Genomic DNA, 57,671 nt, shown 5'->3' with positions numbered 1-57,671 from the left:
CTGTCGCTGTAAAAGCAGCAATGATAGGACGGGGTGAAAGCTGTTGGATTAACCGACCGATTTTTGCATAACTCGGGCGAAAATCATGACCCCACTGGGAAATACAGTGAGCCTCATCGACTGCTATTAAGCTGATTGGTAATTGTTGTAGAAAATTTAGAAATTGATTTGATTCCATTCTCTCAGGTGAAACATAAACCATTTTGTACATCCCTTGACTTATCTCGTCCATCATCATTACTTGATCACTTTGAGATACTGTACTGTTTATATAAACAGCTGGGACACCAATACTATTTAACGTATCAACTTGATCTTTCATTAATGAGATAAGTGGACTAATGACAATGGTTATGCCTTCTAATAACATCGCAGGTACTTGATAACAAATTGATTTCCCGCCACCTGTTGGCATGATGCAAAGTGCATCGCGTCCCTCTAGTATTGCATTTATAATTTCCTGTTGATTTCTCCTAAAGCTTGTATATCCGTAATATTTTTTTAAAATTGACAACGGTGTATATTCCGTTAATGATTTTTCTACCATATCTCCAACTCCGTAACAAAAAGTATCATTGTAACCATAACACAGAGAAAGCCTCAAATCTATAAATAGAAATGAACAAAAACGCGGATAATAGAAACGTTAGTACTTACTACATTAAGGGAGCTACGAACATGACAAAACGAAAAGCAAACCCTAGAAAAGAAGGAAAAAACAAGCATGGTGGTCACGTAAGTCCATTAGGAAATTCTCCACAACAAGAATTTGCTCGTGAGCCTTACGTTGAGGCTGGACAAGCTGGGAAACAAAGTAACGATAAACGTTAAAAAGAATGGCCATTCGGCCATTCCTTTACGTTTCTAACGCTTTCACATAAATCCCCTTATACGTCTGAATACACGCCGCTACACATAGACCACACCCATTACAGTTTTCCTCTGTAACCTTTGGTTTCCCGTCTACTAAAGACAAAGCATTACGACCAAAAGGACACGCTCGGATACAGTAATCACACATTGTACCTTTATGAGCTAAACAGTTGAATTCGAATATTTCAGCCACTCCAAGCTTTTCTTTGGGACCTATTTTCTCTAATGCGCCCGTTGGACAATGACTAATGCATTGATTACAAAATGTACAAGGAGACTCGTTCGGATTAATAAACGGTGTACCAGCTAGCTTAGCTCCGTAATCTACTGAGAATAAACCGATGGTTTTGGTTGGACAAACATCTGCACATGCACCACAACGGTTGCACGTAGCGAGAAACAACAGTTCATTACCTCCTGCACCAGGCGGACGAATAAAATTTCGCTCTTGCTCTATCGTAGCTCCGATGACTGCGCCTAAGAATTGAAAGGAAGAACGAAAATTTTCCTTAAGATACTGTCTACGGTTCATTTTCTCAATCATTAGTGGATCACTACCTGGTGTTGCATTGCATCATCGTCCTCAAAATTTGTGTAAGCAAGGCAGATCGTCACAATGCCATCAATCTCTTTAAATGCTTCTCCAATACGGTAGCTCTCATCAACCGAAGGGGCTTCAAGTGTTAAAATAATCTTAACCTCTTGTTCTACGTGATGAACCTCTACTCCAGGAAGCTTCTGTAGCTGCTCTATAACTGCGGCTGTTTTTCCTTTTACTGTGATTAGCATAAATCCTGATATGACCATGCTTACACCTCCGTTTTTATTATTTGTACTAATCGTTAAATGCTGCTTTTTCTTCTCCAGTATCTAACCCATGACATGTTACACAAACATACCTTGGTCCAACAATTCCTTTTGAACGGTCTTGATCAACAAAGTGATCAATAGGAATAACTCTAGCACCCATCGCTTCTGCATTTTCATGACACATTAAGCAGCTTGCACCCATAGTTTTCGGATTCCATCTACCGGCATGGTCTGGAGGTTGAAGTGTAGGCGCTGAAATCAGGACCATCGTTGCCGCTTCTGCTCTTTCTTGACTCAATTGTGGAATAGATACAGTTTTTGTAGCTGCCTTAGCAGTCTCTTGCTTTTGTTCTTGTTTTGCTGGCTCACTTGGTTTTGCCACCGTCTCACTACTTGAATCCTGGAAGAGAGTAACACCTACGACAATTGCAAAAATCAGTATTCCTAATGAGACTGCGAATAGAAAATAATTAGATTTTTTCATGGTAGTCCCTCCCTCTAAGCCTTAATAACTTTAACGGCACATTTTTTGTAATCAGGTTCTTTTGAAATTGGACAATAGGCATCCAGTGTTGCATTATTAATCATTGTTTCTTCAGCAAAGAATGGGACATATACTAAACCTCTTGGCGGCTTTCCGCGTCCTGTCGTGGTTGCCTTTACTTTCGTCTCACCACGGCGTGACCTTACAATTACCCAGTCCATGTCACTAATCCCTATTGCAGCAGCATCATCAGGATGCATTTCGCATAAAGCTTCTGGGTATGCTCGGTGCAGTTCTGGTACACGGCGAGTCATCGATCCACTATGCCAGTGCTCTAACACCCTTCCTGTACATAACCAGAATGGATACTCATCATCCGGAATTTCAGCTGCATCTTCAAATGGTCTAAAGAAGATTGTTGGTCGTTTGTCTGCTGATTTGTAGAAGCTAATATTCTTATATTTACCTACTTCACCAAACGTTTCCACGCCGACTTGATCAAACCCATCCTTTTGATCTCCATGTGCATAGCGCCATTTTGTTTCTAGCCATTCACCATTCACTTCACGAACCGGCCAGCGCATCCCATGTTGCTTTAAATATTCTTCATATGGGCCTAATTCTTTTGCACTCGTTTTTAACTTATACCCAAGTTCTTGAACAGAAGGATCTTTATGAAGATGTGGTGCAGAAAACAAACGATATTCTTCAAACATTCTTACGCAAACTTCATGTTCATCAATTAAATCATTTTTTTCATAATCCCAAATGTCCGGACCATACTTTCCAAAGACAACATCAAAGGCATCGTGCTCACCAATTTTCTTGCCTTCTAGCACGCGTTTTGCTACCTGAACCATCGCCCATAAATCCCACTTTGCCTCACCCGGTGGTTCTTGGCACTTTTCAAAAATCGAGTTACGACGTTCTGCATTTCCGAACATTCCTTCCCTCTCTACCCACATCGCTGCCGGAAAAACAACATTCGCCATTTCAGTTGATCTCGTTGGGTAAACTTCAGAAACTACAATAAAGCCGTCGATAACACCTTTTCCATCTGTATCAATCCCACGGAAACGATTTGTTTTTGGTAACGTTTGTCCCCAGTTATTGGACATACTCCAAAGGAATTTAACATTTCCAAGGCCAAGCTGTCTGAACATGGCAATCGTGTGAAGACCTGGCTTTTCAATGGCATCTAAATAGCCCTCAGGTAAATTCCAAATCATCTCACTAAAGCGTCGGTGTTCAGGGTTATTTACCACTAAATCTGCAGGTAAACGGTGAGCGAATACTCCAACTTCACGAGCAGTTCCACAAGCGCTTGGTTGACCTGTTAATGAGAATGGTCCACTACCTGGCTGACTAATCTTTCCAGATAATAGATGGACATCATAAATTAAATTATTCATCCACGTCCCACGTGTATGCTGGTTTACCCCCATCGTCCATGTCGACATAATCTTCTTATTTGGATTCGCGAACTCTTTTGCTAGTGCCTCTAAATCTTCAGCCGCAACACCTGATAGTTCCGATACATATTCAAATGTATAAACTGAAACCATTTCCTTAAATTCATCAAAGGTAATTGGCCAAGAATCATTTACCTTTTGACCAATCTCACTCTTATCATATCCGTCATCAATCGAATGACCTAAGTTTTCCTGACCTGCTTTAAATTGGCAGTGCTCTTCAACAAACTGCTTATCATACGAGTCAGTTTCAATTAAATAGTTGATAATACAATTGGCAATCGCCAAATCGGTTTGTGGTCTAAAAACCATTACTTTATCAGCTGTTTCAGAAGTACGAGTGTGATAGGTGGTTAAATCATAGTGCTTAACGTTAGGGTCCGATAGTTTTCTTGCAGTTAAGCGAGAATACAAGACTGGGTGCATTTCTGCCATATTGGCTCCCCACGTAACAAAAACATCCGCCATGTCTAGATCATCATAACAGCCCATTGGCTCATCTGATTGGAACGTTGACATAAAACCAGTTACAGCACTCGCCATACATAATCTTGCATTAGGATCAATATTATTATTCTGTAAACCAACCTTCCATAGCTTTACAGACGCATACCCTTCATGGATTGTTTGCTGTCCTGATCCCCAAAATGCAATCGAATTAGGATCTGTATCATGAGCTTCTTTAATTTTGCTAGCTACTAAGTCTAGGGCCTCTTCCCAAGATGCCTCACGGAACCCTTCCATCGTTCCTTTTTTACTATTGTCTTCCCGAATTAATGGTTTTGTTAAGCGATCTTTTCCAAATAGGATCTTACCTAGATAATATCCTTTAATACAGTTTAAACCACGATTTGACCGGTTATCAGGGTCACCTTTTACGGCGATAACTTTATTTTCTTTAACTCCCACTAACACCCCACAGCCTGTTCCGCAATAACGGCAAACAGAAGTCTTCCACTCATCTGGTTCGATTGATTGAGCTTCTACTTCAACAGGATCTTTTTCTGGTTCTTTTGTCTCTGGTGTAGCAACTTCTTTTTGGGTACAGCCTGCCGCAATCATTGCTGATGAAATTGCTGCAGCTTTTAGCAAGCTTCTACGAGTTAATTCCATGATAACTTTTCCCCCTTACCTCTTTTGGAATTTCCATTTGTTGCTCTAGTTCAAGTATGGTGCGATACTTAGAGGAATTTATTTCAACTTAATTTCATTTTACCTTTTGAAAAGTAGAAGAAATGTGATGGAAATCACTTTTATTTGTGATATCTTTATGAACGCAAGGCAAAAAAGAACTGCTATAGCAGTTCCTAGAAATACTATATTTAGTTGGATTGACCTTCTAATTACTTTACTATTCATTCGGAGCATAATTTAATGGGTTATAGAATTTACGATGACAGAAGAAGCGCGTGGTTATTAATGTAGTCGCTATAAGCTCGGATTTGAACAACATTCTCCTAACTTATGGTAAAGTCATTCGCAATAACCCCGGTATTATACAAGATTCTCCTAACTTATGGTAAAGTCAGTCACAATAACCCCGGTATTAAACAAGATTCTCCTAATCATTGGTAAAGTTAGTCACACTACGCTCGGTATTAAACAGCATTCTCCTAACTTATGGTAAAGTCAGTCACAATAAGCTTGGTATTAAACAGAATTTCCCTAAATAATGGTAAATTCAGTCACAATAAGCTCTGTATTAAACAAAATTCTCCTAACTTATGGTAAAGTCAGTCACAATAAGCTCGGTATTAAACAAAATTCTCCTAACTTATGGTAAAGTCAGTCACAATAAGCTCGGTATTAAACAACCTTCTCCTAACTTATGGTAAAGCCAGTCACAATAAGCTCTGTAGCAAACAATACTTTTCATAATTAATGGAAAACCCAGTCGAAATAAGTCCTAAAATTGTAAAAGTAGTATAGGAACGATCTTCTTAGCCCTGAAAAAATTAAAAAACCGGCTAAATTTAGCCGGTTCTCGCTTTTACTTTTAACTTAAGATTGATTTTCTAATTCACGTTCTCTTTTTCTTTTTCGACGGAAAACGATTGTTGATAGAACAATACTTACCTCATAGAGGAAAATTAAAGGGATAATGACCAACACGTCTGAAATAAAATCAGGTGGTGATATTAACACTGAAATCACAACAATAAAGAAGAACGCATATTTACGGTTTTTTATCATACCTTTTGGTGTGACAATCCCTAAGCTTGTTAGGAACATAACGACTAGAGGCATTTCGAAAAGAATACTGAATGGAATCGTCATTCGTAAAACGAATTGAAAGTACTTGTCAGTTGTAAACATCATTTGAAACATGTCTCCACCTAAACTGAAGAGAAAGTTCAACACTAATGGTAATACAACGAAATATCCGAAAGACAATCCTGCCACAAATAAGAACAAAGATGCTGGAATGTAAGTGAGCGTTACTACTTGTTCTCTTCTAGTTAAAGCTGGCTTAACAAATAGCCATATTTGAAAAATAATTACTGGTACTGTTAAGGCCAGAGCAATTACTCCTGATAATAAAAAGTAGACATAGATTATGTCCATTGGACCTAGGACAGTTAATGGCATGTCCAAATCCTTGACGAACCAGTCATAGATATCCTTTACAAATATAAAGCTGGCGATAAAAAAGACGATAAATGCTCCTAAGATAATAATGATGCGCTTACGTAATTCATCTAAGTGATCAAGAACATTCATACTTTGATCAGACATACTTTGATCAGTCATACTTCACGGCTCCTTAAACAACATAAAAAGATGCAAGACGGATAAAACAAATCTCACATCTTTACCAATTATCCTTTAAACATACTACTATATAGTTACGTTTAGTTCTTTGTTTTTGATTTTGGTTTTTCGTCTTCGAATTCTTCTACAACATCTTTCGTTAGCTCACGAGTTGATGATTTAAACTCTCTTAATGTTTGGCCAACCGCTTTACCTAACTCCGGTAATTTTTTTGGTCCAAAGATAATTAATGCAATAACAAGAATTAAAACTAAACCCGGAATTCCGATGTTTGTCAACATTGCTGTACCCCCTATAGTAAATATTTTTGATATTTACTTTATTTCTTTCTTCACTAGTATACATGATGCAATTCATATATTCTACTCTAGTATGGAGAATAACATTCTAATTTTTTGTCACATTTAAAGCAATTCCAACATTTACAAGAACATCATCTATAGAAATACCATCTCCATAATCGATCCCCTCTGTTAATGGTGGCACCGCTAGCTTATTTACCTCCGTTTGATGTTTGGTAAAAACTATTAGTGCTTTATCCATTATTAGTTCTTCTTCTTTACTTTCTTTTGGATAACTTACGACATAAACTTCAGATAAATCGCGTGCGTATTTTATCGTAGGTTCTTGTTTTAAGAAGAACAAGTAGAAAACGCTCCCCCACACTACTAGAAAAGCTGAGATTGCGATACTTAATACTAGCCATTGTTTCATTTTATTTGATCCTTCCTATTTCTCCATTGCTAGACTCATAGTATACTATACTATATGGCACATCATACTTACAGTAGAAAAAAGGTGATACATTGTACTTATTCATAATCAATAATCAATCAGGTAAAGGTGCAAAAGTTTGGAAGAAGACATTGCCAATCTTACAGAGTAAGGAAGTCAATTACAAGGCTTTCTTTATTACGAAACCAGAAGATTTATTACATATTGAAACGAAACTAATGAAAGAAACTATAAAGGCGATTGTAATTATTGGCGGAGATGGCTCAATACATCACGCTTTGAAATTTGTTGAGAATACAGAAATTCCTATAGGGATTATACCTGCTGGATCAGGAAACGATTTTGCTCGGGCATTAAAAATCCCTCATAAAAGTTCAGAAGCACTTAATCTTATTTTAAGAGGACATACTAAAAAAATTGACATGATTAAAGTGGATGACAAGCCTTGCGCCACAGTGGTAGGAATTGGCTTTGATGCTAAAGTTGCCGAGCTTGCAAACCGTTCTAAAATAAAAAAATGGCTTAATTTCATTAAGTTAGGAAAATTAGCTTATATCTATGGTGTATTAAAAGGGGTCTTCTCTTATCAATCAACGGAGATGACTATACATGTTGATGGAATAGAAAAAACATACAGCCATGTTTGGTTGATTGCTTTAGCTAACACCCCATATTATGGTGGTGGTCTTAAAATTAGTCCTGAAGCTAATTACACAGACGGAACCTTAAACATTTGTATTGTTCATTCATTGTCTCGTTTAGAGCTGCTTTTATTTTTCCCTTTAGTTTTCTTAGGGAAACATACACTTCATCCTTCTGTAGAAATGATTAGTGGAAAAGAAATAGAGATTTCATCTACTAGTTCAGTACCTATTCAAGCAGATGGTGAGCCATTAGGAAGTACTCCAACCTTTATTACAATTAAAAACAGAGAACTTCACGTTATCGTTTAAATAGTACAAAAAAGCACTCGATTATCTAATCAAGTGCTTTTTCTTACGACATCCATTTTGGTGGTGTATTTTTGTCCCAGTAAATATCACCTAAATCATAATGTTGTTCAAATTGGTCTTCTAATAGGTGATAATGAAAATTAAAAGAATGTCCTTCACGAGGGTGATTTACTCGACGAACATGAAAACGAGCAATGTCTGTGCCTGTTTCTTCGTTAAAGATATGAAAGATTTTTTCTCCATAACCCTGAGAAGGTCTTTCAGTGACTTCAAACCTTACAAGTTCTTCACCATTCACTTCGCTTGCTAAATCACGAATTACCTCTTCAATTTTTGGTAAAATCACTTCTAAGAACTCATCACCTACAACGTTTGAAATCTTCGGTCCAAACTTTTGTAAGGATTGAACTTTCGCTTGTTCAGATGCATAGGTAATAAATTGTTCACGAACATCTATCGATTCTTCTGTCGAAGTGACAGTATCATTTGTTTGAATTCTAGGTTGACTCGGAAGTGATTGTTTCTCTTCTTTAACCAGTAACTCTTGGTCTGAAGCTTCAGCATCAAGGTAGGTCGGAGGAATAAACATCCCGAACGTCATAAAAGTAATTAAGACTACAGAAAGTTTGGTTAGCCAAAGTCTCATATGTAAACGCCCCTTATCACATTTATCATACTTTTCTATTATTTTACCATAACTAAACTAAAAGTCTATGAAAGTATTAAGAACAATTTGTAAACTGGTTCTTTATGAACAGCTTAAAGCCTCTCTAACACAGACTGTTGCTTGTTTTCTCCACGTTGACTAAAATTAGGGCTTTGATTACTTATAACTTTTCCAATCAAGATTACTTTCGTTTAGAAGTTCTTCAAATGACTTATTTTTTTCTTTTTCTAATCGACGTTGTCTCTCCTGTTCCCTTACCTCTTCTTCTTTTCTTTGTTCTTCCTCTTTTAATGATTTACTCGTCGCTTTCAACTTAGCTAAAATATCTGAACTAATTCGTTCATTAAGATGGATCGTTCCATCATCAACTTTTTTTTGTTGCTTACGTTTCATCTTGTCACCTTCTTTTTTTATTTGATTACCTTTTCAGAAAAATATTGGCACAGCTTTTCTATCATTAATTTAAACAATTTGTACAAGATAATCAATACATGGAAACGAATATCCTCCGTAAAGAGGTGAGACTTATGGTGTTTATTATCTTTTTACTTGTTGCAGCTATTACCGTATTTGCGGCAACTAAATTATCAACATATGCAGATGTCATTAGCGCAAAGACGGCTGTTGGCGGAATGCTGATTGGTTCCATGCTATTAGCTGGTGCCACTTCACTCCCAGAAATAACAACAAGTTATACTGCTGTCATGCTAAATAATCCTGATCTTGCTGTAGGAAGTCTCTTAGGAAGTAATTTATTTAATCTTGTTATCCTTGCATTTTTAGACCTTTACTTCCGTAAAGATCAGGTTTTTGAACGAGTTTGGACACAGCACCGTTACACAATTGGAATAGGTATCACTTTGATGTTTCTTATCTTATTTTCCCTACGCCTGGATGTTATGTTTATCGTGTTAGGAATAGGACTAGATACATTTGTTATTCTTGGTGGATACATCATCGGAATGATTATCATGTCTAGACTGAAGCAAACGTCAAAAACCGATGACACAGAACCTGAAAGAGAAGAACCACTACCTGAATTAACAGCAAGAACTGCCATGATCAGGTTTGGCGTCACAGCGCTGATCATCTTGATAACGGGTTCAATTTTAACAATTGCAGGTGACAGAATTGCAGTTATAACAGGTTTAGGTGCAAGCTTTGTAGGAAGCTTTCTCATCGCAGCCTCTACATCTTTACCAGAAGCTGTTGCATGCTTTGTGGCCTGTAAGTTACGAAATTTCAATTTAGCAATTGGGTCAATCTTAGGTAGTAATTTATTCAACATATTAATTTTATGCGGTACAGATATTTTTTACCGACAAGGTCCGTTATTGGTTCATGTCGAACCTGTCCATGAATTAACCACATCCTTAGTCATCTGTCTGTATTTCATTACGTTCTATTTACTTGTCCGAGTTAAACCCAAGACAAGCTTTAATTACTCAATTCCATCTCTACTGATCATTTTTTCCTATTTCATCACTAGCTACTACATTTTTATTTATTCATAAACTTGGAAAAGTCGCTTGACTTTTCCTATTTGTCTTGAAGCTGCAGTTAATTCATTATATAATTCAGGTGAAAAATAGCGAGAAAAGCGCAAGGCGCCCGCTTATCGGCGACAAGCAAATGTTCTGTCCGGTAAAAAGTGTGCACTTTCACTTTTTTATCGGACAGGTTATTTGACCTCGAGCCAAGAACATCTTTGACTTACCTCTCGGATCTTTGCGACGAGTAACCGCAGGAGCAGATCGCGCCTGGAGCTAGACAGAGAATTGAAACTTATTCTTTACATAAACGTATGAATACTAAGAGATATTTGGAGGGAATGACATGGAAAATAAAAATACATTTAAAATAGACATAGACGAGAAGGTAAAAGAGTATTTCAAACCGTTAAACAATGAAGAAGATGTTAACCGACTGTTAGAAAGGTTAAACGGACTAGGAACTGAAGCACAAAAAAGTGCTGGCGAGTCATTAGAAGCATTAAAACGGCCAGTTAAAGACATGATGGATCAGCCCAATAATGAGCTACCTAAAAATCTGCTTCGCCTGAGAGAAATTGTGTCAGAGCTTGAACCTAGTCACCTGAAGAAGGGCCAAGTCCAAAGTATGATCGACCGTTTATTAAGAAGAAATCCAATGGAGCAATACGCGAGGAAATACAAAACCGTAGAATCTCAAGTGGACAATATTATTGGTGCATTACTTGTCGGAAAGGATAAACTCCAAGAAGATACGGTTATGCTGCATCAACTAAAGGAAGTTGCTTTTGCTAGAATTAACGGGTTAAATGAACAAATTGAAGTGGGTAAAAAGCTGAACAGCATGCTCGAGGAGAAAATGACAGATGAGGAATGGACGGACAGAAAACCTGCTTTATTGAAAGGGCAGCAAAAAGTCATCTCTCGAATTAAAAACATGTCTCAAGCCGTATTAGTATTACAACAGTCTTTAGCTAGCGTTGATTTAATCGTCGAAAATAATGAAAAGCTAGAAGAGGCTATTTTTAATGCAATTACAATGACTAAAAATATTATTACGGTAACAGCTTCTATTCAATTAGCTTTAGGTAATCAAAAAACTGTCATTGACGCTGTGAAAAATGTAAACGAAGCAACGGAAGCAATGCTATTATCAAATGCCCAAATGTTGAAATCAAATACGGAAGAAACGTTAAAGATGTTAGAAGAGCCTTCAATTGCCATTGAAACGTTCCGAAAAGCTTACGAAGATGTTTATTCTGCGATAAAACTAACGGAAAGTTCAAACGAACGAATTATCGAAAGTGGCAAAAAGTTCATTCTTGAACTCGATGAACTAAACACTCAAATAAAACAAAAGCTTTTAGATTAACTAGTGAGGAGCGTTCCGTATGCCCTTATTTTCTAGACTTTTTGAAATTCCATTTTTTGAAAGCCTCTTACCTGACAGGCTGAAACCTGTGAAGGATGAGTATATTTCAGATCAATACAGCCAGTCTCTCTTTTCCGATACTGAAAAATTTATAGATGATATTATTAACCTGTCTGAGATGGAAAGAATTAACCGCGTATTCAAACGTAAAACGACTCAATTTAAAATTCTTTTAAAAATTAAAAAAAAGCGGATGAGATTAGATTTTAGTGATCAACGAGGCTCAGAAGCGCCAATTAAGAAACGGATCATCATTGACATTTACCGAAAAATCTACAAATCAAATCAAGGTGTGGGGAAGGTCGTCGAAGCGACTATATACTACACTTATCAAGGACAATCTGTGATACGTTCTGTCAAACGCTCACCTTATTTACAAGGCATTTTTTATAAACTTGATATGTTAGATGACGCACTTATCGGGCGATTAGTAAAAAGCAATGAACATGAGGTACGACCACAAGCAATCAATAGTGCACCTACCGAAAAACAAGAGGAATTACGGAACTTACTAGTTGAGATGAAACGGATTTCTAATCATAATCATGCCCTTGCCGTTGACCCACTCCTGGAAAACCGATTAACTAAAGTAGTTCAACAAATTGAAAAAGTCACACCTGACTTTCACCTACTTGATATTGAAGATCGTCATATGATTAAGCGTATACTCAAAGAAGACCTGCCAAATTTGCTTCATTCCTATGTATCCCTAACACCTTTTCAGCAGCTCGAACAAAAGGAAAATGTCTTTGTTGCTATCTCTCGGATTGAATTAAAGATTATTAAAATTGTTAACCAAATGGAAAAAGCAAAACTTGAACGAATGGAACATTTGTTAAGATTAAATAAAGTACGATACGATGACTAAGAAGTCTCTTGATGAAATTTTTTTGTATCGAAATTAAAAAAGGGTTAAATGAAGACATTGTCCTCATTTAACCTGTTTGTTTTATTAAACCATTATTTTACAAATATCGTTTGTAAACTCTAATGGATCCTGAAGTGGTAAGCCTTCTATTAGCAATGCTTGATTAAATAGTAATTTTGTATAGAGTGACAATTTATCTTTGTCGCTTGCAAAAGAGTCTTTTAACGCTGCAAACACTTCATGATTTGGATTAATTTCTAGTACTTTATCTGCTTTAATGTTTTGGTTATCTGGCATCGCTTGAAGAATTTTCTCCATCTCAATCGTAACTTCACCATCAGTGGACAAGCAAACTGGATGAGATTTTAAGCGTTTTGAAATTCGAACATCCTTCACTTTATCAGTTAAGATGTTCTTCATTGCATCTAATAACTCTTTGTTCTCATGATCATCTGTTTCATTCTCTTTGCTAGCCTCTTCATCAATACCTAAATTCCCGCTTGAAACAGACTTGAATTCCTTTTCTTGATATGCCGTAAGCATTTTAATTGCAAACTCATCTATATCATCAGTAAAGTACAGAATTTCATAGCCTTTTTCGGTCACGACCTCTGTTTGTGGTAAGCGATCAATACGCTCAATAGATTCGCCTGATGCGTAATAAATATACTTCTGCTCTTCTGGCATTCTTGAAACATATTCATCTAACGTAACTAACTTCTTCTCTTTTGAAGAATAGAACATTAATAAATCTTGAAGCTCATCTTTGTTCATGCCAAAGTCATTATATACACCAAACTTTAATTGTCTACCGAACGACTCGAAGAACTGTACATACATTTCACGTTCGTTTTTTAATAGGGTTTGAAGTTGGCTCTTAATCTTACTTTTGATATTTTTTGCAATCATTTTCAGCTGACGATCATGCTGTAACATTTCTCTTGAGATGTTGAGAGAAAGATCTTCTGAGTCAACCATCCCTTTAACAAAACTAAAATAATCTGGGAGTAAGTCTGCACACTTATTCATAATTAACACGCCACTTGAGTAGAGCTCTAAGCCTTTCTCAAAATCTTTTGAGTAGTAATCAAAAGGCGTTTTTTCAGGAATAAAAAGAATTGCATTATAACGAATCGTTCCATCTACACTAATGTGAATATGTTTGATTGGTTTATCATAGCCATAGTGCTTCTCAGCGTAGAAGTTTTCATAGTCTTCTGTTGTCAGCTCGTTTTTGTTTTTTCTCCAGATCGGAACCATACTATTAATCGTTTGTTCCTCCTGGTAATCTTCAAACTCACTTTCATTGTCTTCTTTTGGTCGACGACCCGTTACATCCATTTTAATTGGATAGCGGATAAAGTCTGAATACTTTTTAACAATCCCTTTTAGTCGATACTCTTCTAAAAATTCATCGTAAGACTCATCTTCTGTATTCTCTTTTATCTTCATGATAATTTCTGTTCCAACAGTTTCTTTCTCACAAGGTACAATTGTGTAGCCTTCTGCACCTTCTGATTCCCACTTGTACGCCTCTTCACTTCCAAGTGCCTTACTAATAACCGTTACGACATCGGCAACCATAAATGCAGAATAAAAGCCTACGCCAAACTGACCAATAATATCATGGCCATCTTTCAGTTCATTTTCTTTTTTAAAAGCAAATGAACCACTTTTTGCGATTGTACCAAGATTGTTTTCCAGATCTTCTTTTGTCATCCCTATTCCAGTATCACTAATGGTTAATAGACGATTTTCTTTGTCAGCAACGACCTTTATGTAGTAACTATCTTTATCAAATGTTAGGTTTTCATCTGTTAATGCTCTGTAATAGATTTTGTCAATAGCATCACTAGCATTAGAAATTAATTCTCGTAGGAAAATCTCTTTTTGAGTGTAAATTGAGTTAATCATCATTTCTAGCAACCGTTTTGATTCGGCTTTAAACTCTGTTTTTGACATGACAATCTCTCTCCTTTTTTTGTTTATTTATGTAAGATATACAAATTAGCACTCTGTTCTACCGAGTGCTAATTCCCATTATTTATTTACCATATTCTTTTTTTTATGTCAATAGACTTGCTACGAAAAATCATACACTACCCCTGTTAATGTCTCTGACACTTCCCAAAGCTTATCCATTGTTTCTTCATTGTATACAGTTTTTGCAGGTGTTTCGATAGCAGGGTTACCAGCTCTGTTTCCACAACCATCTGGCCCAATGTACTCGCCGCCTTTTAGTGTCTCTTCAGTGGCTGCGTAGATGGTAGGTTGAACACCCATTTCAACCCTTTGGAAGAAAAATTTAAGAAGCCGTTTCAAAATGTTTAAATCCTTTTTACCAATCTTAAATAAATTGGTCGAAGTAATACCTGGGTGACATGCGACACTAATCGTGTTAACCCCATGTTGTTTCAACCGCTGGTCAAGCTCTTTAGCGAATAATAGATTCGCTAATTTACTTTGTCCGTAAAACTTCATTGACTTATAACCTTTTGAGCCATCTAGATTATCAAAATAAATGGAAGCTCCTCTATGTGCAATGCTACTTAGTGTTACAACCCGAGATTTTGGCGTTTTCTTAAGTAGTGGTAATAATAATCCAGTTAACGCAAAATGTCCTAAATGATTACTGCCGAATTGCAGTTCAAAGCCATCTACTGTTTTTTCATAAGGTGGAGCCATTACGCCAGCATTATTAACTAAGATATCTAATGAAGAAAATCTACTTATAAATTCTGTTGAAAATGCACGAACACTTTCAAGATCAGAGAGATCTAACTTCATTACTTCAACTTTTGCTCCTTTGTTTGCTTGACGAATTGACTTTACAGCTTCTTCACCTTTCTGTAAATTCCGAACAGCCAGTATAACGTGAGCTTCTCTATTTGAGAAAATTTTTGCTGCTTCCAAACCAATTCCGCTATTGGCTCCTGTAATGATAATTGTTTTATTAGACACTATAGCACCTCAGTTCTTTACACTAACATAATTACTATATTATAGCATAGTTACTAGAGGTACAAAGGCTTTAACACCGTGTTTACTAGGAGTGCCTACTATTCACTTTCCTATTTACTAGGATATACATAAGGATCTTTAGGCTTTCTTATCAACTGCCACTTTGCATCACTTATAATAGGTACACTACCATGATGATTATGACTGATCACATCGAGTTTCCCTTGAACTCTAATCCAAGCGTTTTCTTCTAAATCAGTATGATCTAGATGAACTAAAATTCCTATTACACTTGCATCAGCTACACAATGAGTAACTAAAAATCTAGCAATTACCCAATAATTCTCACCTAATGTCTCATCTCTTAAAGCAAATCCTTCTAGTTGAACTGTTTTCCCCTTAAATAAAGTTGGATTTTTCGTTATGATATTTAAGTGAGAAGTAAACCTTGTAGAGTCTAAGATGATTGCTGTACTATGTAACAACTCCTGCTCATCGCTAGTACTTGTATGCGACAGTTGTGAATGAAAATGAGTATCCTCACAACTGGATGGATCTAGTTCTTCCTGCATAGTTCCTGGAAGATATACTCCTCTTTTCATGGCAATGGTGGCGTCTAGTTCTTTTCCCGGCAATAAAAAACCTGTAAGAAGTGGAATGATGATAATAGCATAAGAAAGCAGTGTCTTAATAGATAGGCTTTGACTATAGCCATCTTCGTGGTTGCATCCCCAAGGTCCACAATTACTATGGTCTACCACCTCAATTGAGCGATCTCTCCATATCCTTGGGACTTGAATAAAAAATAAAAACAAGAACAGAACAGAAGCTATTTGACTAAACAAAACATATTCTGGGTTTATAAATCTTACAATCTCTCCGGTATGATGTAGCATAAAGATGAACGCAGAAAAAAGTAGTAAGATAAGTGCTCTCAATGCTTGTGCCCAATGGAAATTCATTACTTTCCCTCCTATATAAAACGATGGAAAATCATTAAACTTCCAAAAACGACGAACGTAATGATTGTCATTAAGACAATGACAAAACGGAATTTAAAGATACTCATCATCATGATTGTGTTTTTTAAATCTAGCATTGGTCCATAAATTAAAAAAGCTAATAGTGAGGTCTGAGGAAATAAATGTTTAAAAGATGCAGCGATAAACGCATCAGCTTCCGAGCATAGAGATAATAAATAGGCTAACCCCATCATGACAAATGTCGCTGCTACAATCCCATCACCTAATCCTAACATCGCTTTCGTGGAGATAAAGGTTTGGACAAATGCAGCTAACAGTGCACCAAGCACTAAATACTTACCCATACTAAAAAATTCATCAATGGCGTGTTGGAACATATGTTTAAACCTTTCAGCTAATGATGGTTTAGATACATACATTTCTTTGCTTAGTTCTTGCCCCTTTTTTAACTGATTCCCTTTAAATAACAAACTGATTACAAAAGCAATAACTAATGCAATGATAAAACCTAGCACCATTCGTAAGATAGCCATTCTCAGATCTTCTCCAAAGGCCATATAAGTTGAAAAGGTTACAATCGGGTTTATGAGTGGGCCAGTTAATAAAAACCCAACCCCAGCAAAAATTGGCATACCTTTGGCAACTAGACGTCGAACAATCGGTACAATTCCGCACTCACAGGCAGGAAATAATGCACCTACGATGCAACTTACGATGACTGCTAGAAAACGATTTTTCGGAATAAACTTCTTCAGTTGCTCCTCAGAAACAAATACTTGAATGATACCAGCAATGAACACACCAATTAGAACAAATGGAATCGCCTCTATTAAGATGCTTATAAAAATGGTATTAAACATCAATAAAGATGCAGGAATAAATACAATTCCAGCGGAAATTCCTTCACTTACTTTCATGAAATATATAACTAAAATAAAAATGAGAAAAGCGGTTATCTCTACTAAATTTACCTGAATTTGTCGTAACATGATCTTCCCCCAAACGATATTCATAGTAGGAATATATGCGGACAAACTTAGAAAAGACCGACAAAACATAATTATTACGTTTTGGTCAAAATAAAAAGGCCTAAGCCTTTTTATTTCACTACTAAACATTGCTCCCATTCTCTTTTGATGTTTGCTTCATCTAAATTAATCCCAATTAAAACTAGATAATAATCGCCCTCATAATTCGTTGCTTCCCAAGTTGTTCGTTTTATCACTGATTGCATCAGAAGTGTTTGATCCTTTATAGGTACATACCCTTTCGCTCGAAGCAAGTTAGGCTGCCATTTTTTTAAGAACTTTTCAATAACTTTAGTAGAAGTTACTTGTTTAATAGGTATCGAAATTGTGTTAATTCTTGAAAAAGAACTGTTTTGATTATGATGATGGTGGTGATGTACAGCTTTTTCTTTCCCAATCCTTATCATCATTGTCTTTCTTTTCACTGGCTTTAAATTGACATAGAGAGAATCTACGTCAATGTCACTATAGGAAGTATAATAAATCGGTGATGAGCCATTGTGCTTTTTAATCATCTTTTCAATTTTTTCTTTTTTAGAACTCGTAATTAAGTCTATCTTATTCATAACTAACATATCGGCTACTTCGATTTGTCGGCGGTTTGTTTCAACAATTACTTTATCTGCTGCAAGGATGCTATTATATTCTAAGATATTTTCAGAGTCTAATATCGTAATGATCTTTTCAACATATAACTTATCAATTAGCTGTGGCTCAGTAATTGAGTCAACAACCTCCTCAGGATTTGCAACCCCCGTTAACTCAATAAAAACAACATCTGGGTTTTGGATGAGTAAATTTTCAATACAACTTACTACTTCATTTTTTTTGCTACAACAAATACACCCATCTAATAGTTTTTCAAGAATATCATTACTACCTTCACTAATAATCTGACCATCTGTATCTGTACTGCCTAATTCATTCATTAAAATTGCTGGTTTTAAACCCTTTTTATGACTGGCCAGTAACATTCGTTTTAGCAATGTTGTCTTACCGCTACCTAGAAAACCACTTAAAATAAACACTGGAACTCTTGACATATAATCACCCCGAAACAAAAATTTCAACCTCTTTCATTACTATAGTTGAATTAAGTCGGAATTATTACTATTTAGATCTATGTCTATGAAAAAAGTTTCCAGACAATACTGGAAACTCAAACTACAAATTTACTAATCTATGTCTATACCTTCCAAGGAAACGGATCAACAAATAAAGACCAGTCTTGATCATATTCTTCAGGAGTAATTAAGCATCGATCCAATTCTTTTGTGATCTGTTCTTTATCCATATCAATACCAATAAAAACTAGTTCTGTTTTTCGGTCACCAAATTCTGGATCCCATGTTTCTAACAAATGTTGGTTATCCCGCAAAATACTCTCCTTTTCTAACGTAGGTAAAGATGCTACCCAATACGAAACAGGCTCTAATGATTTCGTTGGACCTGCTTGCGATAAGAGAATTGCTAAGTTGTTTCTTGATGCACACCAAACAATACCTTTGGCTCTTACGACTTCATCAGGAAAATCATCTGACCAATGAAGAAAGCGTTCAGAATGAAATGGTAAGTTACGACGGTAAACAAACGAGCTAATCCCATATTCTTCTGTTTCTGGTGTATGCTCACCTTCTAATTCCTTTAACCAACCTGCTGACATACTTGCTTTATCGAAATCAAAAAGCTTTGTATTTACTATTTCATTTATGTCTATGTTGCTATATTCTGTTTTGATTAACTTCGCTTCAGGTTGTAACTTCTTAAGTACACCTTCTAGTCTATGAATCTCTTCTTCACTTAACATGTCACATTTATTTAAGATTAGGACATTACAAAACTCGATTTGATCAATTAATAGATTTACAACATCACGAGTATCGTCTTCTCCTAGCGCTAGCTGTCTTTCTAGAAGTGTCTCGCCACTTTCAAAGTCATGCCAAAAACGGTTAGCATCCACCACCGTAACCATTGTATCTAATTGACAATATTTTGTTAGATCAATGCCCATTTCTTCATCTATATAGGAAAATGTCTGTGCAACGGGAACTGGCTCAGAAATCCCTGTAGATTCAATCACAATATAATCAATGTTTCCTTGTTTTGCGAGTTTTTCAACTTCTAAAAGAAGGTCCTCACGAAGAGTACAGCAAATACAGCCATTAGACATTTCTACTAGCTTCTCTTCCGTTCTCTTAAAGCCTCCTTTGTCAATGATATCAGCATCAACATTAATTTCACTCATATCGTTAACAATCACGGCTACACGTAACCCTTGACGATTTTTTAAGATGTGATTTAATAGGGTCGTTTTTCCAGACCCTAAGTAGCCACTTAATACTGTTACAGGAATTTTTGTTGTCATTTTATACTCCTACTCTTTCTATGGGGTTTTATATTAGATTTCGATCATGTAAACCCAGCTGTTGAGATTCTTGTTCTGTTGCTAAGCATGCATCTAATTGTGCTACAATTTGTTCGCGATCAATATCGATACCAATAAAGACTAATTGTGATTTTCTTTGGATACTATCCCAACTACCGCCTTCTTCTAACGTTAATGAAGGACCTGCTTGCGAGAATAATAATGGTGTTGCAAGGTCAGATAACGACCAAACAATACCTTTCGTCCTAATTACTTCTTGTGGATATTGCAAAAACCACTGTTGAAACCTTTCTGGATGAAAAGGAACAGTTCTTTCATAGACAAAAGAACCTATCCCATATTCACCAATCAGTTGTAACCGGTTTTGCTTTTGATTTAATTCTTTTATCCATCCAGCTGATAGTTTCGTTTTTGTTAAAATAAATGGATTTTTATCAGCTAGTTCTTCGTATTTCAAGCCTTTAGTTAATTCCACTATTTCTGCAGTTGGCTGTAACTTTTTTAATACCCATGTAATTTCATGATAGCTTTCCCTGCTTATGCCATTAGTTTTGTTGATAATCACGGAATTACAAAACTCAATTTGACTAACTACAATATCAGCAACTGCCTCTTTATCATAGCCATCCGCATCATGGACATAGAATTCAGTATCTGATGTGAAATCTAGCCAAAAATTTTGTCCATCAATGATTGTCATAATAGTTTTTATCTCAAACAACGATTGTGTTGAATTACACAGTTCATCGGCAATAACATGAGGATTGACAGTCGCACCTAGTTCGACAAATACAACATCAACACAATTCTTTACAACCAGTTCTTCAAGGCTAGTCTTTAGTTGTTGAGTAGTACTAACTCTCCTCACGAATAAACATTCATGTAGTAGTGATTTTCTTTTTCTTGCCTCGTGGATTTGCTCAACTACGGTGATGTTAGTCGAGATATAGCTAATCACTGCTGCTTTTTTACTGCTAGAAAAAGCTATGAATTGATTAATGATCGTCGTTTTCCCACTACCCGAATAACCACTAACAAGTACGACCGGAATTCTCATGTATCTCACCCCCAATTTCTAAAAAACTACTTTTACCAGCTTGACTTTTTAACGCCTGGAATTTGACCTTTATGAGCTAACTCACGAAATTTAATCCTACACAGCTTAAACTTTCTTAAGACCCCTCTTGGTCTTCCGGTAGCTTCACACCTTCTTGCCAAACGTATTGGTGAAGAGTCGCGTGGTAGTTTCCTTAAAGCTTCATAATCCCCTTTTTCTTTTAATTCACGACGAAGTTGTGCATATCTAGCAACGAGTTCTTGACGTTTTTTTTCTTTTGCAATTTTCGATTTTTTTGCCATTCTAACCCCTCCTATTAGTTGATAATCGTTATCATTACTGTTTATAACATTACTCTCTTTGTTTGTAAAAGTAAAGTTATTAAGCAATACAATTTTCAAATTGTCTTTGTAGTTCGTCTTTATCTAGATTTTTCCCTATAAACACAAGTTGGGTAATCTTCTTTTCATCTTCACGCCATGTGCGATCTGCCTTGCCCGCAAATAACATATGGATGCCTTGAAAAACAATTCGTTGCTTTGAATTTTTCACATTCATAATTCCTTTATAACGTAAAAGATCCTCACCTTTTTCTTGGATTAAGTAACTCATCCATTCATCAACTTTTCTCATATCCAATGGTCTCTCTTCTACAAATGCGACTGATGTCACCTTATTATTGTGATGATGATGGTGATGATCATTTAAAAAATCCGGATTTACTTCAAGCTTTACGTTTAGGTCAAAAGAGTGAATACCTAATATATCTTTAAGGCTTACATCACAATTTTTACTACGTATTCTACGAGCTGTTGAATTCATACTCTCAATCCTAGTTTCTACATCATCCAATTCCTTATCATTGACTAAATCTGTCTTATTAAGAATAATAATGTCTCCGAAAGCAATTTGTTCTTGCGCTTCGTCTTTGGTATCAAAATGCTTCGTGATATGTTTACTATCCACGACAGTAACAATACTATCTACTTCAAATTTTTCAGCGATTGCTTGGTCCATAAAAAAGGTTTGGGCTACAGGTGCTGGATCTGCTAACCCAGTCGTCTCAACAAGGACACGATTAAATTTCACATTTCCCTCTTCCATTGAGTAGATGAGAGTCTTTAATATACGAATTAAATCCCCACGGACCGTACAACAAATACAACCATTATTCATTTCTACAATCTCTTCTTCTGAATTAACCACTAATTGGTTATCGATCCCTACCTCACCGAATTCATTGACGATAATCGCAACTTTCTCATTGTGATTTTCTGTTAAAATTCGATTTAATAGTGTTGTTTTTCCAGCACCTAAATATCCTGTTAATATTGTTACAGGAATTTTCCTTGTACTAAGTACCATTACATTTCCTCCAACCTGCATCTTATAAATCGTAATTATTTCGTTTTACATAAAAAGATTATACCCATTTATATTACTAGTTATACAGATAGCACCTTATTTCACTTCTATGTCTTTATAAATCTGACTATGGGTTGCGCCTCGTTGGTTTAAGTATTTTCCTATATACCCTTCAGCCTCTTCATTCACTTCAGCAATCACTAACTGACATATTCTCCTACCAACCGCTAACTCAATCGGCAAGCTGTTTGCATTAAATAATTCTAGAGTGATTTGTCCTTTAAATCCTGGATCTACCCAGCCCGCATTTTGAATGAACAATCCCAGCCTCCCAATCGAACTACGCCCTTCTACAAATGCAGTTAAGTGGTTCGGAAGTTCAATTGTCTCCAGAGTTGTCGCCAATAAAAATGAACGTGGTGGTAGAATAATCGTTCCATTTTGTGCGACTATTTCCCGATACGTTGCCTGTGTATCTAAAGACAAGATGCCGTTACTATGTTCATCAATCGTTAAAAAATGGTCACCTAGTCGTAAGTCTACAGAGGCTGGTTGAAATTGTTCTGAAGAAATTGGCTCTATGACAAGTTCTATATTTTTTACCTTTTCAGCAATGGTTTTTCCTGTTAAAATCAAATCTTTCTCCTCATTTCAACAAATTATTAGTCTTTCTTCAGTTCAAGTACGCGGTCTAATGCCTGCCAACCCATTAAAGCACAATTATGCCGTGCTCTTAACTTATGAACTCCCACTAATGCTAGGGCATCACCTAAATCGCAGTCAGAAGGAATTTCTCCATAACGGATCATTCTTTCCATTCCTTCACGCAGTTTTATGACTTCTTCAATGTCAGTGCCCTTTAAGAGCTCGGTCATAATTGAGACTGAAGCCATACTGATACTACAACCCTCTCCTACAAAGGAGATGTCATTGATACGATGATCCTTTACCGTTAAAAATAAAGTCATTACATCACCACAGGTTGGATTTTTATAATGAATGTGTTTTACATCAGGGCCATCTAAGCGTTTATAGTTACGCCGATTTTTTGCATGATCAATAACTAGCTGTCGATAAATTTGGTCTAACAAAATGTCTCCCTCCTTACCTTAATATAAACAGTAATTATTACGTTTTATAAATGATACATTTATAAAAAATCTATGTAAAGAATTTTGTATTGAGACCGTCTCTCATACACAATGATAAAGTTCTCTACATTTATAAAAACTGTGCCTCATAACGAGACACAGTTTCTATTATTTACTTTGCAACTTGCTTATGAGTTAAGTTAATAGGTCTCTCCCTGACTTTTGATAAGGCAATACAAGCTCCAATGATTAATGCCCCACCCAGTAAGGTATAGTAATCAGGAATTTCAACCCAAAACACAAAGCCCCAAATTGCATTAAAGAATATCCCAATGTATCTCACTATCTCCACGATAATAACATTCTCATGAGTTAAGGCCGTTGTTAGGACTATTAAACCGAGCAACGAAATAAGCGCAATCCCAATCAAATACAGAAGATCAATAAATGAAGGAATAACAAAGTTATGCCACATTAAAGGAATTGATACTAACGTAGCCGTAGCTAAAAAGTAAAAAATAATTTCGTATTTATGATGTGATTTGGTAAGTAAACGAATAGATATGGAAGCACCAGCTGCAAACAATGCACTTAATACACCAACTATGGCTACTAATGAATAAGTAGAGTAGTGAAATGGTTTAACTAACAAAATTGCTCCTAGAAGAGCAAGGATAACAAACGGGACAACACCTTTACTCAGCTTCTCACTCAAAAAAATACTAGAAAGAATGACCACAAAGATAGGTGATAAATGAACAAGTATGCTTGCATCTGTAAGTGGCATATTGGCAATTGCATAAAAATACGCAAGTAAGTAAAGAGCACCAAGTATTCCTCTTGTCACCAGTAATGGAACTCCGTTTTTCGAAAAGAAGACTTTACTTTGCCTCATCATAAACAATACAACAAGGGCTCCAATTATACTTCGAAAAAAAACCACTTCTGCTGTAGGAATATTGACACTTACAGCTTTGACTAAGACATTCATAATACTGAAAATAAGTGAAGAAAATACAGCTAAAAGAACACCATTTTTCATTTGTTACCCTCATTCTATTTTAATATCAAAAATCATTCTTCTTTTATGAAGCTAATTACGGTCATAAAAATATGTCAAGGACAATCGTTGCAATCCCGTCCAATCTTACTGAATTTTTATAAATCAAAACAATTACGATTATTATCATATCAAAATATAATCAAATTTCTTTAAAGTGTCAAACTAAATTTAATATTTTCGTAAACATTGTTGCTTTTAAAAACAAATACACCTACCCAGCAGGAAGGTGTATAGTATTAAATTAAATTTCTCTTTCCATTTATGTAACAATTTTTTAATACATAAGTATATAATTGATAATAATTATCAATACTATATATTGAAAATGGGTAGCGCGAACTACCCATTCATTACAATTACATACCAGCTTCTGGTTCAAATGTTTTACAATCTGTTTCTTCCTGTCTTGAAGCTTCTTTCCCTTTATGACTCACAACATAAATTGCGTCTGCACCACATTTGTTACCCTCCATGTTGTGAACACAGTTGCTTACTTCACATAATACATCTTGTGCCATTGATATTCACCTCCGTTTCTTTAAATAGGATGGACAAATATCATTTGTATCATTCAGCTCATGTTGATAAAGATTTTTTATTCATCACAAAAAACCTTACAAATCATGTATATACTGGTGTAAGGTCTTTTATCATTTATAAAATTAGTGACTACAGCTGACAATTCTTTGGATCATCTCCTGAACTTTTAGTCGATGACTTTTGGGAATCGGGATAGAATAAAACAACTTATATTCTGCTATCTGCTGACAAAATACACAGCACCCTTTAAAATTTTCTTCTTTGATTGGTACAATATGCGGTGTATTCAGATATTGCAATCCTTGTTTTATATGGGCTTTACAAACTAATAACAAGTATATCCCCTCCGTTTATGTACTCATTATTATGTTTACTTATCCAATCGCTCAGATATTCTTTTTTAAATTTACCACAAATAATTGATAATGATAATAATTTTCAATTAAATACCTTGTTTTTACATAATATCCCTTTATTATCTTATTAAATTCCTCTTTTATAGGGAATACTTCATGATAGTAGAGGAGGGATTTCTGTGACTACTCATGAACACCATATTCACACTAACCATTCCCATAAGCATAGTATTGCATGTGGGCATACAAAAATAAGACACAATGATCATATTGATTATATTCATGATGGACATCTTCATCATGAGCATGATGGGCATTGGGATGAATGTAAAATCGAAGTATCTGCAATTAATCCTGCAGAATGTAAACCAATGAATTGCGGTTGTACTCACGAAGAAGATTGCGGTCATGAACTAGTGCCTCATGGCGATCATTTTGATTATCTAGTTAACGGTCGCCTACACCATGTACATGGTGACCATTGCGATGACCATGGTCCAGTTGAATTGGTAACTGTCACATAGGAACATAAAAAAACTCCTACGCTCTTGTAGGAGTTTTTAACTTATAGCTATTTTAGCCCATCAACAAACACATTTACGTTATGTTTGATCATCTTAATAAATGTTTCTGCACCGCTACCTTCTTTGCCTACAGCATCCGTATACACTTCACCTGCGATTGTTACTCCAGCTTCTTTTGACACAGTTTCCATATAACGAGTATCAACTGTTGTCTCAACAAACACAGCAGGAACATTACGGTCTTTAATTACTTCGGCTAAACGAGCAAATTGCTGTGGTGTTCCTTCTTCAAGAGAGTTAATTTCCCAAATTCCATCAGTATGGAAACCATATTCTTCACCAAAATATTTAAAGGCATTTTCACTAACGATAATTACACGCTGTTGCTCGGGAATTATTGCGACTTGCTCTCTAATCCATGTATCTAATTCCTCAAGTTCTTGGATATACGCTTCTGCGTTCGCACGGTAAATATCTTCTCCACCTGGATCTCTTGCCACTAAGTCGGCCACAAGGTTTTCTACATAAGTAATGACATTTTTAGGGTTTAACCATGCGTGTGGATCCGCTTCGTCATCGCCTACTAAAGGAATTGGTGTTACTCCATCAGAAAGCGTTACAATTTCTGTGTCAGATACATTTGAAACTACTTTTTCTAACCATTCTTCTAGATCAAGTCCATTTACATAGAACACATCCGCTTCACTTACTTTGCGATAGTCACTAGGAACTGGCTCATACTCATGTGGTTCTTCTCCGATTGGGATGATATATGAAACTGTTCCACGATCTCCAATGACATTTTTGATGATATCATCTAGGACAGAAAAACTCGTAATAATTGTTAAACCTTCTGCTTCTTCCCCAGGACTAGTCGCCTCTTCAGAACTGCATCCAATTAAAGTTAAACTTGCTAATACCAGGAAACTCAATGATACGATTAACGCTTTTAATTTAAACATTTTTTTCTCCTCTCAATTTCGAAAATTTTTTTCTATTATAAAACAAAGTGATGAACTGCCAATAAGCCGACAATTAACAAGGAATACACACCTGTAATTGGATTAAGATCTCTTAATGCTTTCATCATCCACTCCCCTTTTGTCCACAACTAATTTTATTGCCTTAAGGAAACTTTTTGCCTAAATAAGAAAGCACTCAGCTATTTTAGACAAGTGCCTTTATTTTAACCCTTACTAAAAATGTTTCCTTAAGGAAAAACTTAATTTCATTGTAAATAAGTATCGATGAATATATCAAGAACTTTCTAACAAATTAAAATGAGTAAATAACAATAGCATAGTATGCACATAAACAAAAAATGTTCATTGTATCTGCTAGTCTATGTGCATACAATGACCTGCCTAGTAAAGGAGGACTTTTTTGCTACACAGCGGTCAACGATATGTAACCCTACTTCTTCTAAAATTTCCTCCAATGGCTCCACAGTTACGATAACAACCTTATCAGCAATGTTTCTAGCGCTCTGTAGCATCTCCATCTTTTCCTCGGTGGGCAAGACTGAACAAAGATTATAAGGCATATCAATAATTGCAACATTATAAAATTCGGTCACATCCCGAATGTCACACAACGTGACATCTGTATGAAAGCCGAAATAAGCAATGTTTTCTCTTGTCCCTGGCAGTACTTGAAAATTGATGTCACTACCTACAATATCTATCCCCATTGAAAGAGCTTCTACTAAAACAGTGCCAATTCCACAGCAAGGGTCAATGACTTTTACACCTATTGGATTAGGAACAGCAATGTTTACAACCGCTCTAGCTACTCGAGTACTTAAGGCCGTTGAATATTGATGTGGCTTCATTTGGTGTTTGTACCAAACCGCTTCACTTCGTTCTAGCTCACCAAAGACCCAGCGTCCATTTACATTCATAATTCCAAACTCAACCATAGGTTCCTTTAGGTCGACTCTTCCATTTAAGAGAAGCCCAGCCTGACGCTCTATATTTCTACGCTCCTTAAAGCTGAGCTTATCTCCTTTATCTAAGTTAACAAAAACCACTTTATACGTTTTGGTCTCTGGTACCTCAAAACCTTTAATTTTCGTCCATAACTCCTCAATACTTTTGCTCTCAACATACACAGCAATTTTCTCCTTCATAAACGGACTTCGGCTTGGATGAACATTTATAGGACTTGCAAGGTACTTTGACGCTTTATCAAAACCAAAAAACATTCGCATTTCTAGTAAACACAAGGATTGTTCATCCTCATGATAGGAATAGGTATATATGTAAGTTCCTTTATTATCTCTTGTATTTATCAAGTCGTTTCCACCTCTTATTGTGTATCTACTAGTATATAATCCATGTACGCACGAAAAAACACAAGTACTATACTTGTGTCTCAAAAAAACGTTTTAATTACTTCTTCTTCAAACTGGCATTCTAAGCACCGATACTCTATTTCTAGAGCATCTTCTCTAACTTTATGCTTCGTTTCTTTTTTACAGTTAGGACAAAACCTTTGTTTCTCAATTTCCATCAGTATCCCCCCTATATCTTTATTTTGACCTTACCTTTACTATTAATGTACCAAATACCATACTTCTTCCTTATAATTGCACCTTAATGCTTCTTTCGCATTTGCTTAGATTTCTTTAGCTTTGGAAGAACTGTAGGAGGCTGTTTTTTGATCCATTTTAAATACTTTTGCATTTCGTCGTTGGCTTCTAATTGTTCTATTGTAGATAAATTTGCTGCCAACTGTTCATTTGTAAAAAGTGCATGAATTTGCTTATGGCAAGGGATACATAAATCCGCTTTCGGACCATAGTTACCACCCATTTCTCGAGGAACAAGGTGATGAATTGTTGTTTTAACACCATCTCGTTTGCATAATTCGCAATGATTTACATCCATTTGTAAAAGATCTCTCCTTTTATTTCTCAATCATGGATAAGGCTTCTCTGTAGTGGCTAATGATAATCATTTCTCAAGTCGAACAAAATATACTATAATGAAACTAGATAAACTAATTATGAATACAAAGTGGGGTTACTCATGAATAGAAAAGAAGCAAATAATTATATTGGGAAGCACATTCGTGTGGTTGATCCACTATTAGGTAGCTATCTTGGGGAATTAATCGATATCATCGCTGAGCCTAAAAAACCTTGGCGAGGAAAAGTTACCATTATTGCAATTGAACAATATCCAGTACAAAATTTAACTGATGAAAAAGAACATGCGCTTACACGACCACCTTTTACTAGTGGTCAAACTTATGAAGTTGCAGGCTCTAAAATTGAACCTGCAGGAGATATAGATACGCAAACTAGCTATCACGAGTCTCTGGTTCATGTTTTGCTTAACGAGGTGACTCACTTTCAACAAGAGAAGAACAAAATCGCTCGTGTGTTACATGAGCTTCAATTAGAATTACAGAAAGTAGATTCTACCTATGAATTGGATGAGTCAGAGGAGACAGATTTTCAATACTATACAGTGTTTAAAGAAGATGACTTTGCTTATATCATTGACGAAAACAACAATCAAGTTCCATTAAATGATTGTCCATTTGATTTTCAAATTCGCGTAAAAGGTCGTTGGGTTACTGTTCATTATGATGAGGATTTATACTTTGTTGATAATAAACAAAAAAGTCATTTGGTAAAGGAAGGTAGTCAAATCCGTTTAAATAAAGATCAATTTGATCCTTATCACATATTTGTTAATGAACTAGAAAAACCTGCTCTAGACTCATTAAATAACGGGCTACAAAAATTTCAAATGACTCATGATGATTGTGTAAATTGTCATAATACGCTTCTAAATCAATATCTTGCCTCAGAAGATGAGAAAAACTTTAAAGGAGTTAACTTTATCTCCTATCAAAAAGGAACCGATACACTGCTCGTTCAACACCACTATGAGCGTGAAATTAATGACGATGGTGAAGACATCACCTACGATCGATTTGAATTTACAAATAGCAAAGGGAAACGGTTGCTAATGACGTATACAACAGAAAACTCGAAATAAAAAAACTGGAGATTTCTCCAGTTTTTTTCTATGATAAGTGCGTAACTATCAACTATAGGTTTTCTAAGAACAAACGAACAACATCTGCTCCACCAATAAATGTCCCTAAAGTACTCCCTAGGTTAGCAAGAGCTACAATTAATAAAATTCGCGTTACTTTATTACTCCAAAAACCCTTAACCGAATAAACATCTTCCGAAAGGTTTTCAAAGTCACCTACACTTGGGCGTTTAAAATAAGCTTGTACAAAACCAGCAAACCAGCCTGCTGCCATAAGAGGGCTTAAAGAACTTATCGGTGCTACTATAAATGCCGTAATGACTGCAAGTGGATGTCCAAGAGCAATAATTGCTCCTAAAGCCGAAAATGAACCATTCCATAAGATCCAACTTATTGTCTGTTGCATACCAGCTGTTGGGTTTGCATAAAACGTATAGGCAATAAGAGTTAATATAATAATTGGAATCATCCATGCAATAATTTTTGGAGCCTTTGACTTTGGTGGCAGTTTCGAAATTTCTGCTAAGTCTTGTTCCTTGTGGATTTCTTCCTTTATACCAGGTACATGAGCTGCGCCTAAAACAGCAACAATCTTGTTTCCTGGCGCTTCTTTAATTTTCTGAGCAAGATATTGATCACGTTCATCAATTAAAGGAACCTTTAACCTTGGAAAGGCCACTGTAAAATCATCTAGCATAGCATTAAGCATATCTTGAGACTTAAGTTTTTCAAGCTCTTCTTCTGAAATCTTTTCATTATTAAAGATACTTGCAAAAATTTGTAGGATTAGTTTTGCCTTCCCCCACAACCCAATTCCATGCCAGATACGGGCAAACGTAATTTGAATATTACGGTCTGCTAATACTAAGTTTGCGCCAATCTCATTTGCCGATTCAATTCCTTGAATCATTTCTTGCCCAGGTTTTATACCAAATTGCTTCGCTACACGTTTTTGAAAAGAAGAGATAAGAAGGTTCATTAAGAGTAACGTCGCTTTTTTTTCTTTAATAACCTTAAAAATATCCATTTCTTTCCACTTATTTCCATCCATAATTGATTGATATCTTTGCTCGTCCAATTCAATACAGACCGAATCAGGTCTCTCTCGTTCTATCACTTCTTTTACTTGTTCAGCACTTTTTTTTGAAACATGCGCTGTTCCGATAAGGATTATTTCCTTGCCATCTAGATCTATTCTCGTTATGTTTTCTTCTGACATACATTACCTTCCTTTAGACACTTTGTCCCAATCTGTTAAATCAATTATGAGGGAAAACAAGCCAAATTTCAATTACTAAACTTAAAACATGAGGGCGACATTACTTGTCGCCCCTAGGAATACTATACGATTAACTAATGATTTTTGTCATCGGTTTTCTTTTTAGCTACCCAAAAAGCAAGAATAACCAAAGGAATAGCAATGATCAAAGGAATATTTATATGGCTTTGAGTGATGATAGCTAAGAACATTAATACGACAATTCCTATGATAATGTAAAGACAACCTCTCCCAAAAGTCTCCATTACATATCACCTCATGTTGAAAATTATAACTATATTTTACCATAAATAATTCTTTATAACTTGAATATATTTACCTGTTTTTTCCTAAAAAAACAATAAGGACTAACCTTCGTTAGCCCCTCTCTTTTTCATATGAATACCAAGAAAGAATTTCCTCTTTCTGTTCTTCACTTACATCAATAGCTCTAAAAGATTTCCCAATAATACTCGTTAAAATTGACACTTTGATCGTAAATAAAGCCCTGAACTTTTGAACAATGGATTGTTTTAATTCTAAAGCCTGTATTCGTTGTTTCGGAAGGATCACTAATGTTTTTGAGATTGTCCTGTATGAAATCCACAAAAAACTAACATTCCTTCCAAATCCGGCATCCTTATACTGAAGACTACCCAGAAGAAATGCAAAGGTAAGGATACTAACTGCGATAACATAGCCAAACGGAATAAAATAACCGATAACAGCTGCAATTATTGCTCCTGGTACGACCTTTCGAATGATATACCTCTTTTTTGATCTTGATGGCAAGGACTGAATCGGGTATTCAAATGCATAATCTGGTACTACATCCTGAAGATGTGTTAGTAGCTCGCGTTTCTTAATAAGTGGAAAAAGAACAGTGGATAGCTGCTCATCTTTCGATCCACCACCAGCACTTTCAACGTAAACTGTGGCCAATCCTAACGGTTGACGTAAAGGACTCTCTACTACTCTTATTGCTGTTATTCTAGTGACTGATAAAGTCAATTGACGCTTTTCAAGAATTCCCCTAGTAATTTCAATCTCGTCACCGTTTTTCTTAATTGTAAAACCACCGTATTTTAGCAAGGTACCGACTATGGAAACAATCCACGATAATATAACCAAAACGATAACTAGTAGGCCCATGAGAAAAATACTAGACTGAAACAGGTAACCGAACGAATTAATTAGTAACTGCTCCGAAAGAAAGTTTTCTAATTGGGTGACTATTGCCATCAAAGCCAAAAATGCCAGTCCAACACCACTAGAAGTTATAGCAGCCAAAAATAAGTGGTTTTTTGGTAGGATCCAGGCTTTCTTAGGCCTCAGCTCCGATCTTTCAGTTTCCGAATGAATTTCTTGGTCTTCTTTTTCTCCATCAAGTAGTTGTTTCCTTATATCTAGAGCCTCTTGTTTTGTAACCGCCGAAAGCAATACTTCGGGCTCGTTTCCACCACCTGCTGTTTCTATCTTCACTGCAACTAATTGAAATAATCGCTGTAGAACACCTGCCGTTATGTCTATGCTGTATATCCGTTCGCGACGAATATAGCGTTGTTTTTTGATGAAAATTCCTTGCTTAATTTTTAGTTCTTCTTTGGTTACTTCGTAGATGAACGTTACCCATTTTAAATACCCATATAAAAAAAGAAGTAAAAATCCACCTACGACAAAATAGACGGTAAACGGAAATTCCCAACTGGATGCACCTCTCCCAAAGACAAACGCCGCAATTAATGGCACAAGTAATTCCTTCAATGCCGAAAAAAACAAAAAGAAAATTGCAACAGGATGAAGTCGCTTTCCGTTAGACATCTTCGTCAGCCTCCGTTGCTAATTTTGAAATCTGATCTCTTAGCTCAGATGCAAGGTCTTCACTTAATGCTGGGATTTGGTGAACGGTAGCTGCTGTTGTAATTGTGACTGTTGCTAAACCATATCTTCGGAGTAATGGGCCTTGTCTCGTATCAACATGTTGAACACGTATCATCGGAATTAGCACTCTTTTAACGACCAAAATACCAAACTGTAAATCAACTTCACTCTCATAAACCTCATAACGCCATTTTTTCCAGAGTAACGTTGGAATAATAGCGACTTTTAATATCCCAATGACGATGACCATAATTATCAGAAGCCAGAAAATCCAAGTTGGAAACTCAAAGTAATAAAGTAAAAAGAAATACCCTATTGGTAAACAACCATATATGAGCGTTTCAAAACAACCTATGATACGCCAAACTGGTAAAACCTCTTTTGATATTTTTTGATTTGGGAGTGGACGCATCGACTCTCTTATTCCTCGTCATCTGTTACGTAAATAATTTTTACCCCTAGGTCTTGTAGTAATTGAATAACCTCTTTATTAAGAGCTTCATCAAATAACAGTCCAACACTTTCAACCAATTCTAACTCCTCTAAATCACCATTTTCGGCATCCTCAATTAATTCAATAATATCGGTTAAGTCCTGTTCTTTTAATGTTTGTAACATATCTTCCTTTTTCATCTTTTACCTCCAAATGAATAATTCTCCATTAACTATTGTACTTCCTTAGTATACATGAAACGGATACGTTTTATAAACAAAACTCCCTATAAGTAGACTGCTTACTTTTGTCTACTTATAGGGAAGGACCTTATTTGTCTACAATTTCATTAAAATACGTAAGCTGTAGCATTTCATTATCAAACGATAAGGAGTCCTGCCAAGTTTTTTTCATAAATAAACGAGCAACAATCTTCTTTCTTTCTCCACCTATCGCTGCATCTTGCAGAGCTACAAGACTTTCATAAATATTTGTCATAAGTTTAGCAACCTTTTTACAATGGTAAGTCTGTTCAACGGATGAGGCACTCTTTACCTGTTCTACAAATTTTGCTAACCCCTCACAAGCAACCTTCATAGGAAAACCTAACCTTTGTAGTTCCAATGGTAATTTATCATACTCGCTTTCAATGTATTTTAAGAATAGCTGATCAATATGAAACTTAGTAAGTAATCGTAATACTTCTAATCCTAAGATGTTCGCTGTTCCTTCCCAAACGGTCAATACTTGTGCGTCTCTTAGTAAACGAGGCGTGACAAAGTCTTCGATATATCCGTTTCCTCCATGCATCTCAATTGCCTCATGGGCAAAGTGAATCGCCTGTTCTGCAGTTTCAGCCTTTAATAAGGCAATTAATAAGCGGAGGAGCGCTTGATCTTCTATTGTTCCCTGATTTTGCCCAATCACCTTGTCATAGAAATCTACTAGGGCAAAAGAAGCACTAGTTTCAACTTCCTGTTTTACTCTCATATTAACGAGGGTTTCTTGGACCATTGGATACTCTTTTAATTTCGACCCAAAGGCATCTCGTGTAAAAGCATATTGCTTTGCCTCTAAATAGGCGCGCTGCATAATTCCTACTGAAGCAATTGTATTACAAATTCTCGATAAATTTAGAGCCTCCATCATATAAGAAAAACCTTTAGAGGCATCTCCTACTAAGAATGCCTTCGCTTGATGAAACACCACTTCGCCAGAAGGTACAGCACGTACTCCTAATTTGTCTTTTAATCTACGAATGGTAATTCCATTTAGAGAGCCATCTTCTTTCCTCCATGGTACTAAAAATAAACTTAAACCTTTCGTCCCCTTTTGCGCTCCTTCAATTCTTCCAAGGACCATGGCAACACCACAGGCACCAGCATTACTAGCAAAATACTTTTCTCCCGACAATACATAGTGGTCCCCAAAAGGTTCTGCTTTCGTTTCATTCGCTCCAACATCAGAGCCACCCTGTCTCTCAGTTAAGAACGTCGCACCTTCAAATAGTTCAACGTCACCAGTAGAGATAATATGTGGTAGGAATTTAGCTTTTAATTCTCCACTCCCGTAACGGTCTAACAAGTATGCTGTTGCCATCGTTAAGGTAACAGGACAATAAAATCCTGGCTCAACTTGTGAGAGTAAGTATCCTTGGGCAAACGAATACAGGTAATTACCCCTCCGGCCTAATGTCGGTATTTCCTTATGAAGATAGCCAACAATTCCTGCGTTATAGGTTTGTTCAATCGTTTTTTTATACCCCTCATTTAACCAAACAAAAGAGATGTCTTCTCCATACTTATCGTACTTGATTAGCTTTGGTTGCCCATCCCGATCAGTATGTACTGCACGTTGATCAAACTCAGTCCCACATAATTGACCAAACTTCTCGAGCTCTGGTTCTGCCCACTGTAGAAACTTAGGATCTAAATACTGTCTTAAAATAAACGCCAAGTTAGGATCTGCTTGATATAACTTCATAGTCACTCTCCCCTTCTAGAGTTAAGACTTACTTTGCTTTTCTAACTCTTCTAATTTGCTTTTATAATCAACAAGTAAATTTTCCATTTCTTCCTTTAACTCTGTTAATTCTTCTATATGAATTTTCAGGTCTGCAATTTTCTTTTCGCCAAAATCCATAGTTTTTTCCAACTGCTTTTTACCTGTTCGATCTTCGTCAAATAAGGTAATCATTTCTTTAATTTCTTCTAATGAAAAGCCAAATTTCTTACCTCTTAATATTAGTCGTAAGCGTGTTTCATCCTTTTTTGTAAAAAGCCGTGCTTTTGATTGTAGCCTTTGTGGGTCTAAAATACCAAGTTCTTCGTAGTAACGAATGGTCCTTGTTGTTACCTTAAATTTTGTTGCTAATTCTCTAATTGTATATGTTTCCATTGTCTAATAACTCCATTTTCTTAATTATCCTCTTATAAAAAAATAACATTTACGTTAACGTAAATGTCAATAGTTTTATATAATTTTACCTATACTACCGAGAATCGCTGTAAAACTTGCTTTGTCATTAAATCTCTCCACTATTTCATGATCTTTATTTAACAAGATCGTTGTCGGAACTCCCATACATTGATAGGCATCATACATTTTTGTGCCAAGATCCTTTAAAACTGGAAATGAGTAATGATTTTCTTTTATGAATTTTACACCGTCATCAGGGTTTCCTTCCCTGCCTGTTACGTTAATGGTTAAAAACACTAATTGATCCGAATTAATGGATCTATAGAATTGATTCTTTAATTGTAAGTCTCGATGACAATCTGGGCACCAAGAGGCCCAAAAGGTTAGCATCACAGGTTTACCTAAAAATGAATCTAAAGATACTTCTTTATTTTCAAGCATTGTAGCTAATGAAAAAACTGGTGCATTCAAATCCGTTCCTCCTCACTCTAATCCTACTATAAATAATGTAGGAGTGTTGTGGCAACTGAAAAGTACGTTAACAGCCCAATAATATCACTAATTGTAGTAATGAACTGTAGTATCACCTAGTTAAATTTAATTTAATCAGAATATAAATTAAGGCACCTTCAACAAGAAGGTGCCTTAAATAGACCTGTGCTATTTATTTAACTTACATTTCGGGTAAGTAATCTAACAAAGCAGTTGCAAGAGAGAAGTAGATAATTAAGCCCATAATATCATTAATCGTAGTGATAAATGGACCAGATGCAACGGCTGGATCAATCTTCAATTTATTAATAATTAGTGGTACTGTCGCTCCGACCATTGTAGAAAAACATAATGTTAAGAATAATGATACACCTACGATAGCAGCTAGTAGGAACCCACCTTCAGGATATAAGAATGGGACTACAATCATTAATGTTATAGCAGCTATTACCCCTAGGATTACCCCTGTTCCAAATTCACGTCTTAACATTTTTCCGATTGAAGAACTATCAACTGAACCAACTGCTAGACCACGAACGACAACAGCTAGAGCTTGAGTACCCGTATTCCCTGCTGAGTCCATAATTAATGGAATAAATGCGGCAAGTAAAATATAAGCTTCAAGCGTTTCTTCAAACTCACCAATAACACCTGCAGTTATTAGTCCTAAAAACATTAGCACGACAATCCAAGGGGCACGTTTTTTACCTGCAGTAAACGCTGAGATATTCGTATCAATCGATCCACGAACAGCTGAGATTTCCCCGAAATCCTCTTCCGTTTCTTCTTCAACAACGTCCATAATATCGTCAACAGTAACAATCCCGACAAGCTTTCCTTGTGCTGTTACCGGTACAGCTAGGAAGTCGTACTTTCTCATAATTCTAGCTACTTCCTCTTGGTCAGTGTGAGTTTCCACGGACTTTACACGAGTTAACATGATTTCATCAATTTTTTGTTCTAGTCTTGCAACAATTAAGTCCCTTAACGAAACAACGCCTACTAGCTTAAGTTGTTCATCAACGACATATAAATAGTAGATCGTCTCTGCTTCTGGTGCTTCGATCCGTAAACGCCCCATCACATTGGCTACAGTATCTGCTGAGGAGACGGAGATATACTCAGTCGTCATAATGGCTCCGGCTGTTTGATCATTATACTTAAGTAATTGAATAACTTCCTCAGCTTCTTCTTTAGCCATTTTGCTTAAGTATAATTCCTTTGTGCTTTCTGGGAGTTGGGCAAAAAAGTCAGCAATGTCATCATAAGGCATATGGTTAATCACATCGATGGCATAGTTTTGCTGTAATTCGCTAATATAGAGCTTTTGTTTTGTAACTTCAAGACCTTGGAAAATTTCAGCAAATTCCTCTGGTTTTACATACTTATAGATAACAGTTCGTTGTTTTTTAGTAACAGAATTTAATAAGTCAATTTGGTCTGTTGGATGTAACTCAAAGAAGAGCTCTCTAAAGTCATTCATGTTTTGATCAACTAAAGTTTGAATGATTTGTTTTGTATATATCTCACGATTTTCTTGATCTAATCTTACCATGACGATTCCTCCTATAGGAATTCATCAACTACCATCTGGGATGTAGAAAAATGAACTTCCTCAAAGTCTTAGTAGTAGTATTTTTCAAATTTCCTGTAAATATGTTCAAGCTATTGTTCGTCCTCCTACACAAGTCACTATCCATTTCCCCACCCCCATATGTTTTAAACGTAAAAAACACCTTCACGAATGAAGGTGCTGATGCACGTCACAAATAAGTTGTAGTTACCAAGGGTAACACAAATAAGCTTCGTTTCCTCCATTCGTAGAGCTTTAGCACTGTGCGGCATAGGATAAACATCCAGCTACGTTAAAAACCACCTTATGTCGATGGTTTCTGTTGACCCATTGGCGTCTTTCGACGTTTTTGGGCAGCAGCATATCTCCAGCACAGGAGCCTCACCTAACGAGGTATTTAATTCTAAACTGAGAATAACGGAATAATTACGCTTTGTCAACAATCTAAATAAAGTTTTTGAAAGTAATTATAACGGAAAAAAATAAGGAATCGAAAGCATCATCATGATCCAAATCACCAATTGAAGTGGAACACCAACTTTGACAAAGTCACTAAATTTATAGCTTCCCGCTGTCATAACTAATGCATTTGTTGGCGAGGCTACAGGAGTAGCAAAAGCCATACTCGCTGCAACAGAAACTGCAATTAAAAATGGATAAGGACTTGCACCGACATTGATAGCAGTCGTAATAGCAATTGGTGCAAAAAGAACTGCTGTTGCCGTATTACTTATAAATTGACTAAATAGCATCGTGGCAAAATAAAATCCTCCAAGCAGTGCTAATGGACCGTACATTCCCAATGTACCGATCATATAATCCGATAAGTACAAGATACCACCTGTTTTTTCTAGCGCTGTAGCCATCGGTAACATCGCACCAATGAGTACAACACTTTCCCAATTTATATTCCCGTACGCATCTTCCATATTACGAAGACAGCCCGTTAGAACCATAAGAACTGCGGCTATCAATACTGCAGTAACAGCTGGAACAATTTCTAACGTCATCATTATTAGCATTCCTAGCATAATTGCCCCTGCTACAGGTGCTTTCCCATTTGCTGCGGCCATGCTTGCTTGTTCTTTTGTTTGCCCGAGTACAACCACATCCTCTGTTTCCTTTGACAATAATTCTAAATCAAGCCATCTTCCTTGGACCAATAAGGCATCTCCAAACTTTAATGGTTGTTCGGAACAATTTTCCAACTGATATTTTCCTTTTCGATTTATTCCTAAAATGTTTACATGGTACTTCTCACGAAAATTTAAATCTGCAATTGTTCGGTTAATAAAGCTGGATTGAGGTGTTAGCAAAACCTCAGCAACACCGAAATTCTTGGAAACTAACTTTGTAGGTTTTACTAATTCCTCTTTATAAACTCTTAACAAATAATCTTTTTGAAAACTTGCTACATCATCACAATTACCTTGAATATATAAGACATCGTTTTCTTTAATAACGGTAGCAGAAGTAGCAGGTAGTTGCTGTACACCAGTAAAAATAGGATTTTCTCGATAGCCACGCTCAATGTGGATAATACTTACATGATATTTCCTAGGTAACTGTAAGTCAGAAAGTGGTTTATTGATCATTGGAGATAGTGGTTGCACCTTTACACGATGCAATTGTTCAGATATCTGAAAATGATTGACTAATTCAGAAGAGCTTGTTTCCTTTTGACTGCTAGGTACTGCCCTTGAATTTCCTGATGGTAATAGTTTTTTACCTGCGGTCATTAAAAAGATGATCCCAGTAACTAATGCAACAAGACCTACTCCAGTAAAGTCAAAAAAACTGAGTCTAGCATAACCGTTGTCCACAAGAATTTGACTAACGATTAGATTTGGTGGCGTTCCAATAAGTGTTAACACTCCACCTAGGCTACTTGCAAAAGCAAGGGGGATTAAAAATAGTGCAGGACTTTTCTTCATTCCCAAAGCTAAGCTAATAACTACCGGCATTAAGACCGCCACTGTTCCGGTATTACTCATAAATGCACTCAACAAAGCTACCAACAGCATTAGAAAGAGTAATAGTTTTTTTTCACTATTTCCTGCAAACCGTAACAAATAATTTCCTGCCATTCTTGCTAAACCAGTACGGAAAATTCCACCACCAACAACAAACAAGCCTGCAATCATAATGACAATTGAATTAGAAAAACCAGCTAACGCTTCGCCTGTTGTGATAATTCCAGTCAAAACCAATGTTAGTAAAGAACAAACTGCAACTAAGTCTGCTCTAATTTTTCCGATCATAAAGAATACTGTAGTTATTAGTAAAATAATAAAAGTTAAGAGAAGTTGAGGTTCCATTTGCGTTCCGCCTTTAACATTCATTGAAATTATGAAAAAGAGGCAACTCTTAGTATGCCCCTGTCTTCCATCCGTTTTTAGTTGTATTCGGTAAGGCGACGAAATTTCCTGCAATTAAACTATATGTTCACATAACTTTACGAATTTTTGCGAACTACCTTCGCCCCTAATGCAGCAGTAAAGTGATTAAGTGCCCATTCGTGTCCAGACTGAGAAAAACTCTGAACAGCATCTTCGTGCACGACAATTTGGAAGCCTTTATTATATGCATCGACAGCTGTGTGAAGAACACAAATATCAGTACAAACCCCTACCAAGTGAACTTCTGTAATATTCCTCATTCTTAGTCTCATTTCGATGTCGGTTCCACAGAATGCACTATACCTTGTTTTATCAACCCAATCTACTTGAAGATTCTTACTCTGTTGAAGTTGTTCGTAATAGCTACCTAAACGTCCATACTGATCTCTTCCCTTGCTATTCCTCAAATTATGAGGTGGATATAACTTTGTTTCAGGGTGATAAGGATCATCTTTTTCGTGTACATCTACTGCGAATAGTACATAATCGTTAGATTCAACAAACTCTTTAGTGATCTCTGTAATTCTTTCTTCTATATCCTGAGCTGGCTTACCACACGTTAAACTACCGTCATCTGCGACAAAATCATTCGTATAATCAATGATAAGTAAAGCTTTCATCAATCTTCACACTCCTTTTTACTAGATTATAACAATATTGTTCAGTTGGTAAACAAAAGAATAACACATATACCCAACAAAAAAAGGCTGTCAGACACAGCCTTTAAATTCCTAATATCATTTTGTTTTGCATTTGATTTACTTGTTGTCTTGCTCTAGTAAGCTCGTCTCTTTGTTCTGGTGTAGCACTTGAGAGAAGCCGTTCAATTTGCATGTTTACCTGTTCAAGTTGTTGTTGTGCCTCATCATACTTTAGTTCATCTCCGCCTTGAACCTGTTTTGCGGAATTTAATTGACTTTCAGCAAATTGCAAAATTTCATCTACTTGTTGTAACTGTTGTCTAATTTGATCGTGAGTCCCCATTAATAAAACCTCCTGAAATGATCATGAACTTCTAAGGTTAATGTGGCATTATTACGTTCAATTTATTCTGGAGAACTTTTCAAATTAGAGACTACTGACATCACCATTTTGTTTAACAAGATATGTTTCTAAATCATTTGGAATAAATGTAGGTGTAAAAATGGCTGTTGCTTCTTCAAGTAGTTCTTCTACACCCTTTGAATATCTTGAGCTGATATGATTTAAAAATAATGCTTTTGCTCCACTCTCAACTGCAAGCTTTGCTGCTTCATACGCTGTTGAATGATAATGTTCAAATGCTAATTGCACATCTTTATGCAGAAAGGTCGCCTCGTGTATTAAGATATCAGCATCTAACGCTAGCTTCTTTTGATTTTCACACGCTCTCGTGTCTCCTCCAACAGCGATAATTTTCCCTCTTTTCGTAGGTCCAAGAAAATCTGTACCAGTTAGTTCTAAGCCGTTATCCAATCGAACAGTTTCGCCGCACTTCAGCCTTTTATAAATTGGTCCAGGAAGTATGCCTAATTTTTTTAGTTCGTCCACATATAATTCTCCGGGTATATCCTTTTCGATTATACGATAACCAAAGGAAGGTATCCCATGCTCAAGTTGAATTGCTTTAAACGTAAATGTGTCAGTTTTACAGATAGTACCCTCTTCTATTTCGTAAATTTCAAGTGGATATCTGACATACGTGTTTGAGATTGACAATGTTTTCTCAATAAATTCTTTAATACCCTTTGGCCCAAATATTTGCAGTTTAGAAGTGGCCCCTTGAAACGACCGGCTACCAAGGACGCCAGGTAACCCATAAATATGATCTCCGTGTAGATGAGTAATAAATATTTTAGAGATTTTATGTAACGTTAGTGACGAGTGTAGCAGTTGTTGTTGTGTCCCTTCTCCACAATCAATCATCCAACATTCATCTTCATATTGAAGCATTTGGACAATTAATGAACTAACATTTCGTTGTTTAGAGGGTATTCCTGCACAAGTGCCTAAAAATTGTAGCTTTATCATTAGTTTTTCTCCTCTATCGTTCCTTGTGTTTATCTTACAAATTTTTTTGTTGCATCGCAAATTTATGGACTATGCACAAATACCAGTTTGAGGAATATATTATGTGGGAAAAAGTAATCATACCTAAATATTCATATTTCGTTCTTATTATAAGAAGGAATTTGCACTATCTGTCTAGTATAATATAGGTATACCTGAAAAAATTTAGGAGGCCACCCCTATGCAAATTAAGTACAACGCTATTCCAAAGAAAGATGTTAAAGTTTGTACTGAAGATTACACGATTCAAGAAGCATTAGAAGTACTAGAAGAAACAGGGTTCCGCTGTATTCCAGTCTTAGACAAAGACAACAAAAAGTTTATGGGTAATATCTACAAATCAAGAATTTACGAATATATGGTGAAAAACGCTGGGCCAATTACAGATAGTATTATGAAATTAATTAGAGACGAGGATATCGTTACATATGAAGATTCGTCTTTCTTTAAAATTTTCTTCACAATCAAAAAGTACCCTTACGTGGCAGTATTAAAAGAAAATGGAGACTTCTCTGGTATATTGACACATGCAAACGTTATGTCACTTCTTGAAGACTCATGGGGTGTAAAAACTGGTAGTTATGCTCTAACCATTTCAACACATGAATATCAGGGAGCTTTAAAGAATATTGTTACAATTATTAAAAAATACTGTAACATCCAAAGCTTACTAACATTGGATAATGAAAGTACCTTCTTACGAAGAGTAATTGTAACGTTACCGAAGGATACTACAGAAAAACAATTCCATGAAATCGTTCAGAAGCTAGAAAGAGAAGGCTTCCGGGTTTTTGATATAGAAAAATTTTAAAGAAATTTAACAGGTATGTTATACTGTTAAAACAGTATTTTTATAAGGGGAGTTTTTTAAATGGTAAGTGAAACTTTAGTAAAAGCTTTAAACGATCAAATGAACTTTGAGTTTGAATCAGCACAAGTTTATCTAGCTATGGCAGCATACTGCTCGTCTGAAAGTCTGGATGGATTTGCAAACTTTTTCCTTGTTCAAGCAGAAGAAGAAAGATTTCATGCGATGAAGTTTTATAACTTTATTAATGACATTGGACACAGAGCAGTAATTACAGGTTTCGAGGATCCAAGTAATGAGTATAAGTCAGTTCTTGATGCTTTCGAAAAAGGGTTAGCACATGAAAAGTCAGTTACGAAGAAAATTTACAATATTGCAGATATTGCGTTAAACGAGCGTGAGCACGCAACTATGACGTTCTTAAAATGGTTTATTGAAGAGCAAGTAGAAGAAGAAGCTAGCTTTGATACGATCATACAAAAATTAAGACGTATTGAAAATGACAGCAATGCTTTCTTTATGTTAGACAACGAATTTGCTGGACGTACATTTACACCACCAACAGTGTAAACCAAAAAGCCCCATTCTATTGGGGCTTTTTTAGTTTAAAATAGAAATGCTAAAAACAAAAACGCAACAAAAGTTGAAAAGCACATCCCACTAACACTAAAGATCCATTTTCTGCGGAATGAAGCCTTGATACCATATAGATCAACAACTAAATAATGAATTAGGACACAAATTCCAAGAAACAGTAATAGAAATAAATAACCTAAGATATGTACAGAGACTGCTTGAGAAAGTAGTAAGAAAACAGCATATTGCAAAACAAAGTACCCTGAAATAATAAATACAACATGCAAGAAAATAATTGTAAACAATAATTTGTAATTCATTTAATCACCTCGTGGAGTCGTTTCTCCTCCATTATCGGTTACTTCTTAACCTTCCATACAGAAAAAATAAAAAAGGTAACCTTCTCGGCTACCTATTTCTCTATTTGATTTTCCGGATAGGAAATCCAATCACTCCAACTACCTACATATAGTCTTACATTCTCATAGCGTAAGGATTGGAGTGTTAAGACGTTTGGACAGGCTGTAACACCTGAACCACAGTAGACGATTACTTCTTTACCACGCTCAATCATCTTAAATCTTTCTTCTTGCTCCTCTGTAGAGAGCCAAGCACCATTGTTACTAACTCCCTCTTTCCAAAAAGCATTTTTAGCTGTTGGAATATGGCCAGCTTCTTTATCAATTAGCTCTTCAATACCTAAGTAGCGTATGTTCTCTCGACTATCAAGTAGTACTACGTTGTCTTTTTTGATTGCCTCTCTTACTTCTTCCATTGTACAAAGCATTTGCTCATTAATCTCCGTTTCGAAGTTTGCACTTGAAAACTCTTGAATTTCGTCTGTTACCGGAAAGCCACTATCTTTCCAACTTGAATATGAAGTATTTAAAACAAAGACATTCTTATGGCCAAGATAGCTAAGTAACCAAGCTAACCGAGAGGCCATTGCGCCTCCTTGATCATCATAGGCCACTACTGTCACTGTATGGTCAATTCCTACAGCTGATACTTTTGACGCAAATTCTTGTAGACTAGGAAGTGGATGTCTACCGCCATGAAGAGATTTCTGACCAGACATATCCTTTTCAAGATCAACATACACCGCATTTGGAATATGATCTGCAAGATACGCATCAAACCCAGCATTGGGTTTTCCTAATTCAAAGCGACAGTCTAGTATTCGTATATTCCCATCATTCATTCGTTCTCTAAGCCATTCGGCTGACACTAAATGTTTTAACATTGGACCACCCCACTACAAGTTTCTTCCATTGTATCTAATCCTTACAAATAGTGTCCATTAATTTTTTACAAACTTATAAAGAAAAAATACTCATTAATTTACTTTTTGGACGAGGCTTTCTATATTGCTCAGGCACGTTGTTTTCAACTCCCCCGACAACTTTCTTTTCCATCTCTGGGAGGTGCTGTTCAATTTTACTCATTCTTTCATCAATCTTTGTAATCATCGAAAATAAACTATCCAGTTCCGTACGATGTTGTAACACCTGATATTCCACAACCTCATCGGCCTTAACAGACAGCTTTCTTTCAAGCTGCTCAATATGAATCATTAATTGTTCTAACTTGTCCTCAAAAACATTGGCTGCAACCATCTTTTCTCTTTTCTCCTTTACAATCTGCACGGGATCATTTTTTTCGCGTATTTCCTTCATCGTAAACCCTCTATTCAGACGTTCTTTTATTTTATTAAGAGATTCTAATTCTTTCTCACCGATTAAGTAGTGACCCAATTCATTTGTTTTACATGGGATGTCAAAGTATTTGATCCATCTTTGAATTGTCGTCGGATTTACACCTAACTCCTCAGATACTTCTTTTGTTTTAAATACTTTTTCCATAACGCTGCCCCTTTCAAAACTAATTTATATAGGTAATTCTTTATCTATTTTTTTATACCTTCACCCTTGACAAAACTAGTTTTCGTTCGTCAAAGAAAGTGTAATTATGGCAAAAATTTATTTCTATTACATGAATTTTCAACATCGAGGAAAAACTAAGAAAGTAAGATAAACCTCTCTAAAGGGGGTGATACATATGAGTAAACGTAGCAAAGAACAAGTGAAAAAATCTCAAAGTAATGAAAAGCAACGTGAAATGGAGCCAAAACCAGGCTATGGTGATAAAAAGTTAGAGGGCCCAGATCGTCCAGCAGAATAACTAAGCTAAGAAAGGCTGACACTTATCGCGTGTCAGCCTTTCTTTTTAGTAATTGGAGTAATACGTGTTCTATCTTCGCTGCTAGCTCTAGTTGCTGTTGTTTTTTGTAATACCAGTCTGTTAAATCTACTTTTCTGATTACCTTTGGTGGCAAAAAGTACTGCTCAATCTTCTTTTGTTGCTTCTCACTATACCAATCCGACAAATTGCTTCGATGATGAGCAATGACGGGGTAAGTAGACCTAAGTGTCGGCGTCCGTTTTCTCTTGATCTTCTTCACGTATCTCTCATAATCATACCTTGAACCAGTATGCTTTACTTTTGACGCAAACTTACGTATTTCTTGACGATACTGAGGATGAAACAATAGCCAAGCTAAACGTTTTCCAAGCTCAATTCGGTTTCTTACTTTCGTAAATCCATGTACTGAATAACCATACAATTTGCCTTTTAGTGTAGGAAAAAATACGGTGCTAAAATGCAGTTTATCCTCGATGACATAAGGAAGACTTCGAAAGACTTTATCACTATAAAAAGGATCATCAATGACTGGTTTTTGAATAACATGTTGTTCATTTATGATAAGAGCCGTACAGAGGCGATTGATATCCTTATGAACCCAGAATTCCTGCCACTTTTCCTCCATGAATTTAGAGACATGAAAAAACTTCAATAGATGAAACAAAGGCTTTCCAGCATTTTTAGAGATTTCATAAAGACAAAGTTGTGGAAATGCGTCAAGAAAAATTAACCAGTTTGCTCTCTCGTATGTTAAGTACAATATCTCACGATAGTCTTGTGGAATAAGTTCACGAAATACCTCGCTCTCTAAATCAGTCATATTCCAACCCGCATTTCTCGACACAATACTTGCCAAATAGGCCCAAATGATTTCTTTGTTCCTTAAATAAAAATCATCATAAAATACGGTACGTGAAATATTATCTATATTTCCTTGCTCTGTAATTTTTTTGATTAACTCAATATACTTTTTCTCTTGCAAAGTTAATGTGAAAATTTTGTCAGCCCCCTACCCAATCTCCCCATATCTATTCAATAGTTTAAAAATATGGTATGATTTAATGATGTAACCAAGTTCTTTACATGTAGAAATACTCGAAAAGGGTGCAACAACCAAATGTCAATTCGTTATCCAAACGGCAAAGCCTACACGCCAGTTAACAAAGATCGTCATCAATCTAAAAAACAAAATAGTAGTATCTCCTATGGGAATCGCGGGATGAGCCTGGAAGAAGATATTAATAGTACTAACGAGTATTATTTGGCAAAAGGGATTGCCGTTATTCACAAAAAACCAACACCACTTCAAATTGTTAAAGTCGATTATCCGAAGAGAAGTGCGGCAGTTGTTCGTGAGGCTTATTTTCAGCAGGCCTCGACCACCGATTATAATGGCGTATTTAATGGTAAATATATCGACTTTGAAGCGAAGGAAACAAAAAATAAAACGTCATTTCCTTTAAAGAACTTTCATAAACATCAGATAGAACATATGAGACAAGTTCTCCTTCAGGACGGAATTTGTTTTACATTATTACGATTTTCTGTCACAGACGAAGTTTTTCTATTAGATGCTACACATTTATGTTCTTATTGGGAAGTTCAAGAAAAAGCTAGAAAATCGATACCTAAAACAGAGATCGAGAGCTTAGGTCACCATATCCCATTAGGTCTCTATCCTAGAATTGACTACTTATCAATCGTAAAATCTATTTATTTTTCTTAATTTGAAAGGAAGATGGATCATGTCAGAAGATATTCGTACAAGGCAAGGTCGTCGTAAACTAAAAGAAACAAACAATAAAAACTCCAGTGCAAAAAAGGGAGTTTGGAAAAAGATATTCATTGCTTTTTCAATTTTTATGCTTACCTTAGTGATCGCAGGTGCTGTTACCGTATTTTCAATCATTAAGGATGCACCATCCCTAGATCCAAGTAAACTAACATTAGCAAACAATCCAGAAATTCTTGATCAAAACGACGTTCTATTTACGACATTAAGTGCGTCGGAAAATAGGCGTTCGGCAAGTATTCTTGAGATCCCGCAGCTGCTTGAAGATGCATTTATCTCTGTTGAAGATGTACGCTTCCGAGACCATTTTGGTATAGATCTGCGTCGGATTGGTGGTGCCCTTAGGGCAAATGTGACTGGTGGGTTCGGAGCAGAAGGTGCTAGTACGATTACCCAACAGGTAGTAAAAAACTTATTCTTAAGTTCCGAGAAAAAACTCACAAGAAAATTACAAGAACAGTATTTGGCGATTAAATTAGAACAATCTTATTCAAAAGACCAAATCTTAGAAATGTATTTGAATGCTATTTTCTTTTCTGAAGGAGCCTGGGGAGTCGTCGAGGCTGCTGATCGCTACTTTAGTAAAAGCTTAGAGGAATTAACCGTTGAAGATGTGGCCCTACTAGCAGGAATTCCACAACGTCCTAATTTCTTTAACCCGTTTAAAAATCCAGAACATGCCCAAAAGCGTCGTGATACGGTTATAACCTTAATGGAGCGCCATGGGAAGATAACAGCTAGCGAGGCTGAGCGAGCCAAAGCTGTCCCAGTAGAAGCACAATTAAAGCGCTCAGAAAAAGAGTCTTATCCTTACTGGGCTTTCCTTAACCAAGTTTTGGATGAAGTTGAAGCAATTGAAGGCATTACAGCGAATGACATTTACACTGGTGGTTTGAGAATTTATACAACATTAGATCAAGAAGCACAAACATATGCTGATAATCTTCTACAATCAGATATTATTGAATTTCCTGACGATGCCATGCAAGCTGGGATTACACTCATTGATACAAAGACTGGCGCAATTAGAGCAATTGGAGGCGGCAGACAAAAAGACGCTGTTGCTCGTGGCTATAGCTGGGCGACTGATCCAAGACGTTCGCCTGGATCGACAATTAAACCCATCTTAGATTACGGTCCGGCGATTGAACATCTAAAGTGGTCTACTTTTCACCAAATTACGGATGAGCCACATCAATATTCAAATGGAGTTCCAATTAGAAACTTTAATAACAGATACTCGGGTAACGTCTCAATGCGGTTTGCACTGCAAAAATCGTTAAATATTCCTGCTTTAAAGGCATTTCAAGCTGTAGGCACTGATCAAGCAGCACAGTTTGGAAGAAGCTTAGGTATCCCTGTAGACACGATCCAAGAAGCCTACTCGCTTGGCGGATTTACTAATGGTTTTTCAACCTTAGAATTAGCTGGCGCTTATGCTGCCTTCGGTAATGACGGTGTCTACCATAAGCCTCATGCTGTTAGAAAAATTGTTTTCCCTGACGGACGGACGATTAACCTCGCTCCAGAAGGAACGATTGCAATGAGTGATTATACTGCTTTCATGATTACTGATATGCTTAAATCAGCAGTTGGTCCAGATGGGACAGGAAATCGGGCAAGAGTTGACGGACTTCCGATGGCTGGGAAAACAGGTACGTCAAACTTTGATGAAGAAGAAAAGAAGCGTTTTAATATTGATAATGGCGCCAAGGACATTTGGTTTGCAGGTTACACAACTAACTATTCAATTGCTGTATGGACTGGTTACAATACACCAAATGATGGCTATATTAAGTATGATGGAAAAAGTGAACATGTAGCCAAATATCTTTTTAAAGCGTTAATGACTGAGATCTCAAAAAATGTGGAAACACCCGACTTCAAACAACCTCCATCTGTCGTAAAAGTAGGGGTAGAACGTAAGACTGGTCTTTTACCAAGTCCTACAACTCCTTCTAGTGAAGTTGTTTATGAGTATTTTGTCAAAGGTACTGAACCAACTGATGTATCTGAGTTATTCGCTAAACCAGCTTCTCCACAGGATTTTATGGGAGAATATCACGAGGTTACAGATCAAATGATTTTAACTTGGACTTTTCCTAATGAGGAACGTCATAATTATGTATTCGAGCTTCAAATGTCAATAAATGATGGGCCATTCTCGGTTCTGTCTTTATCGGATGAGATGCAGCATATTATTTATAATCCTGAGGACGATGCTACCTACCGTTTTAGAGTCACAGCAGTTTCAATCTTAAATGAACAACTACGAAGTGACTCACAAGAACTAACCATCATTGTTCCACAAAAATATCAAGAAGTAGATGAACCAGAAACAGAAGAACCTGAAAGTCCAATTACAATTCCTAACCCAATAGACATCATTGGCGGTGGGAATGATGATGATGATGATGACGATGATGACGACGACGATGATGATAACACTGGCGGTAACTAACATCTAAAAGAATTTAACCAAAAAAGGATGTGCTTTCGATTAGAAGCACCTCCTTTTTTTTACTTTAATTTTGAAATTGCATATTTTTTTTGTAGCTCCACAAAAAGCTCCTTCAATTGGGTAAAGGCATGATGATGATTTGGTGCTGACAAGATATAGCTTAACCTTTCTTCAACATTCACAGGTTTGATTTTCAAATCCGATACAGCATCCTTAATTTGAACTAAGTTATGCACTGGTTGAGAGTTTGTCCAAAAGAGAAATGCCAGAAATATTTTAACCATTTGTTTCATTGGTACTAGAGCGCCTGCTCGGTCGCGCATTTGAAAAAAATTGGTGATCATAGGTTCGAGCTCTTTGCCCTTCCCAAGTAAACTAGGGATATACTTCTCTTTTTCTTCCCAAGGCTTTAAGCATTCCTCATTCAACTCCGACAGAATATCAAAGATTAGTGGCTCTTTATCAATTATTTCTTCAAAACTTGCTGTTAGGTCAAGTGAAACATCTATACGTTCCTCGTAAAATGGAGGTAATAGAAATGAGAGGGGAACTTTAATTCCTGTCATGTTTCGTCGTCCCCTTTAACCGTTTTTTCCCTTCCCGACAGAGATGTAACAACGGACAAATTTCACATTGAGGTGATTGAGCTTTGCAGTGATATCTACCGAAGAAGATAAAACGATGATGAGTGTCAGACCAAAGATTTTCCGGTATTTTACGCATCAGTGCCTTTTCTACTTCGAGGACGGAATCCTTCCATTTGCAAATGCCAAGTCTTTTACTAACTCGTTCGACATGAGTATCGACTGCAATAGCTGGAACTCCAAAAGCTACTGATGTCACTACGTTAGCAGTTTTACGTCCTACACCTGCTAACTTAACTAATTCATCCCGCTCCCTAGGGATCTCACCACCATAGTCCTCAAGAAGGGATAGACAGAGTTTTTTTATATTCTTAGCTTTATTTCGATACAACCCAATTCTCTTGATATCATTTTCTAGTTCTTCTAAGTGAACAGCTAAATAGTCCTCTGGTGTTTTATATTTCTGAAATAAGTCTTTTGTTACTTTGTTCACGAGAACATCAGTACATTGTGCCGATAACAGCACAGCAATCGTAAGTTCAAAGGGGTTTTCATGATTTAGTTCACAATGGGCTTCAGGAAACATCTTTTCCATCTCCACTAGAACTTCTTCTTCAATTTGCTTTTTAGTTAGCAATTTCTACCCCTCCTTTCAAGTTAATAAACCTAGGTTTTACTATTTCGTTATTCCTTCAACCAGTTATAGGAAGGAAACTTCTTTTTGGGCTCGGTTGTTTGTTGAGGTGTTGTTTTGTACTGATGGTTACGAAATTTTTGTCCGTATTCTTTTGCTTCTTGGATGGTTCGGACTCCATTTTTGTTCCATTCAATTAAAATCCGATCAATATAACGCAAATTTCGCTTACCGGATACTACACCTTCCATTAACGCAGCCTTTATAATACCAGGATTATACTGGTCTTGATCGATCCACATCGTAATTAGTTCACACTCCATTGGAGATAAGGGACGACCAAATTCGCTTTCAAATAAGTGATAAAGCGTACGTTCGTCCTCTTCTTTTTCTCTGTCTTCTTTATCTAACTTAAGCTCGTAATCCAACATTAAGAGCTTGTCCCATAGAGGAGCAAGAGAAAAAACCTCAGAGAAGTTATTGTTCTCATCTCTTCCTTCTTGAAGTTCTAAATATCCGCGTTTCATTAAGCTTTGTAAAACATCTAAACAATCTTTATCGGAAAGACTCATTCGACTAGCAAGTAATTCAGGTGTTGGAAAACTAGTACCCTTAGCCAAAAACGAAAAAACATGAACAAGAAGCATAGCTTCAGTTTCGTTAAGACCTAATTTTTTATAATCTTGAATTAGACGAGCAGGAATTGAAATTGTTCCTTCGTTTATCCAATTAATTAACATATCACGATCCATAATTCCACCTCAATTCCATTATATCATCATTTTTAAAAAAGGCAGTTTTCGCAAAGTTTATTTCTTTCGTAAAAATCCCAAAAGCCGGATTTTTACACAAATTACTAAGAATTTACCACTAATTTTGTAAGTACTGCTCTTTTCTTACATAATTTATTGGCTGATATCTTCATCTAGGTTATTTTTCCGATTATTTTAGGATAAAAAAGCCACGGTGTTACGAAAAGAGCCTTAAAAAAACGCGTAAAACACAAGCTCACAGTACCTAAGTCAAATGAAAAAACCCCGAGCTTCGGGGTTTTTTAGATCCTAACTTCTTTAAGGATATAGACGATTTAGTAAACGTGGGAATGGAATTGTTTCACGAACATGTTCTAACCCACATACCCAAGCTACAGTTCTTTCAAGGCCTAAACCGAAACCTGAATGTGGAACGGAACCATAACGGCGTAAATCTAAATACCACTTATACGTTTCTTCAGATAGATTGTGTTCCTTAAAGCGTTCTTCTAGTAATTCCATATCATCAATACGTTGACTTCCACCAATAATCTCCCCATAGCCTTCTGGAGCTATCATATCGGCACAAAGGACTACTTCTGGACGATTTGGATCTGGCTTCATATAAAATGCTTTGATTTCTGCAGGGTAGTTTGTAATGAATACAGGCTTGTCAAAGCTTTCAGCAATTGCTGTTTCATGAGGTGCACCAAAATCTTCTCCCCACTCGATTTCATGACCATTCTCTTGTAAAAATTTAATGGCATCATCATAAGAAATACGAGGAAACGGGCCAACTACTTGCTCTAACTTAGCAGTATCTCTACCAAGGACGCTTAGTTCAAGCTGACAGTTTTTAAGCACTGATTGAACCATATAGCTAACATATTGCTCTTGAACTTGTAAGTTTTCCTCATGGTCAACAAAGGCCATCTCTGGCTCAATCATCCAGAACTCAATTAAATGACGGCGTGTTTTTGATTTTTCCGCACGGAACGTTGGACCAAAAGAAAATACTTTTCCTAAAGCCATTGCCGCTGCTTCCATATACAACTGACCACTTTGTGAAAGATATGCGTCTTCATCAAAGTATTTCGTATGGAAGAGATTTGTTGTTCCTTCAGCTGAACTTCCTGTTAAGATTGGGGGATCAACCTTTGTAAACCCATTCTCATTAAAAAATTCATAAGTTGCACGAATTAACTCATTACGAACCTTCATTACAGCATGTTGACGCTTAGATCGTAACCATAAGTGACGATGATCCATTAAGAATTCTGTTCCATGCTCTTTAGGTGTAATTGGATAGTCCACAGCTTCATGAATTACTTCAATTCCTGTTACTGTTAACTCATAGCCAGATGGAGCACGCTCATCACTACGAACGATACCTTTTACATATAGTGAAGATTCTTGCGTAATGTTTTTTGCTAAAGTAAAAACTTCTTCTGCAACCTCAGCTTTTACAACCACTCCTTGGATAAAGCCTGTCCCATCGCGTAATTGTAAAAATGCAATTTTTCCACTTGAGCGCTTGTTAGCTAACCAAGCACCAATGGTAACCTCTTGATCTGTATATTTTCCAACTTGAGAAATAGTCGTCTTCACAAAAAATACCCTCCATAAACATTGTATCTATCTAATATGTATAATAAAGCAAGTCAACTTACTGACTTTTACCATTATACAACTGTTTAGATAGAGAATCAACGCTATGGAGGGTTGTAGTTCTATGCTTGGATATTATTTTTCACAAATCTTTCAATCCTAGTTAACGCTTCTTGAATTTGGTCTAATGAAGTAGCATAAGAAAGACGAACATTATCAGGCGCACCAAAACCGGAACCTGGAACCAATGCAACTTTTTCAACCTCAAGAATTTTTTCTACCCACTCATCTACATTAGCAAAACCGTTCATTTTAACGGCTTCTTTTACATTTGGGAACAAATAAAATGCGCCTTTTGGCTTAACACAAGTCACACCAGGAATACTTACCAGTTGTTCATAAACAACATCTAGACGCTCTTCAAAGGCAACTCTCATTGTATCAACAAACTCACTTTTCACATTGTAAGCGGCAATTGTCCCATATTGGGCCATTGTTGTAGGGTTCGACGTACTGTGACTTGCTAAATCTGTCATGGAGTTAATGATTTCGGCATCCCCAGCGGCATAACCAATTCTCCAGCCTGTCATTGAATGTGATTTAGAAACACCGTTGATAATAATTGTTTGTTTTTTTAACTGATCCGAAAGTTGTGCGATTGAAATATGAGTTGCTCCGCCATATACGAGCTTTTCATAAATTTCGTCAGAAACAATTAAGATGTCATGCTCTAAACACACTTCGCCAATCTCTCTCAACTCCTCTTCTGAATATAGGGAACCCGTTGGATTACTTGGTGAATTTAAAATAAATGCTTTTGTTTTATCAGTAATAGCTTCCTTAAGCTGTTGTTTTGTAATTTTAAAGTCATTCTCTTCTAAGCCGTCAATATAGACAGGGGTTCCTTCTGCAAGCTTTACTTGCTCTGGATAACTAACCCAATATGGAGTTGGGATAATAACTTCATCCTCTGGATTTAAGATTGCCTGGAATAATAAATACAAGGCATGCTTTGCTCCACTTGCAACAACAACTTCCTTTTGAGTATAGCTTAACCCTTGGTCATCTTGAAATTTAGCAATAATACTTTCTTTTAACGCAGGTAATCCCCCAGCAGGAGTATACTTTGTGTGACCGGCTTCCATCGATTTGATCGCAGCCTCAATAATATAGTCTGGCGTGTTAAAATCTGGTTCACCAGCACCTAGACCAATCACATCGTGGCCAGCTTCCTTTAAAGCTTTTGCCTTTGCTGTAATGGCTAATGTTGATGATGGTGTTAATGTTGAAACTCGTTTTGCTAATCTCATTTAATATTCCTCCCAATCCAACTAAGAAAAGCTTAAAGCGCCTGCCTAGCAGAAACATTACTGCTAGATAATCGTTTCACTTTTGCCTGGCCGATGATTACCACCGAGCTGCTGGCGCCTTGAGCTAGCCAATTATTTATTTGTTTTTGTTTACCAAGCTAAGTAAGATATGATCTTAAATCATACTATAAATCTGTTCTAATCTGCTTTCAAGTTCTTTTTCAGATAATTATTGAAATTGTTATTTCGCTAAATGGTAATTCTTTAAATAAGTGCCATCTTTAAAACTGATAAAATAATAGGAGAGACGATTTTGTTGATCTTTGTATGTTATCTCATATAATGGAATTGTATTTTCCATACCAAGCTTAATACTAATTAACTTTTTGGGGGTTAGCTCTTGTTTGATAAAAAGAGAGACATCATCAAAACTTATTCCATCGCTTTTTGGTTTCACGACATGCGAATCTAACGCTTCTGCTACCCAGATATAGATCTCTTCGCCATTAACATCAAGTGCCTCAAATACTTGGTAGCTTTCTGAACCATGATAAAAATTTACACTAACGAATTCTTCTACACCAATATGTTCAATTACGTAGTTAGCTGCTTCACTGTTAGCTTCACGAATAGGTTCTTTAGCTTCAGAAAAGAACAAATAAGATTGCCAAAAAAAGAATATCATTACAAGTACACCAATAAATCCAAAAATTTTCCCCATAGTTTACCTTATGTACGATAAATGGTAAATACCATTTTTGTTTTATCTTTTTCATCTAACGCTAGACCAAACATTAAATCGCGATCCTTAAGTGTTCGATTACATGTATCGACTATCTTATATAAATCTGATGATTTGTTAACTTTAACAGTAGAGATTACTTCTATTTTATTCACCGAAACTCTCCCTTTCTAGACCCTCTTTTTGTCTATACACTTTTTAATGGAAAGCTTTCTTCCTTGACTTTTAAATATTACTAAACATACCTCACTACTTACCGGAGATAATAAAGATACCGCTCAACAAAGGAGGCGTGAGCGTGAAACAGACATCTCTTACTAACAAACCAATAACAAACCTAAGCATATGTGATTGGTACCAAATGGAAAAAGAGAGCTTTTCTTTATCATCGCCAGAAAGACCTAAGGTAGAAAACACATTAAGTTTTTGCTTTAGACAAACTGCTTTTCCAAATTCATTAAGAAAAACCTAATTTTTTTCTTATGAACTCTTTACATGTAGTACGAAGTACAACTAAATAACCTCCAAAACCTACACCTAATCATTCAAAAGGCTTACTCATTTCAATTGGTCTAAATAAGTCCTCAGCAAGCTTATTTAGATCATACCATAGTTATGAGCTAAGCCTCTTTTTTTATGAGTATAACTTCTTAAAGGCTTTATTAGCATAAAAAATAATTTGTTCTTCATCCATGGTTAAACACTGACCGTCCCGTACTAGGCATTTGCCGTTTACATAAACTTCTACTACATCTGCTCCTGATGCAGAATAAACTAGATGTGATAAAACATGGCTATTCGGTTGGAGATGGGGCTTCTCTGCATTGACAATCACAAAATCAGCAGCATAACCTACCTCGACAAGACCAAGACTGTCAAACCCTAATGCCTTAGCGCCGTTATAAGTAGCCATCAAAAATGCCTCATTGGCTGAGACGACCGTTGGATCTTCACTGCTCCCTTTATGAATTAAAGCCGCCATTCGCATCTCTTGAAACATATCTAGGTTATTATTAGAAGCTGCACTATCTGTCCCAATTGACACCAAAATTTGTTTCTTAAGCATTTTTCCAACAGGAGCAATCCCAGATCCAAGTTTTAAATTGCTCATTGGATTATGGGAAACTGCTACTTGATATTTCTCCAAAATGTCTAGTTCCTCATCCGTTAAATGAACTCCATGTGCAATTAAAGTATGAACATCAAAAACTCCTATCTCTGCTAAATGCTCCACAGGTCTTTTTCCATACTTAGTAAAGTGTTCACTTACTTCCTTTGCTGTTTCAGACAAATGCGTGTGAATTGGCAAATGCTGCTTCTTTGCTTCATGGACAATCATTTCTAGAAATTCTGGTGGACATGTATAAGGAGCATGAGGGGCTAACATTGTTGTAATTCTCCCCTGCCCAATTTTTCTTAGATCCCTACTTAATTGTAGTGCTTCTGCAAGCTTACTTTCTTGTTCAGTCTTAGAACATAGACCTATCATTCCTCTAGTCAAACAAGAACGGATCCCCGATGTATCAACCAAATTTGCGATTAAGTCTAAATGAAGATGGTACATCTCTAAGAATGTCGTTGTCCCACTTTTAAGCATTTCTAAGATAGCTAGTGACGCTGCTGCATTAATAGTTTCATCTGTGAATTTAGCTTCCATTGGCCACATTTTCGTTTCGAGCCAAGTAGCTAATGGAAGGTCATCCCCATAACCTCTCAATAAGGTACTGCCAATATGTCCATGTGTATTTATTAGGCCTGGTATTAACCAGTTACCTTTTA

At 36.3% G+C, this 57,671-nt stretch carries 65 protein-coding genes and 1 riboswitch (2 of these 66 running past the window's edge); of the genes, 12 read left to right on the top strand and 53 right to left on the bottom strand.

Annotated features, from left to right (window positions below):
- Positions 1-547 carry the beginning of a DNA helicase RecQ gene (gene recQ, locus DS745_RS01215; RefSeq protein WP_129076384.1) on the bottom strand. Its footprint begins 1,583 nt before the window's first position, so 547 of the gene's 2,130 nt are visible here — the first part of the coding sequence; it begins with the start codon at positions 545-547; its stop codon lies off the left edge, out of view.
- A gap of 131 nt (positions 548-678) precedes the next feature.
- On the opposite strand from recQ, the gene DS745_RS24410 reads away from it, so the two are divergent.
- A complete protein-coding gene (locus DS745_RS24410; protein WP_161568135.1) occupies positions 679-831 on the top strand; it encodes a hypothetical protein in 153 nt (50 codons plus the stop codon).
- 25 nt (positions 832-856) lie between these two features.
- Here the strand turns inward: DS745_RS24410 and DS745_RS01210 are convergent, their stop codons facing one another.
- The 7 genes from DS745_RS01210 to DS745_RS01180 form a co-directional block, all read right to left on the bottom strand.
- Positions 857-1,417 carry a 4Fe-4S dicluster domain-containing protein gene (locus DS745_RS01210; protein WP_129076383.1) on the bottom strand — a complete coding sequence of 187 codons (561 nt, stop codon included), beginning with the start codon at positions 1,415-1,417 and terminating at the stop codon, positions 857-859.
- Positions 1,417-1,680, bottom strand: a complete 264-nt coding sequence (locus DS745_RS01205; RefSeq protein ID WP_129076382.1) for a chaperone NapD — start codon at positions 1,678-1,680, stop codon at positions 1,417-1,419. Before DS745_RS01205 ends, DS745_RS01210 begins: the two co-directional genes overlap by 1 nt.
- A gap of 28 nt (positions 1,681-1,708) precedes the next feature.
- Positions 1,709-2,167: a nitrate reductase cytochrome c-type subunit gene (locus DS745_RS01200; RefSeq protein WP_129076381.1), complete on the bottom strand. Its 459-nt coding sequence runs from the start codon at positions 2,165-2,167 to the stop codon at positions 1,709-1,711.
- A 14-nt stretch (positions 2,168-2,181) separates the two neighbouring features.
- The gene (gene napA, locus DS745_RS01195; protein WP_129076380.1) at positions 2,182-4,752 is read right to left on the bottom strand and encodes a nitrate reductase catalytic subunit NapA; all 2,571 of its coding nucleotides are present in this window, start codon (positions 4,750-4,752) and stop codon (positions 2,182-2,184) included.
- Between the two features lie 888 nt (positions 4,753-5,640).
- Positions 5,641-6,390 (bottom strand): twin-arginine translocase subunit TatC, encoded by a 750-nt coding sequence (tatC, locus tag DS745_RS01190; protein ID WP_241657683.1) that lies wholly within the window; start codon positions 6,388-6,390, stop codon positions 5,641-5,643.
- A 101-nt stretch (positions 6,391-6,491) separates the two neighbouring features.
- A complete protein-coding gene (locus tag DS745_RS01185) occupies positions 6,492-6,692 on the bottom strand; it encodes a twin-arginine translocase TatA/TatE family subunit (protein ID WP_129076379.1) in 201 nt (66 codons plus the stop codon).
- A gap of 106 nt (positions 6,693-6,798) precedes the next feature.
- Complete coding sequence (locus DS745_RS01180; protein WP_129076378.1) at positions 6,799-7,125, bottom strand: hypothetical protein; 327 nt, start codon at positions 7,123-7,125, stop codon at positions 6,799-6,801.
- Between the two features lie 92 nt (positions 7,126-7,217).
- On the opposite strand from DS745_RS01180, the gene DS745_RS01175 reads away from it, so the two are divergent.
- Positions 7,218-8,099: a diacylglycerol/lipid kinase family protein gene (locus DS745_RS01175; RefSeq protein WP_129076377.1), complete on the top strand. Its 882-nt coding sequence runs from the start codon at positions 7,218-7,220 to the stop codon at positions 8,097-8,099.
- A 43-nt stretch (positions 8,100-8,142) separates the two neighbouring features.
- Here the strand turns inward: DS745_RS01175 and DS745_RS01170 are convergent, their stop codons facing one another.
- The gene (locus tag DS745_RS01170; RefSeq protein ID WP_129076376.1) at positions 8,143-8,745 is read right to left on the bottom strand and encodes a YpjP family protein; all 603 of its coding nucleotides are present in this window, start codon (positions 8,743-8,745) and stop codon (positions 8,143-8,145) included.
- Between the two features lie 177 nt (positions 8,746-8,922).
- Positions 8,923-9,159: a YqkE family protein gene (locus DS745_RS01165; RefSeq protein WP_129076375.1), complete on the bottom strand. Its 237-nt coding sequence runs from the start codon at positions 9,157-9,159 to the stop codon at positions 8,923-8,925.
- A gap of 134 nt (positions 9,160-9,293) precedes the next feature.
- Here DS745_RS01165 and DS745_RS01160 point away from each other — a divergent pair, with 134 nt between their 5' ends.
- The 3 genes from DS745_RS01160 (at position 9,294) to DS745_RS01150 (ending at position 12,556) form a co-directional block, all read left to right on the top strand.
- Entirely contained in the window at positions 9,294-10,280 is a 987-nt protein-coding gene (locus tag DS745_RS01160; protein WP_129076374.1) for a sodium:calcium antiporter, read from the top strand.
- Positions 10,281-10,602: 322 nt separating this feature from the next.
- Entirely contained in the window at positions 10,603-11,628 is a 1,026-nt protein-coding gene (locus DS745_RS01155; RefSeq protein WP_129076373.1) for a toxic anion resistance protein, read from the top strand.
- A 19-nt stretch (positions 11,629-11,647) separates the two neighbouring features.
- Positions 11,648-12,556, top strand: a complete 909-nt coding sequence (locus DS745_RS01150; protein WP_129076372.1) for a hypothetical protein — start codon at positions 11,648-11,650, stop codon at positions 12,554-12,556.
- A gap of 84 nt (positions 12,557-12,640) precedes the next feature.
- On the opposite strand, the gene htpG is transcribed toward DS745_RS01150, so the two are convergent.
- The 14 genes from htpG to DS745_RS25000 form a co-directional block, all read right to left on the bottom strand.
- Positions 12,641-14,518: a molecular chaperone HtpG gene (gene htpG, locus DS745_RS01145; protein ID WP_129076371.1), complete on the bottom strand. Its 1,878-nt coding sequence runs from the start codon at positions 14,516-14,518 to the stop codon at positions 12,641-12,643.
- Positions 14,519-14,638: 120 nt separating this feature from the next.
- Positions 14,639-15,520: an oxidoreductase gene (locus DS745_RS01140; protein WP_129076370.1), complete on the bottom strand. Its 882-nt coding sequence runs from the start codon at positions 15,518-15,520 to the stop codon at positions 14,639-14,641.
- A gap of 107 nt (positions 15,521-15,627) precedes the next feature.
- Positions 15,628-16,479 carry a TIGR03943 family putative permease subunit gene (locus DS745_RS01135; RefSeq protein WP_129076369.1) on the bottom strand — a complete coding sequence of 284 codons (852 nt, stop codon included), beginning with the start codon at positions 16,477-16,479 and terminating at the stop codon, positions 15,628-15,630.
- Positions 16,480-16,490: 11 nt separating this feature from the next.
- Positions 16,491-17,489: a permease gene (locus DS745_RS01130; RefSeq protein ID WP_129076368.1), complete on the bottom strand. Its 999-nt coding sequence runs from the start codon at positions 17,487-17,489 to the stop codon at positions 16,491-16,493.
- A 110-nt stretch (positions 17,490-17,599) separates the two neighbouring features.
- Positions 17,600-18,571, bottom strand: coding sequence for a CobW family GTP-binding protein (locus DS745_RS01125; protein ID WP_129076367.1), 972 nt, complete (start codon positions 18,569-18,571; stop codon positions 17,600-17,602).
- Positions 18,572-18,714: 143 nt separating this feature from the next.
- Positions 18,715-19,893, bottom strand: a complete 1,179-nt coding sequence (locus tag DS745_RS01120; RefSeq protein WP_129076366.1) for a GTP-binding protein — start codon at positions 19,891-19,893, stop codon at positions 18,715-18,717.
- A 28-nt stretch (positions 19,894-19,921) separates the two neighbouring features.
- On the bottom strand, positions 19,922-20,971 hold the full coding sequence (locus DS745_RS01115) for a CobW family GTP-binding protein (RefSeq protein ID WP_129076365.1): 1,050 nt from the start codon (positions 20,969-20,971) through the stop codon (positions 19,922-19,924).
- Positions 20,972-21,003: 32 nt separating this feature from the next.
- Positions 21,004-21,273, bottom strand: coding sequence for a 30S ribosomal protein S14 (rpsN, locus tag DS745_RS01110; RefSeq protein WP_129076364.1), 270 nt, complete (start codon positions 21,271-21,273; stop codon positions 21,004-21,006).
- Between the two features lie 79 nt (positions 21,274-21,352).
- Positions 21,353-22,336, bottom strand: coding sequence for a CobW family GTP-binding protein (locus DS745_RS01105; protein ID WP_129076363.1), 984 nt, complete (start codon positions 22,334-22,336; stop codon positions 21,353-21,355).
- Positions 22,337-22,432: 96 nt separating this feature from the next.
- Positions 22,433-22,972, bottom strand: a complete 540-nt coding sequence (gene dcd / locus DS745_RS01100) for a dCTP deaminase (RefSeq protein ID WP_129076362.1) — start codon at positions 22,970-22,972, stop codon at positions 22,433-22,435.
- 26 nt (positions 22,973-22,998) lie between these two features.
- Complete coding sequence (sufU, locus tag DS745_RS01095; RefSeq protein ID WP_129076361.1) at positions 22,999-23,427, bottom strand: Fe-S cluster assembly sulfur transfer protein SufU; 429 nt, start codon at positions 23,425-23,427, stop codon at positions 22,999-23,001.
- A 172-nt stretch (positions 23,428-23,599) separates the two neighbouring features.
- Positions 23,600-24,469, bottom strand: a complete 870-nt coding sequence (locus DS745_RS01090) for a DMT family transporter (RefSeq protein WP_129076360.1) — start codon at positions 24,467-24,469, stop codon at positions 23,600-23,602.
- Positions 24,470-24,846: 377 nt separating this feature from the next.
- Positions 24,847-25,008 (bottom strand): DUF1540 domain-containing protein, encoded by a 162-nt coding sequence (locus DS745_RS01085; protein WP_129076359.1) that lies wholly within the window; start codon positions 25,006-25,008, stop codon positions 24,847-24,849.
- A gap of 144 nt (positions 25,009-25,152) precedes the next feature.
- Positions 25,153-25,365 (bottom strand): hypothetical protein, encoded by a 213-nt coding sequence (locus tag DS745_RS25000; protein ID WP_129076358.1) that lies wholly within the window; start codon positions 25,363-25,365, stop codon positions 25,153-25,155.
- 200 nt (positions 25,366-25,565) lie between these two features.
- Between DS745_RS25000 and DS745_RS01075 the strand changes: the two genes are divergently transcribed.
- A complete protein-coding gene (locus DS745_RS01075) occupies positions 25,566-25,910 on the top strand; it encodes a hypothetical protein (protein ID WP_196121169.1) in 345 nt (114 codons plus the stop codon).
- A gap of 47 nt (positions 25,911-25,957) precedes the next feature.
- Here the strand turns inward: DS745_RS01075 and DS745_RS01070 are convergent, their stop codons facing one another.
- The 4 genes from DS745_RS01070 to DS745_RS01060 all read right to left on the bottom strand — a co-directional run bounded on the left by DS745_RS01070 (position 25,958) and on the right by DS745_RS01060 (position 28,798).
- On the bottom strand, positions 25,958-26,872 hold the full coding sequence (locus DS745_RS01070; protein ID WP_129076357.1) for a metal ABC transporter substrate-binding protein: 915 nt from the start codon (positions 26,870-26,872) through the stop codon (positions 25,958-25,960).
- Between the two features lie 380 nt (positions 26,873-27,252).
- Positions 27,253-28,203, bottom strand: coding sequence for a TRM11 family SAM-dependent methyltransferase (locus DS745_RS01065; protein ID WP_241657682.1), 951 nt, complete (start codon positions 28,201-28,203; stop codon positions 27,253-27,255).
- A gap of 80 nt (positions 28,204-28,283) precedes the next feature.
- Positions 28,284-28,421, bottom strand: coding sequence for a hypothetical protein (locus DS745_RS24405; protein WP_161568134.1), 138 nt, complete (start codon positions 28,419-28,421; stop codon positions 28,284-28,286).
- Positions 28,422-28,504: 83 nt separating this feature from the next.
- Entirely contained in the window at positions 28,505-28,798 is a 294-nt protein-coding gene (locus DS745_RS01060) for an HNH endonuclease (RefSeq protein ID WP_129076356.1), read from the bottom strand.
- A 141-nt stretch (positions 28,799-28,939) separates the two neighbouring features.
- Here DS745_RS01060 and DS745_RS01055 point away from each other — a divergent pair, with 141 nt between their 5' ends.
- Positions 28,940-29,920, top strand: a complete 981-nt coding sequence (locus DS745_RS01055) for a DUF2777 family protein (RefSeq protein WP_129076355.1) — start codon at positions 28,940-28,942, stop codon at positions 29,918-29,920.
- Between the two features lie 52 nt (positions 29,921-29,972).
- On the opposite strand, the gene DS745_RS01050 is transcribed toward DS745_RS01055, so the two are convergent.
- The 13 genes from DS745_RS01050 to rnz all read right to left on the bottom strand — a co-directional run bounded on the left by DS745_RS01050 (position 29,973) and on the right by rnz (position 42,381).
- Positions 29,973-31,139 carry a TraB/GumN family protein gene (locus tag DS745_RS01050; protein WP_129076354.1) on the bottom strand — a complete coding sequence of 389 codons (1,167 nt, stop codon included), beginning with the start codon at positions 31,137-31,139 and terminating at the stop codon, positions 29,973-29,975.
- A gap of 134 nt (positions 31,140-31,273) precedes the next feature.
- Positions 31,274-31,444 carry a hypothetical protein gene (locus DS745_RS24825; RefSeq protein WP_196121167.1) on the bottom strand — a complete coding sequence of 57 codons (171 nt, stop codon included), beginning with the start codon at positions 31,442-31,444 and terminating at the stop codon, positions 31,274-31,276.
- A 112-nt stretch (positions 31,445-31,556) separates the two neighbouring features.
- Positions 31,557-32,999 (bottom strand): PH domain-containing protein, encoded by a 1,443-nt coding sequence (locus tag DS745_RS01045; protein ID WP_129076353.1) that lies wholly within the window; start codon positions 32,997-32,999, stop codon positions 31,557-31,559.
- A complete protein-coding gene (locus DS745_RS01040) occupies positions 32,992-33,471 on the bottom strand; it encodes a PH domain-containing protein (RefSeq protein WP_129076352.1) in 480 nt (159 codons plus the stop codon). The genes DS745_RS01045 and DS745_RS01040 overlap by 8 nt, the downstream gene beginning before the upstream one ends.
- Positions 33,472-33,479: 8 nt before the next feature.
- Positions 33,480-33,692, bottom strand: a complete 213-nt coding sequence (locus DS745_RS01035) for a hypothetical protein (RefSeq protein WP_129076351.1) — start codon at positions 33,690-33,692, stop codon at positions 33,480-33,482.
- A gap of 130 nt (positions 33,693-33,822) precedes the next feature.
- On the bottom strand, positions 33,823-35,475 hold the full coding sequence (locus DS745_RS01030; protein WP_129076350.1) for an acyl-CoA dehydrogenase family protein: 1,653 nt from the start codon (positions 35,473-35,475) through the stop codon (positions 33,823-33,825).
- Positions 35,476-35,496: 21 nt separating this feature from the next.
- Positions 35,497-35,889, bottom strand: coding sequence for a MerR family transcriptional regulator (locus DS745_RS01025; RefSeq protein WP_129076349.1), 393 nt, complete (start codon positions 35,887-35,889; stop codon positions 35,497-35,499).
- A 75-nt stretch (positions 35,890-35,964) separates the two neighbouring features.
- A complete protein-coding gene (locus DS745_RS01020; protein ID WP_129076348.1) occupies positions 35,965-36,381 on the bottom strand; it encodes a TlpA disulfide reductase family protein in 417 nt (138 codons plus the stop codon).
- A gap of 202 nt (positions 36,382-36,583) precedes the next feature.
- Positions 36,584-37,957 (bottom strand): magnesium transporter, encoded by a 1,374-nt coding sequence (gene mgtE / locus DS745_RS01015; RefSeq protein WP_129076347.1) that lies wholly within the window; start codon positions 37,955-37,957, stop codon positions 36,584-36,586.
- Between the two features lie 250 nt (positions 37,958-38,207).
- Positions 38,208-38,375: riboswitch (M-box (ykoK) riboswitch) on the bottom strand.
- A gap of 67 nt (positions 38,376-38,442) precedes the next feature.
- On the bottom strand, positions 38,443-40,293 hold the full coding sequence (locus DS745_RS01010) for an SLC13 family permease (RefSeq protein WP_129076346.1): 1,851 nt from the start codon (positions 40,291-40,293) through the stop codon (positions 38,443-38,445).
- Between the two features lie 137 nt (positions 40,294-40,430).
- Positions 40,431-40,997 (bottom strand): cysteine hydrolase family protein, encoded by a 567-nt coding sequence (locus tag DS745_RS01005; protein ID WP_129076345.1) that lies wholly within the window; start codon positions 40,995-40,997, stop codon positions 40,431-40,433.
- A 100-nt stretch (positions 40,998-41,097) separates the two neighbouring features.
- On the bottom strand, positions 41,098-41,358 hold the full coding sequence (locus tag DS745_RS01000) for a DUF2524 family protein (RefSeq protein WP_129076344.1): 261 nt from the start codon (positions 41,356-41,358) through the stop codon (positions 41,098-41,100).
- An 84-nt stretch (positions 41,359-41,442) separates the two neighbouring features.
- Positions 41,443-42,381 carry a ribonuclease Z gene (gene rnz, locus DS745_RS00995; protein ID WP_129076990.1) on the bottom strand — a complete coding sequence of 313 codons (939 nt, stop codon included), beginning with the start codon at positions 42,379-42,381 and terminating at the stop codon, positions 41,443-41,445.
- Positions 42,382-42,604: 223 nt separating this feature from the next.
- Here rnz and cbpA point away from each other — a divergent pair, with 223 nt between their 5' ends.
- Positions 42,605-43,234: a cyclic di-AMP binding protein CbpA gene (gene cbpA, locus DS745_RS00990; protein WP_129076343.1), complete on the top strand. Its 630-nt coding sequence runs from the start codon at positions 42,605-42,607 to the stop codon at positions 43,232-43,234.
- Positions 43,235-43,294: 60 nt separating this feature from the next.
- On the top strand, positions 43,295-43,801 hold the full coding sequence (locus DS745_RS00985; RefSeq protein WP_129076342.1) for a ferritin: 507 nt from the start codon (positions 43,295-43,297) through the stop codon (positions 43,799-43,801).
- Positions 43,802-43,836: 35 nt separating this feature from the next.
- On the opposite strand, the gene DS745_RS00980 is transcribed toward DS745_RS00985, so the two are convergent.
- The 3 genes from DS745_RS00980 to racA form a co-directional block, all read right to left on the bottom strand.
- Positions 43,837-44,127 carry a hypothetical protein gene (locus tag DS745_RS00980; RefSeq protein ID WP_129076341.1) on the bottom strand — a complete coding sequence of 97 codons (291 nt, stop codon included), beginning with the start codon at positions 44,125-44,127 and terminating at the stop codon, positions 43,837-43,839.
- Between the two features lie 92 nt (positions 44,128-44,219).
- Positions 44,220-45,050: a sulfurtransferase gene (locus DS745_RS00975; RefSeq protein WP_129076340.1), complete on the bottom strand. Its 831-nt coding sequence runs from the start codon at positions 45,048-45,050 to the stop codon at positions 44,220-44,222.
- Between the two features lie 73 nt (positions 45,051-45,123).
- A complete protein-coding gene (gene racA, locus DS745_RS00970) occupies positions 45,124-45,669 on the bottom strand; it encodes a chromosome-anchoring protein RacA (protein WP_129076339.1) in 546 nt (181 codons plus the stop codon).
- A 196-nt stretch (positions 45,670-45,865) separates the two neighbouring features.
- Between racA and DS745_RS25320 the strand changes: the two genes are divergently transcribed.
- On the top strand, positions 45,866-45,988 hold the full coding sequence (locus tag DS745_RS25320; protein ID WP_277750891.1) for a hypothetical protein: 123 nt from the start codon (positions 45,866-45,868) through the stop codon (positions 45,986-45,988).
- Between the two features lie 22 nt (positions 45,989-46,010).
- On the opposite strand, the gene DS745_RS00965 is transcribed toward DS745_RS25320, so the two are convergent.
- Positions 46,011-46,991 carry a DUF2515 domain-containing protein gene (locus DS745_RS00965; RefSeq protein WP_338324503.1) on the bottom strand — a complete coding sequence of 327 codons (981 nt, stop codon included), beginning with the start codon at positions 46,989-46,991 and terminating at the stop codon, positions 46,011-46,013.
- 135 nt (positions 46,992-47,126) lie between these two features.
- Here DS745_RS00965 and recU point away from each other — a divergent pair, with 135 nt between their 5' ends.
- The gene (gene recU, locus DS745_RS00960; protein WP_129076337.1) at positions 47,127-47,735 is read left to right on the top strand and encodes a Holliday junction resolvase RecU; all 609 of its coding nucleotides are present in this window, start codon (positions 47,127-47,129) and stop codon (positions 47,733-47,735) included.
- Positions 47,736-47,754: 19 nt separating this feature from the next.
- Positions 47,755-50,262, top strand: coding sequence for a transglycosylase domain-containing protein (locus tag DS745_RS00955; RefSeq protein ID WP_129076336.1), 2,508 nt, complete (start codon positions 47,755-47,757; stop codon positions 50,260-50,262).
- Between the two features lie 59 nt (positions 50,263-50,321).
- Here DS745_RS00955 and DS745_RS00950 read toward each other — a convergent pair whose 3' ends face one another.
- The 8 genes from DS745_RS00950 to DS745_RS00915 form a co-directional block, all read right to left on the bottom strand.
- On the bottom strand, positions 50,322-50,828 hold the full coding sequence (locus DS745_RS00950; protein ID WP_129076335.1) for a YpoC family protein: 507 nt from the start codon (positions 50,826-50,828) through the stop codon (positions 50,322-50,324).
- Entirely contained in the window at positions 50,815-51,483 is a 669-nt protein-coding gene (gene nth, locus DS745_RS00945; RefSeq protein ID WP_129076334.1) for an endonuclease III, read from the bottom strand. Before nth ends, DS745_RS00950 begins: the two co-directional genes overlap by 14 nt.
- 47 nt (positions 51,484-51,530) lie before the next feature.
- Positions 51,531-52,232, bottom strand: a complete 702-nt coding sequence (locus tag DS745_RS00940) for a DnaD domain-containing protein (RefSeq protein WP_129076333.1) — start codon at positions 52,230-52,232, stop codon at positions 51,531-51,533.
- A gap of 318 nt (positions 52,233-52,550) precedes the next feature.
- Positions 52,551-53,840 carry an asparagine--tRNA ligase gene (asnS, locus tag DS745_RS00935; RefSeq protein WP_129076332.1) on the bottom strand — a complete coding sequence of 430 codons (1,290 nt, stop codon included), beginning with the start codon at positions 53,838-53,840 and terminating at the stop codon, positions 52,551-52,553.
- Between the two features lie 122 nt (positions 53,841-53,962).
- Positions 53,963-55,150, bottom strand: coding sequence for a pyridoxal phosphate-dependent aminotransferase (locus DS745_RS00930; RefSeq protein ID WP_129076331.1), 1,188 nt, complete (start codon positions 55,148-55,150; stop codon positions 53,963-53,965).
- A gap of 241 nt (positions 55,151-55,391) precedes the next feature.
- Complete coding sequence (locus DS745_RS00925; protein ID WP_129076330.1) at positions 55,392-55,871, bottom strand: cell wall elongation regulator TseB-like domain-containing protein; 480 nt, start codon at positions 55,869-55,871, stop codon at positions 55,392-55,394.
- 8 nt (positions 55,872-55,879) lie between these two features.
- Positions 55,880-56,047, bottom strand: a complete 168-nt coding sequence (locus tag DS745_RS00920) for a YpmA family protein (protein WP_129076329.1) — start codon at positions 56,045-56,047, stop codon at positions 55,880-55,882.
- A gap of 479 nt (positions 56,048-56,526) precedes the next feature.
- On the bottom strand, positions 56,527-57,671 hold the 3' portion of the coding sequence (locus DS745_RS00915) for an amidohydrolase (RefSeq protein WP_129076328.1). Its footprint extends 154 nt past the window's final position; only the last 1,145 of its 1,299 coding nucleotides appear in the window; the start codon falls outside the window, past its right edge; it ends in the stop codon at positions 56,527-56,529.

It is taken from the genome of Anaerobacillus alkaliphilus, from assembly GCF_004116265.1.
In the GTDB taxonomy this organism is placed as follows: domain Bacteria; phylum Bacillota; class Bacilli; order Bacillales; family Anaerobacillaceae; genus Anaerobacillus; species Anaerobacillus alkaliphilus.
The sequence above is the reverse complement of the archived record's forward strand: the minus strand, read 5'-3'. Positions and strand labels throughout refer to the sequence as shown.

What these genes read in the sequence shown, in the direction of transcription:
- DS745_RS01010 (WP_129076346.1), bottom strand. Translation starts at nt 40,293, where the DNA reads ATGGAACCTCAACTTCTCTTAACTTTTATTATTTTACTAATAACTACA.
- DS745_RS01025 (WP_129076349.1), bottom strand. Translation starts at nt 35,889, where the DNA reads ATGGAAACATATACAATTAGAGAATTAGCAACAAAATTTAAGGTAACA.
- DS745_RS01160 (WP_129076374.1), top strand. Translation starts at nt 9,294, where the DNA reads ATGGTGTTTATTATCTTTTTACTTGTTGCAGCTATTACCGTATTTGCG.
- DS745_RS01155 (WP_129076373.1), top strand. Translation starts at nt 10,603, where the DNA reads ATGGAAAATAAAAATACATTTAAAATAGACATAGACGAGAAGGTAAAA.
- DS745_RS01165 (WP_129076375.1), bottom strand. Translation starts at nt 9,159, where the DNA reads ATGAAACGTAAGCAACAAAAAAAAGTTGATGATGGAACGATCCATCTT.
- DS745_RS01115 (WP_129076365.1), bottom strand. Translation starts at nt 20,971, where the DNA reads ATGAGAATTCCGGTCGTACTTGTTAGTGGTTATTCGGGTAGTGGGAAA.
- DS745_RS24825 (WP_196121167.1), bottom strand. Translation starts at nt 31,444, where the DNA reads ATGGAGACTTTTGGGAGAGGTTGTCTTTACATTATCATAGGAATTGTC.
- DS745_RS24405 (WP_161568134.1), bottom strand. Translation starts at nt 28,421, where the DNA reads ATGGAAATTGAGAAACAAAGGTTTTGTCCTAACTGTAAAAAAGAAACG.
- DS745_RS01040 (WP_129076352.1), bottom strand. Translation starts at nt 33,471, where the DNA reads ATGCGTCCACTCCCAAATCAAAAAATATCAAAAGAGGTTTTACCAGTT.
- DS745_RS01135 (WP_129076369.1), bottom strand. Translation starts at nt 16,479, where the DNA reads ATGAATTTCCATTGGGCACAAGCATTGAGAGCACTTATCTTACTACTT.
- DS745_RS01060 (WP_129076356.1), bottom strand. Translation starts at nt 28,798, where the DNA reads ATGGATGTAAATCATTGCGAATTATGCAAACGAGATGGTGTTAAAACA.
- racA (WP_129076339.1), bottom strand. Translation starts at nt 45,669, where the DNA reads ATGGAAAAAGTATTTAAAACAAAAGAAGTATCTGAGGAGTTAGGTGTA.
- DS745_RS00930 (WP_129076331.1), bottom strand. Translation starts at nt 55,150, where the DNA reads ATGAGATTAGCAAAACGAGTTTCAACATTAACACCATCATCAACATTA.
- htpG (WP_129076371.1), bottom strand. Translation starts at nt 14,518, where the DNA reads ATGTCAAAAACAGAGTTTAAAGCCGAATCAAAACGGTTGCTAGAAATG.
- DS745_RS00940 (WP_129076333.1), bottom strand. Translation starts at nt 52,232, where the DNA reads ATGGATCGTGATATGTTAATTAATTGGATAAACGAAGGAACAATTTCA.
- DS745_RS01090 (WP_129076360.1), bottom strand. Translation starts at nt 24,469, where the DNA reads ATGAAAAATGGTGTTCTTTTAGCTGTATTTTCTTCACTTATTTTCAGT.
- DS745_RS01130 (WP_129076368.1), bottom strand. Translation starts at nt 17,489, where the DNA reads ATGTTACGACAAATTCAGGTAAATTTAGTAGAGATAACCGCTTTTCTC.
- DS745_RS01000 (WP_129076344.1), bottom strand. Translation starts at nt 41,358, where the DNA reads ATGGGGACTCACGATCAAATTAGACAACAGTTACAACAAGTAGATGAA.
- DS745_RS01050 (WP_129076354.1), bottom strand. Translation starts at nt 31,139, where the DNA reads ATGTCAGAAGAAAACATAACGAGAATAGATCTAGATGGCAAGGAAATA.
- DS745_RS01180 (WP_129076378.1), bottom strand. Translation starts at nt 7,125, where the DNA reads ATGAAACAATGGCTAGTATTAAGTATCGCAATCTCAGCTTTTCTAGTA.
- DS745_RS01150 (WP_129076372.1), top strand. Translation starts at nt 11,648, where the DNA reads ATGCCCTTATTTTCTAGACTTTTTGAAATTCCATTTTTTGAAAGCCTC.
- DS745_RS00980 (WP_129076341.1), bottom strand. Translation starts at nt 44,127, where the DNA reads ATGAATTACAAATTATTGTTTACAATTATTTTCTTGCATGTTGTATTT.
- DS745_RS00925 (WP_129076330.1), bottom strand. Translation starts at nt 55,871, where the DNA reads ATGGGGAAAATTTTTGGATTTATTGGTGTACTTGTAATGATATTCTTT.
- DS745_RS24410 (WP_161568135.1), top strand. Translation starts at nt 679, where the DNA reads ATGACAAAACGAAAAGCAAACCCTAGAAAAGAAGGAAAAAACAAGCAT.
- recU (WP_129076337.1), top strand. Translation starts at nt 47,127, where the DNA reads ATGTCAATTCGTTATCCAAACGGCAAAGCCTACACGCCAGTTAACAAA.
- DS745_RS01030 (WP_129076350.1), bottom strand. Translation starts at nt 35,475, where the DNA reads ATGAAGTTATATCAAGCAGATCCTAACTTGGCGTTTATTTTAAGACAG.
- DS745_RS00950 (WP_129076335.1), bottom strand. Translation starts at nt 50,828, where the DNA reads ATGACAGGAATTAAAGTTCCCCTCTCATTTCTATTACCTCCATTTTAC.
- DS745_RS01125 (WP_129076367.1), bottom strand. Translation starts at nt 18,571, where the DNA reads ATGTCAAGAGTTCCAGTGTTTATTTTAAGTGGTTTTCTAGGTAGCGGT.
- mgtE (WP_129076347.1), bottom strand. Translation starts at nt 37,957, where the DNA reads ATGGTAAGATTAGATCAAGAAAATCGTGAGATATATACAAAACAAATC.
- DS745_RS01055 (WP_129076355.1), top strand. Translation starts at nt 28,940, where the DNA reads ATGAATAGAAAAGAAGCAAATAATTATATTGGGAAGCACATTCGTGTG.
- DS745_RS01185 (WP_129076379.1), bottom strand. Translation starts at nt 6,692, where the DNA reads ATGTTGACAAACATCGGAATTCCGGGTTTAGTTTTAATTCTTGTTATT.
- DS745_RS01210 (WP_129076383.1), bottom strand. Translation starts at nt 1,417, where the DNA reads ATGATTGAGAAAATGAACCGTAGACAGTATCTTAAGGAAAATTTTCGT.
- DS745_RS01070 (WP_129076357.1), bottom strand. Translation starts at nt 26,872, where the DNA reads ATGTTTAAATTAAAAGCGTTAATCGTATCATTGAGTTTCCTGGTATTA.
- DS745_RS25320 (WP_277750891.1), top strand. Translation starts at nt 45,866, where the DNA reads ATGAGTAAACGTAGCAAAGAACAAGTGAAAAAATCTCAAAGTAATGAA.
- DS745_RS01105 (WP_129076363.1), bottom strand. Translation starts at nt 22,336, where the DNA reads ATGGTACTTAGTACAAGGAAAATTCCTGTAACAATATTAACAGGATAT.
- DS745_RS00975 (WP_129076340.1), bottom strand. Translation starts at nt 45,050, where the DNA reads ATGTTAAAACATTTAGTGTCAGCCGAATGGCTTAGAGAACGAATGAAT.
- DS745_RS01035 (WP_129076351.1), bottom strand. Translation starts at nt 33,692, where the DNA reads ATGAAAAAGGAAGATATGTTACAAACATTAAAAGAACAGGACTTAACC.
- DS745_RS01045 (WP_129076353.1), bottom strand. Translation starts at nt 32,999, where the DNA reads ATGTCTAACGGAAAGCGACTTCATCCTGTTGCAATTTTCTTTTTGTTT.
- napA (WP_129076380.1), bottom strand. Translation starts at nt 4,752, where the DNA reads ATGGAATTAACTCGTAGAAGCTTGCTAAAAGCTGCAGCAATTTCATCA.
- rpsN (WP_129076364.1), bottom strand. Translation starts at nt 21,273, where the DNA reads ATGGCAAAAAAATCGAAAATTGCAAAAGAAAAAAAACGTCAAGAACTC.
- tatC (WP_241657683.1), bottom strand. Translation starts at nt 6,390, where the DNA reads ATGACTGATCAAAGTATGTCTGATCAAAGTATGAATGTTCTTGATCAC.
- DS745_RS00985 (WP_129076342.1), top strand. Translation starts at nt 43,295, where the DNA reads ATGGTAAGTGAAACTTTAGTAAAAGCTTTAAACGATCAAATGAACTTT.
- DS745_RS00955 (WP_129076336.1), top strand. Translation starts at nt 47,755, where the DNA reads ATGTCAGAAGATATTCGTACAAGGCAAGGTCGTCGTAAACTAAAAGAA.
- DS745_RS01200 (WP_129076381.1), bottom strand. Translation starts at nt 2,167, where the DNA reads ATGAAAAAATCTAATTATTTTCTATTCGCAGTCTCATTAGGAATACTG.
- DS745_RS01085 (WP_129076359.1), bottom strand. Translation starts at nt 25,008, where the DNA reads ATGGCACAAGATGTATTATGTGAAGTAAGCAACTGTGTTCACAACATG.
- DS745_RS01205 (WP_129076382.1), bottom strand. Translation starts at nt 1,680, where the DNA reads ATGGTCATATCAGGATTTATGCTAATCACAGTAAAAGGAAAAACAGCC.
- DS745_RS01120 (WP_129076366.1), bottom strand. Translation starts at nt 19,893, where the DNA reads ATGACAACAAAAATTCCTGTAACAGTATTAAGTGGCTACTTAGGGTCT.
- DS745_RS01170 (WP_129076376.1), bottom strand. Translation starts at nt 8,745, where the DNA reads ATGAGACTTTGGCTAACCAAACTTTCTGTAGTCTTAATTACTTTTATG.
- cbpA (WP_129076343.1), top strand. Translation starts at nt 42,605, where the DNA reads ATGCAAATTAAGTACAACGCTATTCCAAAGAAAGATGTTAAAGTTTGT.